The sequence below is a fragment of the Ochrobactrum teleogrylli genome (assembly GCF_006376685.1).
Lineage (GTDB): Bacteria > Pseudomonadota > Alphaproteobacteria > Rhizobiales > Rhizobiaceae > Brucella > Brucella teleogrylli.
The window spans coordinates 398,454-453,725 of record NZ_VEWL01000002.1 but is presented as its reverse complement, the minus strand read 5'-3'; the positions used below and the strand labels follow the sequence as shown (position 1 = coordinate 453,725).

Here is a 55,272-nt window from a genome sequence, read left to right as displayed (position 1 = left end):
CTTGCCGCCGAATTCGCCGCCGGTGCGCCGCAGCCCGACGTGCTTTTGATCGCCGATGCCGTGACCATGGAAGGACTGAAGAAGGACAAGCGCCTGCTCGCCTATCCGGAAGCCAAGGTCGATGGTTTTGCCGCCGACTCCTATGACGCCGACAAGACCTATTTCGGTTCCAAGCTGATTACCACCGGCATTGCCTATAACACCGGCGCTACGCAGAAGCCGGAACATTGGGCCGATCTCGCCAAGGCCGAGTATAAGGGGCAGGTGGTGATGCCGAGCCCGCTTTATTCGGGGGCTGCGGCCTATCTCCTCAGCGGCTTTGCGCTCAACAAGGATCTGGGCTGGGATTATTTCAAGGGCCTCAAGGCCAATGAACTGGCAAGCGTGAAGGGCAACGGCGCGGTACTGAAGTCGGTTGCCAGCGGTGAAAAGCCTTATGGCATCCTCGTCGATTTCATGGCGCTCAATGCCAAGGCCAAGGGCTCGCCGGTCGAGTTCGTGTTCCCGTCGGAAGGCGTGCCAGCCGTGACCGAGCCGGTCGCCATCATGGCCACTGCCAAGAATGTCGATGGCGCCAAGAAGTTCGTTGATTTCATCCTCTCCGACGACGGCCAGAAGCTGGCGCTGGAACAGGGCTATCTGCCTGCCAAGGAAGGCGTTGGCCGTCCTGCCTGGCTGCCGGAAGGCACCAAGATCAACATCATGTCTATCGACACCCAGAAGGTTCTCGATCAGACTGATGCCGACAAGAAGCAGTTCTCCGAGCTGTTTGGCGGATAAGGCATTTCGATGCGTATCATAAAAGACCTTCAGGGCCGCGATGCGGCCCTGATTGTTGGCGTAACGCTGATCGTGGCGGTTCTGTCGCTTCTGCCGATGGGCCGACTGCTGGTGGAACTTGTTGCGCCGCAGGGGCAGTTTTCGACTTCCGTTCTGGTGGAGACACTGGGCAGCCAGTCGACATGGGTTGCAACCTGGCATTCCCTGCAAATCGGCATTGGCGGCGCGGTGCTGGCGCTTGCCTTTGGCATTGCTGCTGCCTTGCTGGTCGGTCTCACCAATATGCGCGGGCGCAATGTCTTCGTGCTTTTCTATGTGACGCCGCTTCTGATCGCGCCGCAGGTGACGGCGCTGGCCTGGCTGCAGCTTTTTGGGCCATCGAGCCAGTTTCTCAAACTCCTCGGCATGGCGCCGCCGCTTGGCAGCCGCAATCCGCTCTATTCCGTCTGGGGCATTATCTTTCTGCTCGGCGTGCAATATGGGCCGCTGGTTTTCCTCATCGTGCGGGCGGGTCTGCGCAAGCTACCGCGTGAACTGGTCGAGGCGGGCTTGAGTGCCGGTGCCGGCAAATGGACCGTGCTGCGCACCATCATATTGCCGCTGATGACGCCATCGATCATCGGCGCTGCCGCTCTGGCCTTTGTCTCCTGTGTCGGCAATTTCGGCATTCCGGCCTTTCTTGGCATTCCGTCGAATTATCTCGTCCTGCCGACGCTTATTTATCAACGCCTTGCCGGTGGCGGGCCATCGGTTCTGTCGAGCGTTGCTGTGCTGTCGGTGCTGATTGGGCTGATCGCCATGGCGGGCATCGCGGCGCAGGACTATGCGTCACGCAGGCGCGATTTCCGCATCGTCTCCACATCGCTGCCCGCAGCGCCCTTTGCGCTCGGACGCTGGCGACTTCTGGCGGAAGTGGCGGCATGGCTGATGATCGTCATCGTGCTGCTGCTGCCGCTGATCGGACTGACGCTTTCGGCGCTGGTCCCGGCCTATGGCGTACCGTTGACTTTTGCCACCGCGACATTTGAAAATTTCCGCTTTGTGCTCATGGAACATGGTGGGGCTGCGCGCGCCTTTGGCAACAGCATTCTGCTATCGCTGATCGCAGCACTCTTTGCGGTTCTGATCGCCGTACCGCTCGCTTATATGCTGGCATGGCGCAAACGGCGCTGGACGCCGGTGCTCAATTTCGCAGCCGAGCTTCCCTATGCGCTTCCGGGCGTCGTGCTGGCGATTGCCTGCCTGTTGATGTTCCTGAAGCCGCTGCCTGTGATCGGCGTCAGCCTCTACAATACCCTCTGGATCATCCTCTTTGCCTACCTCGCGCGCTTCTTCGTGCTGGCGCTGCGGCCAACGGTTGCCGGTCTGCACCAGATCGACCGTGCGATGGAGGAAGCGGCACGGGTTGCGGGCGCAGGGCTTTTCTATCGGCTGCGCACGATTATATTTCCTCTTGTCGCACCGGCGACGCTTGCAGGCGGGGTGCTCATCTTCATGACCGCGTTTTGCGAGCTGACGGTTTCGGCACTTCTCTGGGCGTCGGGGTCGGAAACGCTGGGTGTGGTGATGTTTTCTTTCGAACAGGCGGGTGATTCCGCCTATGCGGCTGCCATATCCATTCTGGCCGTTGCGGTGACATTCATGCTGATGCTTGCAACAAATCTGTTTGCGCGGCGTCTTCCAAACGGAGTCCTGCCATGGCGCGACTGAAGATCGACCAGGTATCCAAGACGTTCAACGGGTTTCAGGCCCTGTCCGGCGTGACGCTGGATGTGAATGACGGCGAGTTCGTTGCCATTCTCGGGCCTTCCGGCTGCGGCAAGACCACATTGCTGCGCATGATTGCGGGCTTCGAAGAAGTGGACGGCGGCGAAATCCATATTGGTGACAGCTGCGTTTCCCATGCGAGCGGCAATGTGCCTCCGGAAAAGCGACAGGTCGGCATCGTCTTCCAGAATTATGCGCTCTGGCCGCATATGACCGTGGCGGAAAATGTCGGTTACAGTCTGCGCGTGGCCAAGGTCGCCAAGGCCGAGCGTGAACGCCGGGTGAGGCAAGCACTGGCGCTGGTCGATCTCGACGGGTTCGGTGATCGCCGCCCCGCCAATCTTTCCGGCGGGCAACGCCAGCGCGTGGCGCTCGCCCGCTGTCTGGTGGCAGCACCGTCGCTGGTACTGTTCGATGAGCCGCTGGCCAATCTCGACGTGCATCTGCGCGCTTCGATGGAAGACGAGTTTGCCGCTTTCCATAAGCGCACCGGCACGACGATCATCTACATCACCCACGATCAGGCGGAAGCCATGGCGCTGGCCGACCGCATCGCGGTGCTGGATCACGGCAAGCTGCAGCAGTTCGATACGCCGCGAAAGCTCTATGAAGAACCCGCCAGTGAAATGGTGGCCTCCTTCATTGCGCATGGCATGGTTCTGCCTGCCGAAGTGCTATCTTTTGCGCAAGCGGGCCATTGCGAAGCGCTGGTGCTGGGCAGCCGCGCGCAGGTGCGGTGTTCAGGCATCGAAATGCCGCGCGCCAATGCGCAGCTTTGCGTGCGTGCGGCCGATCTGAAGCTTACCGAGACCGGCGGCATTCCGGTCCGCGTGAAGCGTTCTGTTTATCGCGGCGGCGGCTCGCGCCTTGAGGCCGAAGTCATCGCCAAGCCAGAGATTTCCTTGCATTTCGAAGTGCGTGATCCCGTCCGGCTGGAAGAGGGCGACGAGGTGCGCATCGCCATTTGCGGCGGCTGGATCATCCCCACCGAGGACATGCCGGTGAGAAAAGCCTCAACCGGCTTTCCGATCGGCAACAAGATCTGAAGACGCTGTTTTTGCGCATGTCTTGCGAACAGCTTCCCGCATTCGAACGATATACGTTAGAGCGCCGATCTGATTGAATCGGATCGGCGCTCTAACGTATTCTTTTTGAAGCATAATCTTGATCGCCCTCGTTTCACTCGGGTCGGATTATGCTCTAACTTGTGATATTTACGGTGTCGCTTTATAAGTTCAGCTAACATTTTGCTGGAGGAATGATGGCGGCGGGGCGTTTTTCCAATATTGATGGTTTGCGTGCGATCGCCGCGACTTCAGTTCTGTTTCATCATATATTTGGCGATATCGTTCGTCATGCAGCCGACAAGAACACCGCCTTTGTCGGGGCACTCGATTTGATTGTTTCGAGTTTCGATTTCGGCCGGTTCGGGGTGGTGCTGTTCTTTCTGATCAGCGGTTTCGTGGTGCCGTTCAGCATCAAGGGGGATCGACCAATCAGGCGCTTCGCCATTGGTCGCTTCTTCCGTCTTTATCCGGCGTTCTGGCTGTCGCTGCTTTGCATGTGCGCCTATCTGGCCTTTACCGGGGATGTGCCGGAACTGAAGGCCGTTTTGGCCAATCTCACCATGGCTGCCAATATGTTCGGCCAGTCCTGGCTTTCCGGTGTTTACTGGACCCTTTTCATCGAGCTGGCCTTTTACATCCTGATGGCGATGGCCTTCACGGTCGGCATGTTGCGCCAGCCCCTGATGATCTTCGCTGCCGGATTGCTATTGGCCGCTTCGACCGGGGTGCCGTTCGCGCTACGCTCGGTCGGCATCAATCTGCCCGTCATCTATATCGGGCTGCATCTGTCGTTTCTGTTTTGTGGTCTGCTTTTGCGCCTCGCCGTTGTCGAGAAAGCGCGACATGCCGTCTGGGCGGCGCTGGCGCTGGTGATCGTGCAGATGAGCATCATCGGTTCCATCGGCGATTTTTCGCTGGCCCGCAACGATATGTTCTTCATCGTCGGCAAGTTTCCGATCATTGTCGCCTATGTTGCGGCCTATGCGGTCTTTATGCTGTCCTTGTGGACCATGCGACCGAAAGCCGAAATTCTGGCCGCGACCGGCGAGATCAGCTATTCGATTTATCTGTTCCATGTGCCGGTATGCTGGACGATCTATTTGTTCCTGCCGCCGACCGGCACTGTGAGCGACCTGATAACCATGGCGCTGTGCGTGGTGGCATCTTTCGCGGTTTCCAGCCTGACCTATCGTTATGTCGAAAAGCCGATGATCGCGGTCGGGCGCCGGTTTACCGGCCAGCCCAAGCCTCAATTGCAGCAGGCGACGAATTGAGCGGCGTTGACGACCCTGCGTAACAGCCGCTCATCGTTTCCCGCTTATTTCTTCTTCATCGCTTCCAGTAGCGCTGCGCCAAAACCGCCGGTCGATGGCTGCTCCTGTTTGCGTTGCGGCGTGAAGTTCTTGGCAGGCCTTGGATCGCGTTGCGCGTTGTTGCGCGGGGCAGGCGCTTCGCCGCCATCCTTGCGCATGGAAAGGCCGATGCGCTTGCGCGGCACATCCACTTCCACCACGCGCACCTTCACCACATCGCCCGCTTTCACCACTTCATGCGGGTCCTTGATGAAACGGTCGGCCAGTTGCGAGACATGGACGAGGCCGTCCTGATGCACGCCGATATCCACGAAGGCACCGAAGGCGGCCACGTTTGTCACGGTGCCTTCCAGCATCATACCGGGCTTCAGGTCCTTGATATCGTCAATACCGTCGGCAAAGGTCGCGGTCTTGAACTCCGGTCGCGGATCGCGGCCCGGCTTGTCCAGCTCGGCAATGATATCGCGCACGGTCGGCAGGCCGAAACGTTCATCCACGAAAACACGAGGATCGAGGCTTTTCAGCGCCACGCTGTCGCCCATCAGCGAGCGCACATCGCGACCGCATGCGGCGACGATCTTCTTCGCCACCCCATAGGCTTCCGGGTGAACCGATGATGCGTCGAGCGGTTCGGTGCCGTTCGGAATGCGCAGGAAGCCCGCGCATTGCTCGAAAGTACGGTTGCCAAGGCGGGCGACTTTGAGCAGTTCCTTGCGGTTCTTGAACGCGCCTGCGGCATCGCGATGCGCCACAATGGCCTCCGCAATCGATGCGCCAAGTCCCGAAACGCGGGCAAGCAACGAGGCGGAAGCCGTATTGAGATCAACACCAACTGCATTCACCGCGTCTTCCACCACGGCGTCGAGCGCACGGGCGAGGCGTATCTGATCGACGTCATGCTGGTACTGGCCGACGCCGATGGATTTCGGTTCGATCTTGACGAGTTCCGCCAGCGGGTCTTGCAAGCGGCGCGCGATGGAAACCGCACCGCGCAGGGACACGTCCAACTGCGGGAATTCGGAGGCGGCAGCTTCAGACGCCGAATAGACCGATGCACCCGCTTCCGACACGATGACTTTCAGCGGTTTTGGAGCTGGCATGTCCGACAGCATGTCCACCACGAGACGTTCCGTCTCGCGGCTGCCGGTGCCATTGCCAATCGCGATCAGTTCGATCTTGTGTTTGCGGACAAGGCTTGCCAGTTCCGCCTGTGTGCCGCGCACATCATTCTTCGGCGGGAAGGGGTAGACCGTGGTGGTGTCGAGCAGCTTGCCCGTGCCATCGACCACTGCCACCTTGACGCCGGTGCGGATGCCCGGATCGAGACCCATGGTGGCGCGGGAGCCTGCGGGCGCGGCCAGCAACAGGTCTTTCAGATTGCGGGCGAAAACATTGATCGCTTCTTCTTCGGCGCGCTCGCGCAGGTCGCGCATCAGATCGAGAGACAGCGAGAGAGAAAGCTTCACGCGCCATGCCCAGCCTGCCACTTCCATCAGCCAGCGGTCGCCCGGAAGCGTGCCGCCAATCGCATAGGCGGCGGCGATCTTGCGCTCGACCGGTTTCACGGCTGAGGTGTCGTCGGCATCGATTTCAATGTCGAGCGACAGGAAATCCTCGTTGCGTCCGCGCAGCATGGCGAGCGCACGGTGACCCGCAACGGTGGCCCAGCGTTCGAAATGATCGAAATAATCGGAGAACTTCGCACCCGCCTCCTGCTTGCCGTCCACGACACGCGAGCGCAAAACAGCGCGATCCTTGAGATAGTTGCGCAGATTGCCGATCAGCTCGGCATTTTCCGCAAAACCTTCGGCGATGATATCGCGTGCGCCATCGAGCGCGGCTTTCACATCAGCAACGTCGCCGCTGACATAGGACGCGGCAATGTCGGCGGGCACAAGGCTGCGGTCTGCGAGGATCGCCTCGGCCAGAGGGCCAAGCCCGCGCTCACGGGCGATTTCCGCACGGGTGCGCCGCTTCGGCTTATAGGGCAGATAAAGATCTTCCAACTCAGCCTTGGTCTGGACATTGGCTATCTTCAATTCCAGTTCCGGCGTCAGCTTTTCCTGACCGCGGATCGATTCCAGAATGGAGGCGCGGCGCGCTTCCAGTTCACGCAGATAAGCGAGGCGTTCAGAAAGTTGACGCAGTTGCGTGTCGTCCAGCCCGCCGGTGACTTCCTTGCGGTAGCGCGCCACGAAGGGCACGGTTGCGCCTTCGTCCAGAAGGCCGATGGCGGCCATTGCCTGTTCCGGCTTTGCGTTGATTTCCGCCGCGATAATCGCGGCAATGCGCCTGCTGTCGTCCGCCATATGCTTCCCAATTCTGCACTATCCAGTTGAAGCATAGTCGGATGCCACTCTGGCGCAATCAAGGCATAGCGATGTTCCACAGGAAAGGGAAATCCTCAGATATTCAAATGATATATTGAGTATAAGTTATTGTTGACATTATATTGCCATGTTAATGATGTTTTAAATGCATTTTATGTTTAATTTATATTATGGTGATATTTTGTTAAAAATAGTTGTAATTTCAACAATTGTAATTTTATCTTCTGTTGCTTGGAGCGGAGCGTCTGCTTTGGCTTTTGATAATGTTAAAACAAGCGACGAAAACATTTATCTGGAAGACATACACGGACCCGCAGCGTTGAAATGGGTTGCAGCCAAGAACGAAGCGACGCTTCAGAGGCTCAGGACGGATCCACGATATGCGGAATTCGACGACTTGTCGAAGGCGTCTGCTGCGAATGCAACACACATTGCTTATCCCGCGTTCGGCAAGACGGGAGAACTGCGCAATTTCTGGATGGATGACGTTAATCTGCGTGGACTATGGCGGGCGACCAATCGAGACGATTATTTCAAGGGAAAATATACCTGGCGTACCATACTCGATATCGATGCTTTGGCTGCCAAGGAAGGGCGAAATTGGATCTTCGCCGGGGCAATGTGCCACCCCTTGCATGAGGACCGGTGTTTGCTGTCCTTTTCCGACGGTGGCAAAGATGCGGTGGCGGTTCGCGAGTTCGACAGGGCAACCGGCAAATTTCTACCCTCCGGTTTCACTCTGCCTGAAGCCAAGCAGATAGTCAGTTGGGGGAAGGACCTGAACACGATCTATGTATCCCGGGAATGGGATCAGGGTGATGTGACCGAATCCGGCTACGCTTACATAACGAAGGTTTTGCAGCGCGGGCAGTCACTAGGGGAGGCGCGGGAGATTTTCCGCGGCGAAAAGACGGATATTTCAGCTTATGCCGGAATGATTTGGGGCGACACCGATGTCCCTGTCATGCAAATGAATACCCGCCAATTGAGCGGAGAGGAAATGCTGACTGAGTTTGTTTATAAAGGCAAAAAGGTCGTGTTTCCCCTGCCCACAAGCTCGCATTTCCTCGATCTTTTCGAAGGACAGCTTATTTATCGTTTGAAGGAGGACTGGAAGAGCGCCAGCGGCACGACTTATGCGGCCGACAGCATTATATCGTTCGATCTGGCAGGGAATATCGATCACCCGGAAAAAATAGAGCCGGTGAAAGTATTCGTGCCGTCGGGACATCAGGCAATCGGTAACGTGTCGAACACCGAAAATCGCCTGCTCATTGAAGTTCTCTCGGATGTTGCGGGGCAACTCTATTCTCTTCAATTCGAAAAAGGCGTGTGGCATTCACAACAGTTCCAACTGCCGAAGAATGCATCGGTCGCTTTATTAAGTGCGGATACGGAATCCGACGAACTATTCCTGACGGTTGAAGGTTTCCTCGAGCCGACAGCGCTTTATTGGGCTGATGCGGCTTCGATGGACGTAAAGCTTCTGCAGACGGAGCATGCCGAATTCGATGCCAGCGATATGCAGGTGACCCAAAACTGGGTGTCATCGAAAGACGGCACAAAGATTCCCTATTTCATGGTGTCCAAAAAGGGCATTCCTCTCGATGGCTCCAATCCCACGCTGATTACAGCCTATGGGGGGTTCGAAATTTCATTGACGCCTCAGTACCTCGGAATCGTCGGCAAGATGTGGCTCGAAAAGGGTGGGGTTTATGTTCTGCCCAATATTCGCGGTGGCGGCGAGTTTGGCGCCAAATGGCATCGCGCAGGGCTGAAAACCAATAGGCAACGCGTCTATGACGACGTTCAGGCCGTGGCTGAAGATCTGATTGCACGCAAGATCACCTCACCGCGACGGCTCGGTGTTTCTGGCGGCTCGAATGGCGGTCTTATGGCGGGTGTGCAATTGGTCCAGCGACCGGAGCTTTGGAATGCTGTCATCGTATCGGTGCCATTGCTCGACATGGTGCGTTATAACGTACTGTCGGCAGGGGCATCGTGGATGAGTGAATATGGCGATCCGGCAGACCCGGTCGAAGGGGCGTTTCTGCGCTCCATTTCGCCTTATCACAACCTGAAACCCGGAACGCACTACCCCGAGCCGTTCTTTATAACATCGCAGGCCGACGACCGCGTTCATCCGGGGCATGCGCGAAAGATGGCGGCAAGGATGGACGCTATGGGTATACCCAATCTGTTCTTCGAGAGCGATGAAGGCGGCCACAGCGCCGTGAAAACGTCGTGGGAGAATACGGATTCTAATATTTTGCAGTGGGTCTATTTGATGCAGAAGCTTATGGACTGACCGGAATTGGTCGCTATTCCGAAACCCGCCCTTGAGGCGGGTTTCTGTTGTTCACGCGCATGTGAACGCTGCGCCTCTTTTTAAATCGAAACTAAGCGATATCTATATCGTGAAATGACGATATGCATCGGATCAGCGAGGTGATTGCAATGTCGGAAGTTCAATCGATAAAGCAGCAGAAAGCCTTGCCAGTACCCCTTGATGAGGTGCTGAAAGCGCTTAGCCACCCCGTGCGTCTCGACATTTTGAGCTGGCTCAAGGAGCCGGAGAAACACTTCTCCGCTCAGCACATGCCATTGGAGATGGGCGTGTGCGCGGGCCAGTTCGAGCGGTGCGGTCTTTCCCAATCCACCGTTTCAGCCCACTTGTCCGTGCTGACAAAAGCGGGGCTGATCACGCCCCATCGTGTCGGCCAGTGGACGTTCTACAAGCGCGACGAAGAGGCGATAGCCGCCTTCATCGCAACCCTATCCGATCTTTGACCAACTTTTCCAACTTGCCCACCTTTTCCAACTTGAAGGAAATGCCCATGGCCACCTTGTTCGATCCTGTCACCGTTGGTGATCTGAAGCTTGCCAATCGCGTTGTGATGGCGCCGCTGACGCGCAATCGCTCGCCGCGCGCCGTGCCGAACGATCTCAACGTCACCTATTACGAGCAGCGCGCCAGCGCTGGCCTCATCATCACCGAGGCAACGCCGATCAGCCATCAGGGACAGGGCTATGCCGATGTTCCGGGCCTTTATTCGGCCGAGCAGCTGGCCGGCTGGAAGCGCGTAACCGATGCCGTTCACACAGCCGGCGGCAAGATCGTCGTGCAGATGTGGCATGTGGGCCGTATTTCCCACAACACCTTGCAGCCGAATGGCGGCAAGCCGGTTGCGCCGTCCGCGATCACCGCCAAGTCGAAGACCTATCTGGTCCATCCCGATGGCACGGGCGAATTCGCACCGACCTCCGAGCCGCGCGCGCTGGAAAAAAGCGAGATTGCAGACATCGTCGCCACCTATGCCAAGGCTGCGAAGGACGCGATTGACGTTGCCGGTTTCGACGGTGTCGAAATTCATGCGGCCAATGGCTACTTGATCGACCAGTTCCTGCGTTCTGGCAGCAATCACCGCACCGACGAATATGGCGGCTCGATTGAAAACCGCGCGCGCTTCCTGTTCGAAGTGGTCGATGCAATCACCAAGACGGTGGATGCAGGCAAGGTCGGTATCCGCCTTTCGCCGGTTACGCCCGCCAATGACGCATCGGATTCCGATCCGCAGCCGTTGTTTGACTATGTGGTCGACAAGCTTGCGCCTTACGGTCTTGCCTATGTTCATGTCATCGAAGGCGCAACCGGTGGTCCGCGTGACTTCCAGCAGGGCCCGCAGCCGTTCGATTATGCGCGTATGAAGCAGGTCTATCGTGACGCTGGCGGCGATGCCGCCTGGATGGTCAATAATGGCTACGACCGTGAACTGGCGGAGGAAGAAATCACCAGCGGTCGCGCCGATTTGGTTGCTTTCGGCAAGCCGTTCATTTCCAATCCGGATCTCGTGCGGCGTCTGAAGGAAAATGCGCCGCTCAACGAGCTGGATCAGCAGCATATGTATGGTGGTGGCGCCAAGGGCTATACGGATTATCCGGCTCTCGCCTAATCCTGAGAACGAAAAAGCCCGGTCGCGAGACCGGGCTTTTTCTTTGCACATGCGTGAATAGTTAGAGCCGCGCCCGCGTTGAACGCGGTGTGGCAAGCAATAAGTTTGTTTCGCTGGCCTTGATGCCGGGCACGAGACGGATACGGCGCAGCACCGCATCGAAATCGGCGAGGGTCGCGGCGCCCAGTTCGACCACCAGATCAAAACGACCATTGGTCGTGTGGACGGCGGAAATCTCCGAGAAACCGCCAAGCGCCTTGACCACACGGTCGGCGACATGACCTTCGATTTCGATCATCATGATGCCGCGCACCGGCAGGTCCACGGCGTCCGAGCGCAGAATGACCGTATAGCCCAGAATATCGCCGGAGCGTTCCAGCCGTTCCATGCGCGCGCGGATCGTTGCGCGGGAAACGCCAAGATCGATCGCAATGTCGGAAATGCTGCGGCGGCCATTATGGCGCAAAAGCGTAATGAGCTTTTCATCCAGATCGTCCATAGTTTCTCCATTTTGAAAAGCCAATCCGACATTCTGATAAACCAAACCGATAAAATTGCCAATCCGGTTGGTTCACATCGCCAAATAAAAATGATGAATCTTATGACAATAATCAGAAGGAACCTTGTTTTATGCATTGCAAGATTTTGGGACTACCCGTTCAGGAAGGAACTGGCCGCGCAGGCTGCAATATGGGTCCCGATTCCTACCGTGCCGCAGGCATTGCCGATGCCATACGCGAGCTTGGTCACGGTTTTACGGATCTCGGCAATCTGGTTCCAAGCCCGGCTCAGATCAAGCAAGCGTCGCGCGAACATCCAAACCATGCGATCAAGGCGCTGCCAAGCGCTGTTGCCTGGATTGAAGCAATCAGCGAAGCCGCTTTCCGTGAGAGCGAAGAGGGCTTCCCGATTTTCCTTGGCGGCGATCATCTTCTGGCTGCCGGAACGGTTCCGGGCATTGCGCGCCGCGCCGTCGCAAAGGGCCGCAAGCAGTTCGTGCTCTGGCTCGATGCGCATACGGATTTCCACACGCTGGAAACGACAACCAGCGGCAATCTGCATGGAACGCCGGTTGCCTATTACACCGGCCAGAAAGGCTTTGACGGCTTTTTCCCGAAGCTTGAAGCCGCCATCGATCCGCACAATGTCTGCATGATGGGTATTCGAAGCGTCGATCCGGCGGAACGTCTGGCTATCCAGAAGACCAAGGTTTCGGTTTTCGACATGCGCATGATTGACGAGCATGGCGTTGCCGCGCTGCTGCGCCGTTTCCTCGACCGTGTGAAAGCGGAAGACGGCCTGCTGCATGTCAGCCTTGACGTTGACTTCCTTGATCCGTCGGTGGCGCCAGCTGTCGGCACCACGGTGCCGGGCGGTGCGACTTTCCGCGAGGCCCATCTCATCATGGAAATGCTGCATGACAGCGGTCTCGTCACGAGCCTCGATCTGGTTGAATTGAACCCGTTCCTGGATGAGCGCGGCCGCACGGCTACCGTCATGGTGGACCTGATGGCCAGCCTTCTGGGCCGCAGCGTCATGGATCGTCCGACGATCAGCTATTAAGGCGCGTCTTGCCGAATGACGCTCCGATCATTGTATCAATGCGCAATACGCTCCGAAGGCCGTGTCAGCCTTTCGGAGCGTGTTTAAGGAGAATATGAATGACCCAGCCGAACCTCAACATCGTCCCCTTCGTCAGTGTCGACAACATGATGAAGCTGGTGCTTTCCATCGGCGTCGAGACCTTTCTGAAGGAACTGGCCGCATATGTGGAAGAGGATTTCCGCCGCTGGGAAAATTTCGACAAGACGCCGCGTGTCGCGTCCCACTCCCGCGAAGGCGTGATCGAGTTGATGCCGACGAGCGATGGCACGCTTTATGGCTTCAAATATGTCAACGGCCATCCGAAGAACACACGTGAAGGTCTTCAGACTGTCACGGCTTTCGGCGTTCTGGCCGATGTGGGCAGCGGCTACCCGATGCTCCTGACTGAGATGACGATCCTGACGGCGCTGCGCACGGCTGCCACGTCAGCGGTTGCCGCCAAATATCTGGCGCCAAAGAATGCCCGCACGATGGCGATCATCGGCAATGGCGCACAGAGCGAATTTCAGGCCATAGCATTCAAGGCGCTGCTCGGCGTGGACAAGCTTCGCCTTTACGACCTCGACCCGGAAGCGACCGCAAAATGCATGCGCAATCTTGCCCATGCAGGTTTCGACATTGTCGCCTGCAATTCGGTGGAAGAAGTGGTCGAGGGCGCCGATATCATCACGACGGTCACGGCGGACAAGGCCAATGCCACCATCCTGACCGACAATACGGTCGGCGCTGGCGTGCATATCAATGCGGTGGGCGGCGATTGCCCGGGCAAGACCGAATTGCACGGCGATATTCTCCGCCGCTCCGACATTTTCGTCGAATATCCGCCGCAGACCCGCATCGAAGGTGAAATCCAGCAGCTCCCGGCAGACTATCCGGTCAACGAGTTGTGGGAAGTCATCACCGGCAAGGCGCAGGGCCGCAAGGATGCGCGCCAGATCACGCTGTTTGATTCCGTCGGCTTTGCCACGGAAGATTTTTCGGCTTTGCGTTATGTGCGCGACAAGCTGAAGGATACGGGCCTGTATGAGCAGCTCGACCTTCTTGCCGACCCGGATGAGCCGCGCGATCTGTTCGGCATGCTGCTGCGTCACGAAAAGCAGCTGGAAGCCGAAAAGTCGAAGCCTGCCGCCTGATCAGGCTGATCAATCAGAGCGGACGGCGCGCATGACGCGGGGCGGCGATACGCCCCGCTTGCGTTGCAATGGCCATCTCAAAACTGTCGGCAATGCGCCGCGCTCGATCAATGAAAATGATCGCCGCTTCCGCAGGATAAATCTCGCGTGCGGTTTGCTCGAACAAGGCAAGCCAGCGGTCGAAATGCTCGCCCTTCAGGTTGAGCTTCAGATGCGGCGCCATGGGTCGCCCGTCATAACCGCCCGTCTTCAAGATCACCGACGACCAGAATTGCGCAATCTGCGCGATATGGTGATCCCAGTCATGCACGGCTTCCGCAAAGATTGGCCCGAGCAGCTCGTCCGCCCGCGCGCGTCCATAAAATGTCGCCACCAGTTCCTGAATGGATGCGGGGTCAATCGAGGGATGCGGCTGGTTGATGAGCAGGGTCATGGCGAGGCTTTCCGGGTTGTTCCAGCCGGATATAGGCGCTCGTCACCTGCTAATCCAGCGCAGCTTTGCCGCATACCGGCGCTATTCCTCGAAGCGGCCATCAGTTTCGCGGTCGCGCTCATAACGCTTTTTCAGCGGAAATGGCGGCAACCAGCTTTCGCGGCGGATCGTCCACAATTCGTAGGTCGGCACCAGCTGGTCGGGAGCATCGAGCGAACCCAGATGCACCTCGATTTCATCATCGGAACGGGAAAAGACCGAGGAACCGCAGCGCGGACAAAAATGACGCCCGGCATAATCGCGCGTTTCGCCATCGATCGTGACCGCATCCTGCGGGAACATTGCTGATGCCAGAAAAAGCGCCCCATGATGTTTGCGGCAGTCGAGACAGTGGCAAAGGCCGACCCGATAGGGACGCCCCGAGGCGACAAGCCGGACATCGCCACACAGACAGCCACCGGTAAATTGTTCCATGGTTTTCCTCCTCAATTCAACCGGATCATGCTTTTCAGAAGAAATATATGAAGCGGTCAACCAGTAATTCAACCGGCACGGCGCGGGTCTAAATAGGCTTTTCGTGACTCGCTCCGCATGGGCCCGTGATCATCTTTCAGAGCGGCGAATGCCGCAAGGCGGCGGGTGTCTTGATATTGATATGTAACGGTTTTTTTGGCTTTTCCAGAGTGAAATGTCAGCTATGGTGAATCTGGAGGGCATTGGGATTTATCAAATGAAATCAATGTGTTATTTGCTGTTAAATCATTTCCTCTAATTTTTGTTTATCTTTTATGATGTTTTGAAATTCTCTACTGGGAATTTAAGTATTGCCCATCAAAATAAATTCGTTTTTTAATGTCGCGGGGGCTTTATGCAATGAACTGAGGGGTTTCGATGCATTTAGGTATTCGCAGGGTTTCGGCCACCCTGCTGCTTTCCACGACGGCACTGTTCACGGTGGGGGCCGTGCTTTTGCCATCTGGAAATGCGCAGGCCGCATGTTCGTTTTCACCAACGGCCGGTGATGACGTTTTCATCTGCGACAGCGGTACATCCGCATCCGGTCTGACCGATACGAGCGGCAACAACACGCTCCTTCTGCCCACAGGCGGCAGCGGTACGGTCAATGGCAATGTGACCTTCGGTGCCGGAACGGACCGCGTCGAGTTACATTCGGGATCGATTGCGGGAAGCATCGATCAGGGCGATGGCGCGGATGCATTTATTATTTCTGGCGGCTCGGTTGTCGGTAATGTGCAACAGGGCGGCGGCATCGACGATTTTCAGATGACAGGCGGCCAGATTATCTCGCTCAATCAGGGCGACGGGCTCGACACGTTTTTCATGTCCGATGGCCGCATTATCGATGCTTTCGACGATGGCGATTATGCTGTGATGACTGGCGGGCGCATCGGCCGCGTCAACATGAAGCTCGACAACAATTATTTCAACATGTCCGGCGGCACCATTGATCGCAATCTGGTGACCGGTTTCGGCAATGATACGATCATCATCTCCAGCGGCATGATTGGCGGTAGTATCAGTGTCAGCGGTGGCACCGACAGCGTGACCATTACCGGTGGTACGGTTGCCGGTGACATCATGCTGAGCTTCGGCACCGACACGTTCAGCTGGAACGGCGGCGGCATTCTGTATGGAAATGTCGATCTCGGCGCGGATGACGACGTAGCCACGCTGACCAATCTGACCGACGCCAATATGGGGTCGACAAAGTTCATCACCGGTGGCGAAGGCACCGATAGTCTGAGCTTCAGCAATGTCAAAACCGGCGCGGTTTATCGCTTCGGCGGATGGGAAACCATCAATCTCACCAACGATACACGTCTGGTTTTCAATGCTCCGCTGACGCTTGGCGATGCGGGAACCGGAAAGGGCACACTCAACATCGATGCGACCAGCACCATTTATGGTGGTTCGGCCCAGTCGGTTATCAAGCCCTATGCCGCAATGCAGCTGACCAATGTGTTTAATGCAGGCCGCATCGACCTGACCAATGGCGGCTCCAGCACGACCGATAGCCTGACCATTCGCGGCAACTATACCGGGCAAAATGGCCTGCTGTTCCTCGACACGGTGCTTGCGGGTGATGCGTCGCCTTCGGACAAGCTGGTGATCGATGGCGGTTCGGCTTCCGGCAATACCGGCATTGTCGTGGAAAATATCGGTGGCGCAGGTGCTTCGACAGTGTCGAATGGCATCATGGTCGTTGAGACGCTGAATGGCGCAACCACCACTGCGGGCGCCTTCACCTTGAATGGCCGTGTCGCGGCTGGCGCCTATGAATATTATCTGTTCAAGGGTGGTGTTTCTGCCGGAACGACAGAAAACTGGTATCTGCGCTCAACGCTGGTGAACGGTAGCCAACCGGCTGCCGTGGGGTCGGACGCGCCGGAACCAGAGGCTCCGGAAACGGTGGCCGCTCCGCCGCCATTGGATCAGCCGGCTGCGGTGCTGCCAGTCGATCCGAACGATCCCGACCCGCAGGACAATTCTGCGCCGGTCGCCGGAAACTCCGCCGCGCCCACTGCGCCTCCGGCTCCCCAGGCCGCAGATGTTGCCGACCCGCCAGACAATTCCGTTGATGGTTTGATGCAGCCTCCACTGCCCGGCAACGGCGTCGCGCCGCCGTCAGCAGGGGCGACGCGCGTGGAAGGCGATGTCGTCAATCTCTATCGTGAAGAAGTGCCGGTCTATTCGGCTCTGCCGCCCGTCGCGCATCATCTGGCGCTGTCTACGCTCGGCACATTCCATGAGCGCCGGGGCGAGCAGGACCTGCTCGAGAGCGGTGGCTATCTGCCGTCGAGCTGGGTGCGCGTGTTCGGTCAGGACATCGACATGAAGTGGAGGGGCACCGTGGCTCCGGGGGTCGATGGCAGTCTTCTCGGTATTCAGGCCGGGCAGGACCTGTTCGGACGTGAATCCGACGGCGGCCATTTCGACCGTTTCGGCGTCTTCTTCGGTTATGCGCGCGCCTCGGGCGATATTACCGGGCAGGCGCTCGGCTTGAACGATCTTGCCGTCGGCGACCTTGACGTTACCGGCACCAGTTTCGGCGGCTATTGGACCCATATCGGCCCGCAAGGCTGGTATCTCGATGCGGTGGTGATGGGAACATGGTTTGATGGCAGCGCGAGCTCCAACGCGCAACAGGGCATAGACCTTGAGGGCCACGGCGTGACGGCCTCGCTGGAAGGCGGCTATCCGTTGGCACTCGGCGGCAACTGGACGCTGGAACCGCAGGCGCAACTGATCTGGCAGCATCTCTCGCTGGATGATCAGGCTGACCGTTATTCCACGGTGACGTTCGATTCCGACAATGCGTGGACGGGCCGTATCGGCATGCGGTTGCAGGGCGCGGAAGAAACCTCGTTCGGCAAGCTGCGCCCCTATCTGAAGGCCAATCTCTGGCAGAATTTCTCATCGGACCAGACAGTGTCCTTCGGCACCGATCCGATTGTCACCAATCTGAAAGGAACGTCGCTGGAAGTCGGCGGCGGGATAACGGTCGATATCACGGAAAAGGCCAGCCTTTTTGCAACTGCCGACTACACAACCAATCTCGGAGGAGAGCGAACGCGGATCTGGGAAGGCAATATCGGACTGAATGTAAAATGGTGATTCCAGAGCACATTCCGAAAAGTGTGAAACGGTTTTCGGAGCAGATGTGCGTCTAATGTGGCGGCTGACGGCGTCGCCATTGCATTTTGAAGGAGAGGGAAAACGTCAATGGGCAGACGGGCTTATGACAAACTTGCGAAGATTTGTGCATCTCTGAAGACCTCTGAACAAGAATTGGCTTACGCGCTCGGCATATCGCGCATCGCGCTCAAGGCAATCAATCGTCCAGATACCCCCCTTTATCTGCGTCTGGCGCTTGCTGCACTCCTGTCGGAAATTGACCCGGATAAGGTGCTGAATGCGACGCATTCGCCTCCTGCAATGGAAGTGCCAGTGCATCTTCTGTAACCCCGATAGAAAGTCTCAAGTCATCCCCCAGGGCTGAGGATAGTATCGTGACTAAGTTTTACGTCCTGCTTTTTCTGATAGGTCTTGTGAGTTACCCGCAACTGGCCGCTGCGGCCTGTTCGGGTGCTGCCAGCGCTGCCGATCTGGCAGCGCAAAGGCAACTATCCGCCCTGCGCGCCATGGAGCGCGGGCGCGGCTGCAAGGGTGATGGCGGCGGGGGCTTGTTCAATGCCTGCCGCGATCTGTCGGTGCGCATTGCGGAAGTGCAGCGGCAGATTTCCGCCGGGCTGGCCGCAAGGTCATGTTCCGAACCATCGGCCACGACACAACGCAGCGCGCGACTGGATCGGCCAAAGGTGACACCGGCGGCTGTCACGTCGAATGCGACCGAGAAACCCAAATCCTGGGCCGGCAAAGGCGCACTGACCTATTGCGTGCGCCTTTCGGACGGTTATCTGTTCCCGGCGCCGCACTCTCAATTCGACAAAACGGAAAGCACAACGGAAACGCTGGCTCAATGCCGCTTCATCTGCCAGAACGAGAGCGTCGATCTCTATGTTCTCAATGATGTGAATGGCGAAACGGCGGATATGATTTCCGCGACCAGCGGCAAGTCCTATGCGGAACTGCCGACGGCCTATAATTATCACGAGAGCAGCGATTTCAAAAAATGCGACTGGGCGGGTTATGTCGCCAAGGTCAGCGAACTGCGCGCCAGCAGTCGGTCGGCGAGAGCCATGCGCAATGTCGTGATGCCGATGCCGGACAGCCGGCCGAGCCGCAATGCCGATATGGTCGATACGGTTGCGACGGCAACCTTTGCGCCGCTGACGGACCGAAAGGTGCGGGTGGTCGGCCCGGCCTTCATCTTCGATCAGGGCATAGCACCGGAAACTGTCCAGCAGTAGCTGCGAGCAGGACCGGCGCTGGTCCAGTCCAGAAAATCGCCCCGTGGATAACGACAAGATATGGCGCGGGGGCGCTTTTCTCCATTGGTTGTTTTTCACCCCCCTATGTCCTAAGAGGTGCGCGACAAGGGGGCTGAAGTGAAGTGCTATTTGATAAATCTGGAGCGGAGCCAGGACCGTCTGGCATATATGGCATCCCAGTTTAATCGCACGGGTCTAGAATTCGAACGTGTCGAGGCTGTCAATGGTCGGGCCATGCCCGAACAGGAGCTGGCTTCATTCAATGCGTTCAGCAAAAACTGGCCCGATCCGCTTTCGCCAGCGGAAATTGGCTGTTTTCTGTCTCACCGCAAGTGTCTAGAAATTATAGCGACCGGTATCGATGCTTACGCGGTCATTTTTGAAGATGATATCAAGCTGAGCAGCGGGGCTGCGCAGTTATTGCCTTCAGACAAATGGATACCGAAAGACGCGGATATTATCAAAATCGATGCCTACGGGCATGAGGTCTTGATATCCCGTTCGGTTGCAAGCGAAGGACCCTATGCGGTGGCGCGGCTTCGCTCCAGACATTTGCTGACGGGAGGCTACGTCGTGTCTCGCGACGCTGCGCGCAAACTTCTGCCGCTTATGCAGAAAGCGCCTGCTCCCATCGATCATTTCCTGTTCGACCCCAATGATGGTCCTTTCGACGAATTGAATATCTACCAGATCACGCCAGCCATTTGCCGACAGGCAGGATTGGAAAGCACGATCGGCAAGAACCGACGTGAGCAAAAGCGGCCGGCGCTTTTTCGACTGGTCATACGGGAATTGAAAAGGTTCGGGACGCGCACAATGCGCAATTCCCTCGGCTTATGGGTGAACTTCACCAAAACCGGACGTTGGGGCCCCATTCCCTATGACCACGATATCCGATAGCCAGTGAGCGGGCCTTCAGGCCCATCAATATTTAGCGGGCCACTTGTCATCGGATGAGTCGGCATCACAACGGCAGCTCTAAAGCCGTGCGAAAGGCTGCGAGCGCAACTACCTACGATGATGTTGGTGTTGTTGGACACTAGATACTGCAGTAACGGGAATAGGCGGGAAATAATGGGATTTCGTGGGAAAAGCCCGGAAATGCGGGGTTCTTGTGCAATCGACCCGGCAAAGACGGAATAACAGTTTTGTCACCTGAAGTCCTGGGCAAGCGAGCGGCAACCGCGTTTGACGGTCAGACGCTGCGGCTTTCTAAAAGCGCCTTTAAAAGTCGCCGATAAGTCTTCAACAAATCTTTAAACCATTGAAAATGCTTGTCTGCGTGGATCATTAACAGACGAACGCGGGCGTTGATGTGCCGCTTGTGACCGGCGCAAAAGCAAAAAAGATTCCCGCCATGTGGCGGAAATCTTATCCCAAAGTCGAAAACTCAATGAAAACAATTGCATACTGGATCAGCGCGGCCTAATAGATTTCCGCCTGAACTATCGGTGAATGCTCCCCCCCGGCACTCGCACCAGAAAGGTCGTTTGGCAGCGGGGGTAGAGCTATGCGCGAATGAACCGACATTCAATTCAGCGATTAATCATCCACTTATCACTCATTTAGTAGAGCCTAAATCAACAGCGGGTTCTCGCAGGGACGGACTATCATTAAGCCAAGCGTTTGCCGGTGCCTGGATTGGCAACTGCATCGGCCAGCCGCTTGCGGAGCCGAATGCGGATTACCGGTATTGCGGCTTCAAGTTCGGCTTCGTCGTCGGGATCATCCGCCAAACGCAACAATTCGTTATAGAGGCGGGTAGCTTCCCTGAATTCGTCAGCTGGTCTCAGCTTGATATTCAAGGCTGTGTGCTCTTCGTGGGTCAGAACGACGAGGTTGTTAAGCACAGATTCGTTGATTTGGAGCGGCTTGATGTGGTCAGCCTTTAAATATTCATCAGTACGATCCGAGCGTTGCTGGCCCATGCCAGTCAAAACCCAGCCAGGATTATAACCCAACGCCAAAAACTTGAGCAGGGTTTCCCCATTGGGAATGTTTTCGCCCCGCTCCATGCCCTGCCATGAGCGAATGGAAACACCGAGCTTTTCGGCTGCTTCCTTTTGCGAAAGCCCGAGCTTCTCCCGAACCTCCAGCACCCTTTTCCCAATGTCGCTGCCGTCAGACAAAGCTGCTCCTTCGTCTGTAGCAAAGTTTTGCTTGCAACTGGCAAACTTTTGCTACATACCTACATTATCAGCCTGATTAGTCAGACTGGAATTGCACAAACAAAGACCAACAAAAAGCGGATGCGCCAACATCCGCTCCCTGAAGGAGACGCAAATGACAAGCCCTGTTGAGTGGGATCGTCATTCTATCCTTGGTGCACTGCGCAGATCGAACAAGACTCTCGCAGGCATTGCTGAGGACTATGGATTGCCTGCCTCCTGTGTCAAGAACATCTGGACCCGTCCACACGAAGGAATGGAACGGGCCATTGCAGATGTACTCGGCAAGCCGGTCGAGGTCGTCTTTCGCGACCGCTACCCCAAGCGACGCAATAAAATCCACATCTCAAACCATCCCAAACCATCGCGCAGCAAGCCTGTCGTTACCCCGCAGCAGGATGCCGCGTGATGGTGTGGCGCGGTGTCTGCCAGGATACTCTAGCCATTGATTTCGGTCACCACAAACCGTGTGTCCGACAGGACGGATATTGCCCCCGCAGGGTCCGTCCCGGCTGTTATCCGTATGCTGGCACCGCGCCACGGCCCAAACAATCTCCCACAATAACGAGGCGCACAATGCCGAAACGCGATGACAAAATCGACGTGGGAAACTGCTTCACGTTTCCCAATAGACGCATGAGTTTGATTGCTTCTCTCGCACCGCTGACGTGGATCACGCTTGCGGCCACAGCTGCGGTGATCATTTCCTTTACTCGATATTTCGCGGGGTGAGCGATGTTCAACCCCTATTCAGAACAGGAACGCTTACAGGTCATGCTGGCCTGTTGTTATGCTGGAGTGCAGACGGGCTTTCGTCATCTTGCGCTCCGCGACATCATCGACCCGCCGCATCAGTGGTTTGATGCAATGCTCGCTCGTCAGATCGCCATTCATATCATGGCGACCGACTTCGGCGTGCCAAAGAGGCGGATAGTTGCCATGCAACAGCGCCAGCGCACCTCGATTTCTTTCGCCATTCGCGCAGTCGATTGCCGCATCGAAAATCCGACATTCGAGGCTGCCTATCGTCGCATGGCGTCGCGCGCAGTCAACCTTTTCGAGAAACAATTGGAAAAGGCAGCAGCATAATGGCCGAGTTCAAGCGTATAGCCATTGTTGATATCGTGGTCGGCGACCGGCTTCGCCAAGTCGAAGAAGACCATGCCCAGGCGATTGCTTTATCCATCGCGGAGCATGGGCTTTTAAATCCCATCACGGTTCGTTTCACGCCGAATGCCAAGGGCGGGAAGTACACCCTTATTGCTGGTGCGCATCGCCTCCGCGCGGTTGTCATCAACGGCGACGAGGAAATTGATGTTCTGGTGGTTGAGGCTGATAAGACCGAAGCCGCCCTTCAGGAAGTCACGGAAAATCTTTTCCGCAATGAACTGTCGGTGATTGATCGGGCGATTTTTGTCCAAAAATACCGCGAGCTGTGGGAGGAGAAGCACGGCGAGATCAAGGGTGGGCGACCAAAACAGGATCAACTTGACCCTATTATTTCGGGTGGTTTTTCAGCCCATGTCGCTGACCGGATGGGGGTTTCAGTCCCGTCGATAAAGCGTCTCAATCTGATCGCGCAGAATATCCATCCCGATCTTCGGGCAGCCATTCGCGGCACCGATATCGCAGATAATCAATCCGAGCTTTTGAAACTCGCCAAGCTCGATCCAGCGATGCAACGCCGGACAGCTATCGCCTTTCGCGAGGAAGGCGATCTGAAGCGCGCCCTTTCTCTGATCGGCGATACGCTGCCGCCATCTGCGGTCAACAAGCAGGAAAAGATTTTCTCCGACATGGTTGACCTTTGGAGCCGCGCCAACACCGAAACAAAAGCGCGCTTCCAGCAGCATATTGGCTTGGCTACACCCGAGGAGGATGCAGCATGACAAAGCTTCAGTCTGAACAATTTGACTTGTTCCGCGAGCCGCTGTTTCCGGTTCGCTCGCCTGTATCGCAAATTGATCTGCCGCGTTTTCGCTCCAAACTACGGCGGGCTATGTCGGAGGCAATTCGACAGTGCCCTTACGAGCGCGCCGTCATTGCAGCCAGTATGGCGCAATATCTCGGCATTCCCAACCTGACGAAAGCGGCACTGGATGCCTACACCGCTGAGAGCCGCACGTCTCACGATATCAGTCTGGTGCGCTTCAAGGCATTTGTCCGGGCAACCGGCGCAGTCTGGCTGTGGGATTTTGTTGTTGCCGAAGATGGCTTGACGCTACTGGAAGGGGATGAAGCTCGCCTCGCAGAGATTGCCAAGCTTCAGCAAGATCAGCGGGAAATCAAGGCGAAGCTCAAATCGCTCCAGTCGAAGCCCGTCAATCTCAAGACGCGGGGGCGGCCATGAAAGAGTGGTTCACCATCGCGGAACTCGCAACGGTCGGCCTGCCCGATTTGCCGACTTCCGAAAAGGGGTTGGACAAGGTGTTTCGCCGCAAGCGTCAGGCCAACCCCGAATTGGCGCGTCGCGAGAACGGCAAGACAAAGCCGACATGGGAATACCATATCTCGCTTCTGCCCAAATCCGCACAGACACGCCTTATCGTGGTTCATGATGCACCGGCGAATGACGATCGCGACCTTCATACCGCCAAGAAGGCAGCTTTATGGGCACGTTATGAGGGGCTTTCAATGGAGCATAAAGCTCGTTGTGAACGCCGCCTCGAAGCTCTGCGCTTTGCTGACGAATTGATCAGCTTAAGCGGGTTGAAAGTGAACGTTGCCATGGAACTGGCGCGCAGTCGGTTCAACGTTGGTATCCGTTCGCTCTATAGTTGGTGGTCGCTTGTCGAGGGATGTGATCGATCGGATTGGCTCGCCGCGCTTGCACCATCGTTCGCCAGCAATGCACAACGATCGGAATGCCATGATGAAGCATGGGACTTTCTGACATCTGATTATCTGCGGCCAGAACGTCCGAGCTTCTCGGCTTGTTATCGCCGGATGGTAAAGGTCGCGGCCAAGCGGAATTGGTCGCCGGTGCCTTCTGAGCGCGCCTTGCGCCGTCGCCTCGATGCGGAAGTGACGGATGCCGTGCAGACACTTGCCCGCGAAGGCAAGGAGAAAGCCAAGACCCTCTATCCGGCGCAGCGCCGCACCCGCACGCACTTGCATGCCATGCAGATGGTGAACATGGATGGCCACAAGATCGACGTGTTTGTCAAAGTGCCATGGTCGGAAACGCCTGTGCGCATGTACATGCTAGTCATCCAGGACCTCTATTCCGGCAAGATTGTCGCTTGGCGATTGTCTGACGCTGAAACGTGGGAAGCCGTTCGCCTCGTCATTGGTGACATGGTGGAAACCTATGGCATTCCCGATGATATCTATCTCGACAATGGGCGGGCCTTCGCTTCGAAATGGATATCGGGTGGCAGCGTTACACGCTTTCGCTTCAAGGTGAAGGAAGAAGACCCGCGCGGTCTGCTGACGACACTCGGCGTCAATATGCATTGGACCACACCATACTCCGGTCAGTCCAAGCCGATTGAACGTGCCTTCCGCGATCTGGCGGATATGATCGCCAAGCACCCATTCTGCGCAGGCGCCTACACCGGCAACCGGCCCGACGCCAAACCGGAAAACTACGCATCCCGCGCCGTGCCGCTGGAAGATTTCCGTATGCATGTTGCCGCGCAGATCGCGGACCACAACGCACAGGCAGGGAGACGCGCCGTAAACTGCGCAGGCCGCAGCTTTGATGAGACTTTCCTTGCCAGCATGGAAACGGCAATCGTGCGCTGGCCTACCGCCGCACAGAAGTCCCTTTGGCTGCTCGCTTCAGAAGTATTGCGTACCAAGAAGGGCAGCGGCGAGGTGCACTTCCAGGGCAACCGTTACTGGAGCTTGGAACTCAACCAGTGGGCCGGACAAAAGGTGACGATCCGCTTCGATCCCGACAATCTGCATACGTCAATCAAGGTCTACGACATGAAGAATGTCCTGATCTGCGATGCGCCTTGCATTGCCGATGCTGGCTTCAACGACCTTGATGCAGCTCGCACACACAGCCGCGCCCGCCGCGACTATCAGAAAAGCTTGCAGGCAGCTGCCGACGCCAAGCGCAAGCTGTCAGCTCAGCAGTTGGGCGAGTTGATTTACCAGGGCGAGAAGACAGCGAAGGCACCGGAAATGGTGCGCCCGAAAGTTACACGCATCGCGCACGGCAACCTCGCGATGAAGGAAGAAACGGCAGTCGATGCCATCAGCCAACAGAAATTCGAGGACGGCTTTGCCCGTGCGATGCGCAAGCTCGCTGGCGAGGAGCCTTCCGTGATCCAGTTCCCACAAGGGAAGCATGAGCCGGTAAGTAGTGAGTACGGTTCCAAAAAAAAGGGCGGGAGTGATCCCGCCCGATAATCAGCCCGATAGGGCCCAAACAATGCAAGGAACCTTAAATGAAAGACGTCAACAACACAACATCCAACAAGAACATTGCGTGGTCCCGGCCTTCGACCCAGCCGGAACTATCGGGCAATCGTTCGCAAACGGATATCGATATCTGGTGGTCGCTTGTTGATAGGGTTCGCGAGATCGCGACGCGAAATGAATGGCCGAAGGCGGAAGTTGCCCGCCGCGTGGGCATGGCGGACAGCACATTCTCACTCTGGTATTCAGGCAAGTATCCCGGTCGTTTGGACATCCAGAACGTGACCGTTCAACAGTGGCTTGATGCACTGGACGATGCCGCAGAATTGAGCGCGCTCCCAACATCTCCGGCCTTTTTCAAGACCCGCACTTCTGATGAAATTATGGATGCGTTGAAGTGGGCGCAGGTTCAGCCAGAACTTGTCATGATTACGATCGGCGCGGGCATGGGCAAGACGATGACTTGCCGCCACTATCGGGCCACACGTCCGCACACATACATGGTGACGATGTCGCCACACACCAAAACCGTGAATGGCATGCTGGTCGATCTGGCAGCGGAACTGGATGTCATTCAGCACAATCCCGCCAAGCTCACCCGCGCAATCGGCAACCGGCTTGGTCGTTCCAGTACCCCGACACTGTTGATTGTAGATGAAGCGCAGAACCTACAGGACGAGGCGATCAATCAGCTTCGCCATTTTGTGGATGTTTTCAATTGCGGTGTGGCGCTTGTCGGCAATGACGAAATCCATAGCCGTTTTGCCAAGCGCGCCGATGGACCATCACACGCTCAGCTGAAAAGCCGTATCGGTAAGCGCCTGCGCTATAGCAAGCCCATCAAGGAAGATTTGCAGGCATTCATCAGCGCCTGGGGCGTAACCGAACCGGAGAGTGTCAAATTTCTGCTCGGCATCGGCATGAAGGGCGGCGCACTTCGCCAGATCGACAAGACCATGAAACTCGCAAGCATGGTCGCACTCGGCGCGGGCGAAGAAGTTTCGTTTCAGTTCATCAAGGCCGCATGGGAAAACCGTGATGTTGAGGACTTGGTGTAATGGGCATTGAGCTATCCACCATCCTCAAATCCATCGCCGACGAGTTGGGGCAGTACGACATCGATCAGCCGATGCCACCGCATCGCTTTGCCGATGTTTATGCCAAGCTCTCACTTTGTTCCGAACTCGCCACATCAATGGAAATGGAGCTGACGGGGTTTCGACTTCTGGAAGCCGATCGTGCGGGCCGCGCTTTCATGGAAACCGAGGCGACCAAGATTTTCAACGCTCCGGTGGCGACACATGACGGCAAGGTCATTCGGCCAGACTTCGGGGGGCGTCGATGAACCGCGATCCTTACGAAGTCAGCGAGACCCTTTTTCAAGCCCGCCGCAACGTCCTCCAGTTCGAGGAAAAGGGCAGATTGTTTCTGCCGATCGACATTCGCAACCTTGCCGACTTTTACATGTGCCTCGGCCATACCGCGCAAATCCTCGGCCACGAAGTGGCGCGACTGCGACAGGTCGATCGGGTCATGCAGCGGCATCCCATCGTCACCATCACAATCGAAGAAGCGACCCGGCCCGGCACCAATGTGGTGTTTCTCAACCGGTTCGGTTCTCCCATTAAAACCCAACCCTGAAAGGACATAGCCAATGTCTGAAGCACTCGCAGCATGCATCTTGGAAGAACAACCAGAGCAGGGCATCACCCTCGTAAATGGCAAGCGATACATGGCAAATGCCAAAGGCGCACTGGTACCGCTCGAACTGGTGAAGCCCGCCGACAAGCTCCGCGATGAGACGGTCCGCAAGGTGATGGGTTATGCGAAGGAAATTTCGACGCAGATCAGCCGTTTCCGCAAGCACAGTATGTCTGACCTCGACGGCCTGGATGAAGTGCTTGAGCAGGAATACAACGCTCGGCCCGGCGGCGTGAAGGGCAACCGAACCTATCAGACCATCGACGGGCTGATGATGGTAAAAGTCAGTATCAACGATTTTGAGGTCGCAGGCCCGGAATTGCAGGTCGCGAAAAGCCTCATTGATGAGTGCCTGAATGAATGGACGGACGGCGCGCGCGCTGAAATCCGCGCCATCATCACCCGCGCGTTCGATACGGAAAAGGAAGGCAAAATCAACCTGAAGGAAATCAAGAAGCTGACCAAGCTCGATATTTCCGATCAGCGCTGGAAGGACGCCATGCGCGCCATCGAGGACGCCATCGACGTTCAATATTCGAAACAATACGTCCGGTTCTACGAGCGCGCTTCCGTTCAGGATGAGTGGACTGCTGTCACCGTAGACATCGCCAAGGCTTGAGGTGACACCATGTTCGTTTCAAAACAAACCTGTCAGCTATTCGACAACCAAGCAAACGTAGTTGCGATCTACCCGTTGCAGGGACTGGCAACGGAAAACGTTCCGGACTGGCTTGAAGAATTCACGAATGATCTTGGTTATACAGACAGAATTCACCCAATATTTGATGCTCTTCCAGCATTGCGAAAACTATGCAGTGGTCCGCATTGGCCCACACCCGAACAGTTTCTAGATGCGCTCCAATTTGGGAATGAAAAGGGTTTCATTTTCTACGGAGATTGGGAACCTCGCGATTATCTTGACGACAGCACGTTTGTAAGTGGCCCTGGGCGGCGTCGTATTATTTGGGTTTATGCTGACACTATCGAAGCGGGTTTCGACGCCGTAATCAATGCGGCCAAAGCCGATCATGCCCGGCAAAAAGCGAATGCAGGTGCAGCATGAGCAACCATCCGCAACCTTCCACCTGGACACAAGAGCGCAAGCTTTCCGTTGCCAATCTACTCCGCGAAGGTCTTTCAGCTGGCCAGATCAGTTCCCGCCTCGGTGTTAGCCGTAATGCCGTAATTGGCATCATTCACCGCGACAAGATGCTGAGCGAGATCGGCCTTGGTGGTGGCGTCGGTGGTGCACGCCTGCCGAAGAAAGAGTCATCACCCTATAAACCCGGTCGCATGAAGACTACTGCGCGTCGGTCTCCAGCTCGGCAGGTACAAGCCGCGCCAGTCATCGTCGCACCTGTTGCCGCGCCGGAGCCAGTTTTCGTCTGCGAAGAATTGCCAGCCATCGATCCGCCAATTGAGCCGCTCGGCTTGCCATTGACCGATATATCGCTGCGTCAATGTCGGTTTGCCGTCAACAACGCGGCGAAGGGCGAACAGCATCTGTTTTGCGCCCATCCGGTGAAAAGCGGCTCCAGCTTCTGCGAGCATCATCATCGCCGAGTCTTTGTGCGTGCGTCGAAGGCAGGTGCAGCATGACCACTGAGAACGAAAAATTTTATGATGACATCATCGCGCCTCGTCTGCATCAGCTTGCAGAAGAATGTAAGCAGCGCGGCATGTCATTTGTTGCGAACGTCGAATATGACCCAGGCGCTACGGCTTCAACCATCCTCCTCGCAGAGAATAGTGGTTACCACGCACGCCTGATGTGCACTGCTGCACAATGTGGTGAAAACGTAGACGGCTTGATTTTCGCAATCATGAAGCATGCTCGGGAACACGGGCACAGCTCCCTTTGCCTCAAAATGCTTGGCGTATCACCCACCCCTGACCAGGAGACAGTACAATGAAGCCCGCTGTCAGCCAGTACATATGCCTGGGCTGTGAACAGGCCATCAACGTTGGTGAAATGGTCCTCAATGAATGGAGCGAAGGCGGCTATATCCATGCGGATTGCTGCAGCTCGGATCGTGCGTCTTATTGCGATGCTGATGGTGAACCGATCGGTGACGATGAGCCGCTGCCCACACCGTTTCCATTCCACACCGATATGGAAAGGTTGGCGTGATGAAATCCACCGCCGCCATACACGTTGCTAAAAAGCAGCTCGGTCTGGATGACGACACCTATCGCGCCATCTGCATCCGCGTGACCGGCAAGCACTCTTCAGCAGCGATGACGGAAAGCCAACGCCTGAAGCTGATTGATGAGTTTCGTCGTCAAGGCTTCAAGCCAGCTTCAAAGGCTAGTCGAAAGCGCCTTGAAGGCAAGTTTGCCGCCAAGCTCCAGGCGCTTTGGATTGCTGGATGGAACCTTGGTGTTTTTGAGAACCGATCAGACGAAGCACTGATTGCTTTCGTTCTGCGACAAACTGGCGTCGATGATGTTCGTTTCGTTCATCATGCTGCTGATGCCCGCTCTGCCATTGAAGGGCTGAAAAAGTGGATCGAGCGAAAGGTGGGCCCGGTCTGGATGGAAACAAGCGATATGGAACCTTGGCGGCGCATGGACGCCGCCAAGGTTGCCGCCGCTCAATGGAGCATTTTATCGCAGCTTGGCAAATTACCGGCACCGGGTGGCTTCGAAACCTACGTGCGCAGTCTTTGCTTTTTTTGGAACGAGCCCTTCAGGCTGGAAACCATGACCGGGAAGGATTGGCAGTCCGTCATGAACGAGCTTGGCAATGAGATCAGGAAGGCCAAGCAGGCATGACTTTCACGATCCGCGCCGTTTCCAATGTCGAGATAGCCAGCCAGCAGGTTATTGGCTTTGTGGCGTGGTCAGTTCGTGAACCCGTAAGATTTTGCGACCCGTTTGACCTGGGTGCAGTTCGCAGTCTTTTGCGACGCAGACATTCCGTCCAGTTCAAGCTTCGCTCCAGACACCATCATATTCAACGTGCCCGCAAAATTAAGATTGTCAGCTGGCACCTTGGCATTGATGAATTTCTCAATCGCACCTTGATCGAACGAAAGGCCGCAGGGTTCTTCGGCCGCCAGCACGCTGCCGAGCCCGCTTGCGAGTTGCATCGTAGAAAGATCATCGGCACGGGCGACAGCGCCACATGCCAAAAGTGCCAATCCAGCCAGTACCAGTTTCATATTCACCCCCTGCAAATTTCCTCCAATAAAGCGCGGCTCCCGCACTTTGGCAATGGTGAGGGCTTGATAATGGTTCAGCATTCAGCATCGCTGGTTAACCTGCCGCTGTTCATTGCGCCTGAACAGGCCGAGATCAATCGTCTCCAGGCAGAACGTGAAACCCTCCAGCGCCGTATCAACCTGATGCGGCCGCACTCCCATAAACGTGTCGAACTGGAAGCCCGTCTGCGGACTGTCACCGCGCGCCAGCTGGCTATATCGGCACAGATCGAGAGGCCACAGTGAAAGATCATCGTCTTGTGGCAGAGTTGCTCAGCTTACTTGGTGAGGACGACTTGATCCGCCTTGCAGAGGAACATGCGGGCATCCGCCTTTATGTTCCATCCAATATTGATAGATCGCAACTGATCGAAACGGTTGGCGCAGATATTGCAAATAGGCTCTCCCGGCGCTATGGCGGTGACTACATCAGCGTGCCTATGGTCCGTGATATCCGTGCACGCCGTTACCGTGACCAGGATGGCTTGTCGAACTCGCAAATTGCACGTAGGTTAGGCATCACTGAAAGCGGCGTTGAAAAGCTCTTCAACCGTTCGCCGGTCAAGTACCGCACGAAGAAATCTGACGACCGTCAGATAGAAATGTTCCCTTCCGAATAGTTCATCCTAGCGCCCGATTGCTCCGGCATGGGCTGACTTGAATGCCCCGCGTAAAACCGTTGTTAGACCCGCCCTTGTGGGCATGGACTTCAATGAGCTTTTCGCGGAGGGCGTGATGTGACCGACCTTGCATCCCAAATCAATCACACAGTTCTTGCCGCGATCGCGCCCAAAGCGCAGGTAAAGAAGATTGCAGGCCAGCAGCATATCATTGCTTCTGCCGGACCATTGTTGCCAGACCTGCTGAAAGAATTTCAGGTTACGACCGCGCTCCGCATTGTGCACTTTCTTGCCCAGGTGGCGCATGAGAGCGATGGCTTTTGTACCACCATTGAATATGCGTCAGGTGCAGCTTATGAAGGCCGGGCTGATCTGGGAAACACCCAGAAAGGTGACGGACCACGCTTTCGTGGGCACGGACTTATTCAGACCACCGGCCGCTCGAACCACAGCAAGTTCAATAGTTGGTCGCGTGCTCGTGACCCAAAGTCTCCGGATTTCTTGCTGTATCCTGAGAAGCTCGCTGAGTTTCCGTGGGCGCTTCTATCGGCCTTTTATTATTGGTCATCGAAAAACCTCAACGTACTTGCCGACTACGATAACCTGGTTGCGATCACCAAAGTCGTCAACGGCGGCACGAATGGCTTGGCCAACCGCGCCGCGTATCTCGCCAAAGCAAAGGACATTGTCGCCGAGCTACAGGCCGACAACCTTGCCACAAATCCGGGCGATGTGGTTCTGCGTCGTGGAATGCGCGGCCTTGCGGTTGCCGACCTTCAGCGTGCGCTTCGTGGTGCCGGATTTTATCATCTGTCGATCGACAGCATTTTTGGCCCCGGCACCGAACAGGCAGTTATCGCTTTCCAGCGTGATTATCGTCTGGTTGCTGATGGGATTGTCGGCGCCAAAACGCTTGCACAGCTGACGCGGTTCATGCCGGAGGTCGCGGCATGAGCGAACCGATCAAAGAACCCGGCTACCGCTCGACCCGCCGCTATCTTTGGGGCAGCTTCTATCTCGCCTGGGCTGTGATCCTGACCCTCGTTGGTGCCGCGTCGGTCGGCTCCGAACAGGCCGTGGCAATCGCGCCGATCGTCGTGCCGTCGATGGTTATGCTCATCATTGCTAATCTTGGCGTCCATCGCGGTTTCGGTTCTGTCGATTATTGGACACAGGCAAAGGCACTCTTATTCGATCGACGTGAGGGCAAACCATGATCGCAGCTCTCACTGCATGGTTTGGCAAATGGACTTCGCAGATCATGATCGCCGCCATTGTTCTTCTGGCGGCGGCAGTTCTCGCTTTCGGTGCTGTCCGCACCTTGCGCGATACGATTGGCGATGCGGTCGCAATCGCCGAGAAAGCCCGCGATGCTCATTGGTCCGAGCAGATTGCCAAGGCCAATGAGATGGCTGCGAAGAACATCATCGAGCAGATGAAAACCGCGAGCGCCCTGAACGAGAAGGCGCAAGCCGAAATCTCCCGCCTCAAGAACCAAGTCTCTCAATTGGAGGATGCCAATGCGGCTCTTTCTGACACTCCTGGCAGTGGCATCGATGTCGATCGCACAAGGCTGCTCAACAACCAGTTCCTCGGCGGAAAAGCCGGTTCTCCGTACTGATCAGGTGAAGCCCGATATCCCGAAGGAAGCGCGCAAACCTTGCGACCCGCCTGTCTCGTTGCCCGACCGTGCGCTATCAGCCAAGGAACTGACGCCGATGTGGGCGAAGGATCGATCCGCATTGTCAGGTTGCGAGGCCCGGCGCGCTGCCGCCGTGGCTGCTGTTGACGCGGTCCCGTTATCCATCCCCGTACCAGCGGAGCGACCAAAGTGACGGAAGCGGGAAACAAGGCACATGAACTGGCAGACCTGCGCGCCGAACAGGAGCGCGAGGCTGGCGTTGCTGCCGTGCAGACAGAACTGAGCCGGAAGGGTTCGAATATCTGTATTTCCTGCGGGGACGATATCGAACTTGAGCGTCGGGCTGCATTGCCATCGGCAAGGCGCTGTATTCAGTGCCAGCAACAATTGGAGCGGCAGGGCAAACAGCGGGGGCAGCGTTGATGGATCATCAGTTTTTAAAGGACTGGAGCGGCGTCATCGCCACGCTGATTTCGATTGGCACTGTGATTTACGCATGGCTTACCGCAGGCTCGCGTCAGAATTCGGACGAACTGAAATTAGTGAGTCAGCGGCTCGGCGTGGTCGAAGACGGACTGACTGAGATCAAGGCCGAGATGAAACACATGCCCGATGAAAAAGCGCTCACCGATCTGAAGCTGGAGATTTCGGAGATTCGCGGATCGTTCGGTCGCATGGAAGAAAATATCTCGTCTATGAGCCGCACCGTACATCGCGTTGAAGATTATTTGATCAATAAGGGGCAGCCATAATGAGCTTCGCCGATTTTCTCACAGAAGATGCTCGTCTGGTGATTCTGAAGGCGCTCGCCCAGGAAACCAACACCACATTGAATGAGGCTATCCTCACCAAGGTTTTGGAGACATTCGGTCATCGCCGTTCCCGCGAATGGGTGCGCACGCAATTGCGCAAGCTGGAGGAGTTGGGCGCGGTGCGTCTGACAGAAGCTGGCACAGTCGTGATTGCAGGTCTCACCCAGTCTGGACTTGACCATGTCGAGCGCCGGTCAATCATTGAGGGTGTGGCCCGGCCCGGTCTCGGAGGCTGACCATGGCAGAGGACAGGCGTGGCCGCTCCCGGCTCGACAGTCTGGAGCTATTGCCGGAAGAAGCCCAGGACGATGTGGTCTGGGCGATTGGACAGCTCAACGAACGCCGCCGCAGCCAGGCGGATATTCTTTTTGAGCTGAATGACCGTCTGGAAGTCAGAGGCATCGGCCCGATATCCAGATCGGCGTTCAACCGTAAAGCCATGCGTCTGTCTCGACGTGCTTCTCAATTGGAGGAGCGCCGTTACATTTATGCAGGCATCGCGGAGAAGCTTACGCCTGAAGAAATCAGCAAGTCCGATATTGTGCTCGGCGAGTTCCTCAAAACGCTTATTGATGAGTTGCTTGACGGCGATGGCCTTAATTCCAAGAACGCCATGGAGCTGGCACGCGCCTATAAGGAAACCGTGGTTGCGCAACGCCATTCTGCCGAACATCGCCGCAAGGCCGAGGAAGAAGCCAAAGCCAAGCTGGCGAAGGCGGTCGGTGACGCGACCGACGCTGTCGAGAAAGCTGGACGTAAGGTCGATGGGCAAGAAATCCTGCGCATGATCCGTGAAGCTTATGGGACATCCTGATGACACAGCCTTTGCTTTACGGCTATCAGCGCCGCTGGCTCACGGATAAAAGCCGTTTCAAAATTGGCAAGTTTGCCCGCCAAACCGGCAAGACGTTCACGACAACACTTGAATGTGTTGATGACAGTTTTGAGCATGCGATCAAGAGCCAGCGGACACGGTGGGTGATATTGAGCCGTGGCGAACGTCAAGCCCGTGAAGCCATGCTGGAAGGAATATACCCTCACGCCAAGGCTTACGGCATGGCGTTCGACGCCAACGAGTTTGATTGGCAGGGTGACACCGGCAGCTACAAGGCGCTGGAAGTGACATTGCCGCATGGCACCCGTATTACGGCACTGCCAGCAAATCCCGACACGGCGCGCGGCTTCTCTGCCAACGTATTTTTGGATGAGTTCGCATTCCACAAGGACAGTAATGCGATCTGGAAAGCGCTCTTCCCGGTTATCTCGGCCGACTGGAAGCTGCGCGTCACATCGACACCGAATGGCAAGAGCGGGAAATTCTTCGAGCTGGACACGGCCAATGACGATACCTGGTCACGGCATGTTGTCGATATCTATCAGGCGGTCAGGGACGGCTTGCCTCGCAACATAGAGGAGCTGCGTGCCGGTATTGCCGACGAAGATGCCTGGGCGCAGGAATATGAGCTGCAATATCTGGACGAGGCGAGCGCCTGGCTATCCTATGAACTGATTTCATCAGTTGAAGATGACGCCGCTGGAAGCCCGGAAGGATATCAGGGCAACGCATGTTATGTCGGTCGCGACATTGGCCGACGCAATGACCTTCATGTGATCTGGGTATGGGAAGAGATCGGCGACGTGTTGTGGTGTCGCGAGATCGTTGAGCAGAAGCGCGCTACCTTTGCCGACATGGATGCCGCCTTTGATGACGTGATGATGCGTTATCGTGTGGCGCGGGCCTGCATCGACCAGACCGGCATGGGCGAGAAGGTGGTCGAGGACGCGCTGCGACGCTATGGTCGTCGTGTCGAGGGTGTCCTGTTTAGCACCGGCAGCAAGCTGATCATGGCGAATGGCGGCAAGGAACGTTTCGAAGACAGGACTGTTCGCATTCCGATGGGCAATGTGCCGCTTCGCTCCGATCTGCACAAACTGCGCAAGGTCACATCTCCAACCGGCGCGCCGCGATTTGTGGCGGAGCGCGACGACGATCACGCCGACCGGACGTGGGCTGCGTTCCTTGGCATTCATGCCGCCAGTACGCCGCATATGGAATACGGGTACGAAACACGCCGAAGCCTTCCGTCCGGCGATCGCCGCCGATCCGATGATCGTGAGCGTTCGATTAATCCACAATTGAGAGGTTCGCTCTGATGGCACAGTTGGTCGATCAGTATGGCAATCCGCTGAAGCGGCAGGACGTAACCAGACCCTATGCAGGGCCGACAACCGGCGGCGTTCGTCCCGTCATATCCGGTCATCCGGCCGAGGGGCTTAATCCGCGTCGTCTTTCAGCCATTCATCGCGCAGCTGCTGAAGGTGATCCGCTCTCCTATCTGGAGCTTGCCGAGGACATCGAGGAGCGCGACCTTCATTATTTCGGGGTGATGTCCACCCGCAAGCGTTCCGTGGCGCAACTCCCCATTACGGTGAAACCCGCTAGCGATGATGCCGACCATAAAAAACATGCGGAGTTCGTCCAGTCGTGGATTAACGATGATGTTTTACGCGCAAGTCTCTTCGATATACTCGATGCGATCGGCAAAGGATTCTCCGTAATGGAGATCGATTGGCAAACCCGGCTTAGCCGGTGGGAGCCGCGCGAGATTACATACCGGCCGCAGCGGTGGTTCACCTTTGCCCGTGCCGATGGTGAAACAGTCGTGCTTCGCGATGATCCGGCTGAGGAACCGTTACCAGCTCACAAATTTATCATTCATCGCCACCCGTCAAAGTCGGGCCTGACGATCCGTTCGGGTATCGCCCGCGTGGCATCGTGGGCATGGATGTACAAGAGCTTCACGCTCAAGGACTGGGCGATCTTTGTGCAGAACTTCGGCATGCCGATCCGTATCGGGCGTTATGGAGGCGATGCCAAGGAGGAGGACAAGGACATCCTGTGGCGTGCTGTGACGCAGATCGCCGGAGATATGGCCGCGATCATGCCAGACAGCATGAAGATCGAATTTGAAGAAGTTGCCGCAAAGGGCGTTTCTGTCGATCTTTACGAACGTCGCGCCGACTGGATGGACCGGCAGATATCAAAGGCTGTCCTTGGTCAGACAACAACGACTGATGCTGTTTCCGGTGGTCACGCCGTCGCCCAGGAACACCGTCTCGTCCAGGAGGATATCGAGCGCTCCGACGCAATGATGGTCACGGCGAGCATCATCCGGCAGCTCGTTCCGAATCTGATCGCGTTTAATTTCGGGCCACAGGATCATTATCCGATAGTGCGCATTGGTCGCCCGGATGAAGTGATGCTGAAGGAATTTTCGGAAGCTTTCGACAAATTTGCCAAGCACGGGCTGACAGCCGGGGCGGCGTATATCCGCGAGCGCCTCGGTGTCCCGGCTCCCCAGGAAGGTGAAGAACTCATCGGCGGTCGCCAGCCTTCGACGGCTGATCGTCTCTTCGATACGCAGGGCCGTGCACCGGAACTCAATTCGGTTCGCAAGATGCTGCACGCCCGCGAACAGCAATCGCCGACCGAAGACATTATCGGCGAGCTGACCGATCGGCTTCAGGAAGATGCAGCTGGCGCGCTTGCCGGTCTGGCTGAAGAAATCAAAAGGGTTCTCATGAGCGCCGAGAGCATTGCTGATGCTGCCGATCAGCTTGCCCGCATGAAGCTGTCGCCTGATGAACTCTCCCAGGCAATGTCTCGCGGCATGGCGCTTGCGCATCTCGCCGGACAGGCCACTTTGATCGATGACATTGCCGGTCGAAAATAACGCCCCACAGGCGCGCGTTCGCTTCCTTTGTGAAGTGTGCCCGCAAAATTTTGCGAACGCGCGCCAGCGGCCTTCAATTCGCCTTCAATTTTGATGCTTCTGGAGCCTCGGACATGACGGATACGATTTCAGCGCTCGATCTGCCCTTTGATGAGGCGATCCGCTTTTTCCGGGGCAAGGCCAATGTCAAGACGCAAGTCTGGACAGATGTTTATGCGGCGGCGCATTCGAGGGCTTTCATGGTTGCCGGTGCCGCCACGGATGCGTTGCTTGACGACTTCCGCCGCGAGATCCAAAGGGCGCTTGAAGAAGGAACCACGCTGGAGGATTTCCGGCAATCCTTTGATGCCATCGTGGAAAAACACGGATGGGATTATCGCGGCAAGCGAAACTGGCGCACCCGCATCATCTTCGATACCAATCTGCGCACGGCCTATGCTGCGGGCCGCTATGCCAAGCTCACGGAGCCTGAAACGCTCGAAGCGTTTCCCTATTGGCAATATAACCATTCCGGCTCACTTCACCCCCGCAAGGAGCATCTCTCCTGGGACGGCATGGTGTGGCGTGCCGATGATCCATTCTGGATCACCAACTATCCGCCGAACGGCTGGCGTTGCGGTTGCTTCGTGACACCGGTCTCCGAAGGCGGCTTGCGCCGCCAGGGCAAAGCCGGTCCCGATCCGTCTCCTGATCTTGTTTTCCGTGCCGAGAAAGTTGGTGGACGCACCGTTCGTGTGCCGCAGGGCGTCGATCCGGGCTTCGAATATAATCCAGGTATGACGTGGCTTAATGGAGACGCGGAATGAGTGGGGTTTCTCTTGAAGTTGAGGTTACGGACAAAGCCGTACAACAGGCTTTCACCCGGCTGATCAGCGTCATGGGCGATACCACGCCGGTCATGAGCGCAATCGGCTCCGGCATGGTTGGTTCGACGCATCGTCGGTTCGTCTCACAGAAATCGCCCGATGGGGTTGCCTGGGAAAAGCTCAATCCGGAATATAAGAAGATCAAGCGCAACAGCCGAATCCTGACGGAAAGCGGTCGGCTGCTAGACAGTATCAGCCATCGCGCTAGCCGCGATCAGGTGACTGTTGGCACGAACACCCCCTATGCTGCCGTTCACCAGCTCGGCGCGACAATCAAACCGAAAAGTGCTTCACATCTTGTTTTTCGTCTGGCATCTGGCATTGTGCTGGCAAAGTCGGTTACGATACCGGCGCGTCCTTATCTCGGTATTTCCGATGATGATCAGGTCATGATCTCTGAGACGGTTTTCAGCGCACTTCAACGCCGCATTTAAGCCCTCTTAATTGGTGCCCGCCATCGCGGGCATGATAAGCTTTTGGCGAACGTGGTTTTCTCACGTTCATGGAAAAGCTTCTGATCTCTCTCATGATGAACCTCCCGACCGTCGAAAGCGGAGCGACCGCTGTTGCGCCGGAATGGGTTCATCTCATGCCCGCTGGCACTTTCAGCGGTGCTGATGGACGCGGCCCATTTGTGGCCGACGATCTTCAGGCGATCATCGCACGCTCTATCCAACCCGGTCGCAAGCTTCCCATCGACATCAACCATTCCATCGACAAGCTCGGCACGCAGGGCATCGACAGCCCCGCTGTCGGCTGGATTGTGGACATGGAAGCGCGCGAGGACGGTATCTGGGGCAAGGTCGAGTGGAACGCCAGAGGAGCTACTGCCGTTGGCGGGCGCGACTATGGCTACCTGTCGCCAGCGCTTTTTGTGACCGCGCGCGAACCGCGTCGTGTCGTTGAGATCGGTCGCGCATCGCTGACCAACGATCCCAATCTCAAGCTTAACTCCCTTCACACTGCAAACCTAACCGGAGAACCGGACATGGAAGAAGAACTGCGGAAGGCGCTCGGCCTTCCAGAAGATGCCGATGCGGCTGCGATCCTCGCCGCCGTGACGGAAAAGACCTTGCATTCAGCAACGCTTGCGAAGGTCGTTGAAACCGCTGGCGTGCAGATCGGCGCCACTGGCGAGCAGATCATCACCTTGCTTCAGTCCCGCCAGTCGGGCGACGACGCCGAGAAGGTCGAGTTGCGCAAAACGGTCACTGAGCTTCAGTCGAAGGTGACGACGCTGACCAATGGCGCGGCCAAGGACAAGGCTGAAGCAGTCATCGGTCGTGCGATCGAAGAGGGCAAGGTTGTTCCGGCCCTGCGCGATCATTTCATCAGCCGCCATATGAAGAATGCCCAGGAAGTCGAGGACGAGATCAAGCTTCTTCCTTCGCTGCATTCGACCACGCTTCGTGGCTACACCCCGAAGGAAGGCGGCGATCCGGCACTCACGCCGGAGGATCGCCAGCTTTGCGAACTGATGGGGCTTGATCAGGCCGAGTTCGCCAAGACCAAGAAATCCCAGAAGGAGATGCTCTGATGCCCGCTACTCGCGATCTCGACATTCCGAGCCGCAACGGCATCCGGTTTGGCTATCCGGTTAAGGCGGGCATCCGCTTTTTCGGTCGGGCCATCGTCGCCGTCACCGCTGCCGGTCTGGCAGTTCCCGCAGGTCATGCCGACGCTGTTGCGATCGGCGGGCTGGCGGAATTTCACGTCGATAACCGTGATGGCGCTGACGGCGATCTGATCGTCACCGCTATCCGCGATACGCGCGGTTTCGAATTTGACGCCGACTACGCCGATATCGGCAAGGCCGTCTACGCCACTGATGACGCAACTCTAACGCTCGACGGCACGGGCGGCGCGCTGAAGCTCGGCATCATTGCCGGTCTCGGTGATGACCGTACGTGGGTTTCTGTCGGCGCATAAGGAAAAACGACCAATGGATATCACTCCATCCACAATGCGCGGCCTCTATACGGCCCTTTCGACAGCGTTCAATACCCAGCTCGGTTCCACGACGACGCATTATCAGACCGTCGCCATGACCGTTCCATCAACCACAGCGGCCAACGAATATCCGCGCATGGACGATCTGCCGGGCATTCGCGAATGGGTCGGCGACCGTGTCGTTCATGACCTGTCGATGCAGACCTACACGATCCGCAACAAGGAATTTGAAGGCACGATCGGCGTTCGCATCTCTCAGGTCGAGGACGATCAGCTTGGCTTCCTGTCCTCGACAGCCTCCCAGCTCGGCCAGAACGCCGCACAGTTCCCCGATCAGCTTGTGTTTCCGCTTCTGAAAAAGGGCGAAACCACCAAGTGTTATGATGGCCAGAACTTTTTCGACACCGATCATCCAGGCTACGATGAAGAGGGCAAGGAAACGTCCGTCTCCAATTTCGCTGACGGTTCGTCTCCGGCCTGGTATCTGGTTGATGACAGTCAGGTCATCAAGCCGATCATCTATCAGAGTCGCAAGAGCTTCCAGCTTATCCGCAAGGATCAGGCGACCGACGACACTGTCTTCTTCGGTGGCAAGGCGGTCTATGGCGTCGATGGTCGTTGCAATGCCGGTTATGGCCTCTGGCAGCTGATCTACAAGTCCAAGCTGCCGCTTACCGCCGAGAATTATTCTGCTGCCCGCGCCGCGATGACTTCCATCCGCAAGCGCAACGGCGAAGTGATCTCCATCAATCCGCGCAAGTTGCTTGTGCCGTCCACCCTGGAAGGAGCAGCCCGAAAGCTGCTGCTCAACGAGCTGATCAATGGAGAGAGCAACGAGTGGAAGGGCACGGCCGAGCCGGTCGTTATCCCGCTGCTGGCCTGATCCAGCACATCCAAAATCCTTCCGCCCAAAACGGGTGGGAGGGTTTCTCAAAAGGGTCTTGAGACCCCTTTGAAAAGCCCTGAAACAACGGAGCACGAACATGGCGAAAGCTGCAAAGCCCACCGAAGATACCACGAAAGTACCAGCCGCCGAGCCTGTTGGTGGCCCACTGCCGAACAATCCCGACAACACCAGCCAGAACGGTGGTGCCGTCCAGGGCGATGCGAATTCCACCAATATTTCCCCGGCCACTGCGACCAACGACGGGGCCGGCAATCTGGTCGGTCCCGTCAGCGATCAGACAGTCGCTGCATTGGAGATCGAGATCTACGAAACGTTTCCGCATCTTGCGGCAGCTGTTCGCCGGTACATCGATGCGCATGGCGATGTTGATTTCGACGCCATCCGCATCACAGCCAAGCTCGACGGTTTGCGCCGTGGCGGTCATCGCCACGCGGGCACCAATGTGCACCCGCTTGGCAAGTTCGAACCGTATCAGCTCAACCAGATTTTCGGCGATCCCGATCTGATCGCCGATCTGGTTGAACTGGACGACTGAATACCCGGCGCGTCCGCCGACAGGCGCGTGGAAAACGAAAGCTGTAGCGGCGGAGCGGCTTTCACCCAAAATTGGAGAACGGCACTTGTACGCCACAGTCGCAAATATGGTCGAGCGTTTCGGCAACACGGAAATGGTCCGGCTCTCCATGCCGGAAGATCGTGAAACCGAAACACTTGATCCGGCCAAGATTGAAGTTGCCCTGGTCGATGCCACGGCTTTGATCGACGGCTATCTGCGCGGGCGTTACAAGGTGCCGCTCGCGGACGCGCCCAAGGACATCGTTCGCGCCACTTGTGTTCTTGCCCGCTACGATCTGGCAAAGAGTGAGCGCACCGAGCCAACCGAACAGATGCGCCTTGAGCGCAAGGAAGTCATTGTCTGGCTGGAGAACATCGCCAAGGGTTTGATCTCGATCGAGGCGACATCTGCCGGAACCTTCGGCAAATCGAATGGCCCGCGCTTTTCCGGTCGCCCCGCCATTTTCTCCGATGAATCGCTGAAGGGTTGGTGAGATGGCAGAACCCGAACTCACCAAAGCACCAATCCGGGTCATGGAAGCAGCCATTCTCGCGCGGTTACGCCTCGCATTCCCGGAAAAGAAATTCCAGATCAGGCGCGTTCCAGCCGTTCTGACCGTCAAGGAATTTGAACGCGTCCTACATACGACGCCGTTCATCGGTCTCGCCTGGATGGGTCTTCAGCCCGATCGCGACCACGGTCGCTTGCTGTCGGGCGTGGCCAACTGGCGGCTTGTCCTGGTCGTGAAGGCGTCGAGCAATCTTGATGCCCGCTTCAAAGGTGATCGGTTCGACATCGGCCTTGATGCCATGATCGACGTGTCGAGCGTGCTTTTGAGCGGCTGCACCTTGCCGGACATTGGCACCTGCACAGTCACACGCGCTGAAGCCATTTATGCTGATGGTTGGGCCGACGACGCCACGGTGCTTGCCCAAGTCGATTTTGACGTGCGCTTCACATCTCCTCTCGCCGCCTTCCAGATCAAGACGCTGGATGATCTCAAGTCGCTCGGCATCACCTGGATTACGAACGGCGAAGAAGACCCCGCCATTTCCGAAACCATCAACACCGAGGAAAGCAATGCTTGAGAAAAAGCTGAAGCTCGCGCCCGGCCGCAACGTGCCCATGGAAGATGGCCGCGACTGGCCGAAGGACGGCGCGACGGTTCCCGTCACTCATTATATCCGCCGCCGCATCAAGGACGGCGATCTGATCGAGATCGGAGCGAAGGCCGTGGCTCCCGCGCCCGCCGTGACGGAACCGGAAACCACCACTGAAGAGACGGCCAGCAAGGCCAAAACCGGAGGTAAATAAGAATGGCCGACTTCACCTTTGACGAAATCCCTTCCGACTGGCGTTCTCCTGGCACGTTCCTTGAGATCAAGCCGAACTATCGCAATCTGGGCATCTTCGATTATCCGGTGCAAAATCTGATCATCGGCTTGAAGCTCGACACCGGCACATTGCAGCCCGGTACCATCACCGAAGTGGTGCGTGGTACCGAAGGCCAGGCGCTCTTTGGCGTCGGCTCGATCGGTGCTGAACAGGTTGCAGCCTTCCGCAAGGCCAACACCACCCAGGCATTGTTCGTGATGGCGGTTGCTGATGACGCGGACGCGGTCAAGGCAACCGGCTCCTTCACCTTTGGCGGTGCGGTTTCAGCTTCGCTTGTTCTCCGGTTCAAGGTGGCCGGTCAGCAGGTGCGATTCACCGCCCAGTCCACGGCTACGATCGCGCAGCTTGCCGCAGCACTTGCTGCTGCCATCAATGACAATGCCAGCCTGCCGGTCACCGCGACCGCTGCTGCTGGCGTCGTCACGGTCACCAGTCGCCATGGCGGCGAGGTCGGCAACGACATTGATCTGCGCGTCGATGTCGAAGCGCAGCCATTGCCGTCCGGCCTGACAGTCGCAGTCGCGCCAATGTCGGGCGGTTCGGGTAATCCCGATTTGACCGACGCGCTCGATGTGATCGCCAACACCTGGTACACGGCAATCCAGCATCCGTTCAGCGATCCGACCAATATGGGTATCTTCGCTGACTTCCTCACTGCTCGATATACCGCCATGTCGAAGCTCGATGCGCATGGCTATGTCGGTAAGCGAGGCACGTTCGCAGAACTCGGCACCTGGGGCCAGTTGACCAACTGCCCGTTCCTGACGGCGGTGGGCCTGAACGGTTCTCCAACCAGCTCGTGGGTTTTGTCGGCGGCGGTGATGGGACTAGCCAGCTTCCATTTGGCGAACGATCCGGCTCGCCAGCTTCGTTCGCTTCCGGTTCCCGGTGCCGTCGCGCCGAGGGCCGTCGATCAGTTCATCGATACCGAACGTGATCTCCTGTTGCGCCGTGGCGTTTCGACCTTCGAATGCCTGTCGGACGGTTCGGTCACGATCTCACGCCTCATCACCACCTATCGGAAATCCAATCTCGATGTGGATGACGAAGCGTGGCTCGACATCATGGTGCCCGCCACGCTTTCGCGCATACGTTATGACTGGCAGTCCTATGTCTCGCTGCTCTATCCGCGCGCCAAGCTTGCGGATGACGAGGAAGGTGCGGCATTCGCCACGAACACGTCCGACGACGACACTGGCAGTTCGGTGGTCACGCCGCGCCGCATGCATGCCTCCTGGGCGGGCCGTTGCCGCAACTACGCCGATCTCGTCTGGGTCGAAAGCGTGGAGGACACCATCAAGCAGAGCGTGTTCAAGCGTTCGAAGAGCGACAAGAACCGCCTCGAAAGCCGCCAGCAGATCAGGATCGTCGGCAATCTGATGGTTCTGGCCGGTTCGCTGGAATTCCAGGTCTAAGGGTAAAGGTAGGATCACATGGCACAGGTACTTGGCATTGTGGACATCATCTGGCGGGGACAGAACATCCCCGTCGAGAAGGGTGCAAAGATCAAGGTGGGCGGCATCAAGAACAATGCCGTCACCTATGGCCGCAAGGTCGGTCGCGCGCAGGAATTCGAGGCGTCGGAAGTGACGGCGACCACCAATCTGGAGAAAGGCCAGCGCTATGGCAATCTCTGGGATGAGGGCGAAGGCGAATTGCAGGTGGTCTGCGACACCGGCCAGACCTTCACCTTTGCCGACGCGTTCCTGACCGACCACCCGGAAATCACGGGCGGCGAAGGCGGCAAAATCGAACTGAAATGGGCGGGCGGCGCTCCTGAAGAGGTGCTTTAATGGCGAAGAATATTGTTGATCTCGACGTCACCGACGAAGTGCTCCCGATCAAGGATGTAGTGGTGGATGAGGATAACCCGGCCTCACTGGCGCTCACCGCCGCCGCTGATGTCATTGAGGATATCGATCCAAACGACCGTCTGCCAGATCGCGCCATCCAGAATGACAATGGTTCGGTCACACTGCCCCTGCTTTATCCGCAGAAACTCACCATCAAGAAGGATAGCAAGGTTCGGGAGGAAACTTATTCCGAGCTGACCTTCCATCGTCTTAATGGCGCTGATCAGCGGGCCATTGCTGCAACATCGGAAGAATCGACAAATGTGGTGGCCTTCTCCCGATCGACAAAAATCAGTCAGGCCATCATGAACGTCCTCTACGACAAACTGGATGCAGCTGACATCACCGCAGCCGCGCAGGTTCTTTCCTCTTTTTTGGGGAGTGGCCGGAAGACTGGCAAGTAATCCTCGGCGGTATCGCCGATGGATCGGGCTTCTCTGCCGCCGAGATTGAAAGCTTTGATGCCAAAACTGCCGCCTTCTGGTGGAATTGTCTGATGGCTTTTCGCAACACCTGCAAAAAGGAAGAGTAGACCATGGCTTCAAAAACGATGGCGCTCGATGTTCTGGTCAGGCTTCGCGATCAGCTCTCCGGTCCGATGCGCCGCCTGCGCAATGGCCTTCAGCAGCTGTCCGGCTTTGCGCGCCGTATCGGGGTTCTCGGTACGGCGATCGCCGCCATCTCCTTCATGGGGCCAGTACAGGAAGCGGCTGCATTTCAACAGCAACTGCTCGATATTGCAGGCACGGCGGAATTGTCAGGCAAGGCCGCATTCGACTTCGCCGCGAAAGCCAAAGTGCAGTACGAGGATCTCGCGCTTGCGGTCGGTCAGATGTCGGAAACGGTTGCTGCCGGTGCAGGTCAGATGATTGCGGCCGGTGTCGATCGCAGTCTGATCGATGCAACGCTTGGCGATATCGGTCGGGCCGCAACCGCTGCCAATGCCGAGTTTTCTGACATGGCAGGCGTCACCACGTCTCTTCTCAATAACCTGAAGGTTCCGGCCGACCAGATCAAGGATAGCCTGGGCGCGCTCGTCATGGCCGGTAAGGCCGGGTCTTTCGAGCTGAAGGACATGGCGAAATATTTCCCGCAACTGACCTCGCAGGCTGCAAAGTTTGGCGTTAAGGGCCGTGAGGCGGTCAACTTCCTCGCTTCGTCCCTCCAGATCGCCATGAAAGGTGCCAGCGATCCATCGGTCGCGGCGAACAATTTCAACAATTTCCTGTCCAAAGCGTTGGCCCCCATGACGCAAAAGAACTTTGCGAAGATGGGCGTCGATATTCAGGCCGTCATGCAGGATGCCGCTTCCAAGGGCATCAATCCGCTGGAAGCCATGCTCCAGAAGGTCGGCAAGCTGACCGGCGTCGGCGAAGGCGACATCGCCAAATACATGAAGGCCGCAGAAAAGAACGGCCTCAAGGGTGCCGATGCCGTGGCGGCTGTCCGTGAGCAGCTTGAATCGATCGGCGCGGCCGGAAAGATCGGCAAGCTGTTCGGCGATCAGCAGGTATTGGACTTCCTCATTCCGTTTCTCGCCAATGTCGAGGAATACAAGGACATCAAGAAAACCGTCGCGGCCGCAACAGGCGCGGCCATTGATGCCGATTTCGAAACCCAGATGGCAGGCGACAATCGCCAACTCGCGATCTTCCGCGAGATCGGCACTCAGGCAGTGCGTGAGGTCGGTTCCGCTTTTGCATCCTGGCTTCCGACCATCAACCCGCTTCTGATGTCGGGCATGCGTGCCCTGCGCGAATTTGACCAGGCCACGGGCGGTTGGGTGAAAACCCTTCTGACCGGCGCTGGCGGCGTTGTTCTCTTGGTCGGCGCGCTTGGCGCGCTCGGCGTTGCGTTACCGATCATCGGTGCGGGGCTTGGCGCAATCGGTGCCTTGATCGGCGTGTTGTTGTCGCCACTCGGCGTCGTCATCGGCCTCATGGCTGGTGGTGCTTTTCTGGTTTGGCGGAATTGGGAGACACTTGCGCCCAAGTTTAAGGCTGCGTGGACCTCCATCCAGACAGGCGCACTGGGTGCCTGGGCTAGAATTAAAACGGTCTGGGGTAAGGCAGCGCCATATCTTCAGCGCGGCTGGGAACGGCTCAAAAAAATGGGAGGCCAGCTCTGGGATGGCCTGAAACAAGGAAGCAATCGCGCGTGGACCGAATTGAAGACCACATGGTCTCGCGTTCAGCCATACTTCGAGCGGGCATGGAGTGGCCTGAAAAGCATAGGCGCCCGGTTGTTCAAAGGATTCGCTGCCAATGCGAACAACGCATTCGCGACCATAAATTGGGATAATCTGGTCCCTAAAACCCTCGATGCGATCTACGACAAGATCGGTAAAATCTGGGAGGGTTATAAGGCGATTTGGGAAGGCATTGCCCCGTCTTTCGATCAAATGGGCAAGAACCTGCAAAGTGCGTTCTCAAACTTTGGTGACGCCTGGAGCAACCTCGAACGCTTGGCTTCGGCCCTAGGCCAACTGATCGGTTTCAAAGACGGTGCGGGTATAGCTCTTCGTGAAATCGGTCTGGAATTTGGCAAATTCATTGGCAAACTCGGTGAGTTTGGCACGAGTAATATCTCGACCTTTGCATGGGCAGTTAATAGTCTTTTCAAAGGGCTTGCCGATCTCGCAGAATGGGCGGCAGGCAAACAGGCTATGCCGAACTGGATGCAGATTTTCCCCGATATGGCAGGGCGAGCAGTCAATGTCATCGCTTCCGGTGTCGAAAAACTCTGGGGCCTTTTGCAGACGCCGATAGAATTGCCGGTGCTTGCCTGGGATGCGCTCGCGGCTGGTTTCGAACCCGTTTACAATAAAATCAAGGGCTGGCTGGACAGCATCGTTGGAGCCATTCAGGCCGTCAAAGCTGCCATTCTCGGCGTGCCGGACGATGTGCAGAACTTCAACGGCAAGATCACGGGAAAAGACGCGCGCGACGCACTGAACGGCAATCTTGTGGTGCCGCCGCTACCTGATCTGAAGCGGCCCCCATCTGCCAATTCGAACGACCCGGAAAAGCGGGCAAGCCTTGAGACGCCGACGCGCATGGCTGCGATTCCCTCATCGCAACAGTCGATCAATGTCGGCGGCGATATCCGCATCAAGGTGGATGGTCCGGGCAAGGTTGTCGGAGGCTCGTCCGATAACAAGCGTGTGCCGATCACGACGGATCGCGGTCGATCAGTGGGGCTGGCATGATTTTCGATAGCGTGAGCGATATACTGCCGGGGCTTCTCCCCGCTTCCTACCGGGGCATTTCCTTCTTCGTGCCGGATACCTCGACACAGGTTGGCCGCCGCGTGGCTGAACATCTTTTTCCCGGCATCGATGTCGCCGCCTATGATGATCTCGGCCTCGCGCCGCAGACCGTCCAGATCGAAGGTCTGATCGTCAGCGATAGCTATATTGCTGAAGCGCAGGCGCTCAAGGCCGCATTCGAGATGCCGGGACCGGGCACGCTTATTCATCCATGGCTTGGGCCGATGCAGGTCATCATGGAAGAACAGGCCGAGATTTCGTTCTCGGCCTACGAGCTGCGCGTCGTCCGCTTCAACGCCACGTTCACGCGCTATAATGGTGCGAGCCTTCTCGGGTCGTTTTCCACGGCTTCGTCGCTGATCAGTGCCACCTTGTCGCTCGTCTCGCTGGCGCTTTCGCTGACCACGTCACCATCCAAGCGGACGCTCTCACGTCTTCGTACCGACGCCACGCAGCGGACCTCGCGCCAGATCGTCTCCTATTGGCAGTCGAGCGCCGGTCAGGCATCGAGCATTATTGCCGCCGCTTTGCCGCAGAACTTGCCCGCTACGCCGGAAACACTCGGCCTTGCCGCGAGTGCCGTGACAGACGCCATCGTCAATACGGTTCCCGATCTGGCGGGCACGCCAGCCGTTGCGCCAGCTGCCGAGACGAGCAGCTCTTCGATCGGGCTGACCGCCAGCCAGGCGCTCGACCTGTGTGCTTCTGCCGGCAGCGAATTTGTCAGCCTTGCCGGCGACACGCCATCGCGTCCGGACACGGTTCTTCTGGCTGGCGTTGCAGGTGATGCGGTTGCCAAGGCGGCGCAGCTCGCCGCCTATGTCGAGTTCGGCTCGCGTTCTGAAGCCGCCGCCTTGCGTGACCGGCTGGTCGGCCAACTCATTATATATACCGACCTGCTCTCCAGCCTGTCCGATTCCGATTTTGCAGCGGAAGTAAGCGCCACCATTCGCGCCGTTCGCGACGTGCGGCTTTGCCTGATCGCCGATATCAACGAGGCCATTGGTCGCCTGCCGGTTTCGCGCATCATCGAAACTGACCGTGCCACCGACGCCTTCCAGCTTGCCAACCATCTTTACGGCGACGATCCAGCTTCGATCGAGGATGGGTATCGGTCGATCATCGACCGCAACCAGCCGCGTCACCCGGCCATCATTCCAGCCGGACGCGTCGAGGTGATCGAATAATGACCCGCTCGATCTATCTGAAGGTGAACGGCCAGATTTTCGACCAATGGACAAGCGCCAGCGTCACCCGTGACCTGAAGGATTTCAGCGGCGCTTTCAGCTTCGAACTGCGCGACTATAGCCGGTCGCTTGCCAGCTTCGATTTCGCTTCGCCATCGAACGCCGTGTTCTATCTCCGGCCCGGCCTTGAAGCTGAAGTCTATGTGAACGATGAGATGGTCCTGAAAGGTTCGATCGAGACGGTCGCGCCGGACATCGATGGGGAACATGCCGCAGTCTCGATCAGTGGCAAGGACAAGGCGGGCGATCTGGTGGACAGCACGGCCGCGCCAAACGGTCCATCCGAGTTCAACAACGTCAAGCTGGAAGATGCCGTCAAACGCATTGCCGAACCGTTCGGCTTGTCCGTTCGATCCGAGATTGATACCGGCGATGCATTCCCGCGCTATGGCATCGACCTTTCCGAGACAGGCATCAGCGCCATCGAAAAAGGCGCGCGCCAGCGCCATGCCCTGGTCATGTCTGACGGTGTCGGCGGCATCGTCTTGACCCGCACCGGCGCGAACCGCGCTCCGGCTTCGCTAACGCTTCCGGGCAACGTCAAGGCGTCCAGTGGGCAATATTCCCACAAGGACCGGCATTCGAAGGTCATTGTGCGGGGACAGTCGGAAAAGGCCGCAACCGCACGCGATGGTCGCGCAGCTGCACTGTCAGCAGGTGGCGCGCCTGTCAGTCCGGAAGATCGACAGGCAACGGACGGCTCGGCAACCGAGCGCGAACGGCGCGGTGTTGTCGCCGCCGGTGAGGCCGTGGACGATGAAATCACCCGCTATCGCCCGATCGTCCACCTCGCGCGCTCCAAGGCCGACGACAAGGCATGTGGCGAGGAAGCCGACTGGCGCATGCGCACCAAACGCGGCGGAAGCGAAGAGATCGCCTACCGGGTTAAAGGCTTCAGCGCCAATGGCCGTCTTTGGCGCGTTAATGAGATCGTGCCGATCGAGGATAGCTTCCAGGACGTTTTCCGCGACATGCTCATTTCCCGTGTCACCTTCCTCCTGGACGAAGATGGTGGCCGGGAAACGGAAATCGCCGTCACGTCGCCGGAAGCCTTCGATAACAAGCCTGTAAAGGGCCGTCGAAAGAACCTTAAAAGCCGCACGAAGTCGGTCAAGAAGAGCAAATCGGGCAAGTCGAGCGGGCCACTGGACGGCACTGCCTCGGCCTTGTGAGGTCCAGCCATGGAAAAAGACACAGCCGATAAAATGCGGGGCATGGTGCGCCGCGTGGTGCTGAAGAACATCGTGGACGATGGCGAGACGCAAACGGCGTCGGTCGAGATTGCGCCGGGCGTCTGGCGTGACAAGGTTGAAATTCAGCAGCCTTACGGGGTTGCCAGTTCCGTGCCCGAAGATGGTGCCGTTGGTCTGGCGATCGCCATTGGTGGCAACGAGGACGATCTGGCCATCGTGTCGATCAGCAATCCTTCGGCGCGCATGGGAAACCTGAAGCCCGGCGAAGCTGCTCTTTATAATCAGCACGGCGATGGCATTCTGGTCGGTGCTGACGGAATGATCAGCATTCAGGCCGGTGCTTCGATCGTTCTCAAGGTGGGCGGCGTGACGGTGACGGTCTCGGCTGGTGGCGTTGCCATCGAGGGCGGTACAATCACGCATGACGGCATTGTCATCGACAAAACTCACACGCATACAGATGTTGAGCCAGGCGGCGGTCTCAGCGGACCGCCTCCCGGTGGCTGATAAATAATCTGTTTCGTGCCCGCTTCGGCGGGCATGATTGTTTTCGCGCGCGCGCGATAAAACCGGGCATGTTTTACGATGTGGCACTCATCTATGACCCGGAAACGCGCCGCGCTGATCTCGAAATCGGCGCGGATGGCGATCTCGTTATTGATGAAACGCCGGTAACAGCCGTTTTGCTTTCGGTCGGTCTCGACCGCCGTGCCAATCCCGACGATCCTTTGCCGCTTGGTCGCTCTCAATTCCTGACACAAGCTGGCATCGATGAGCGCCGGGGTGCTGCCGCAGACGCACTTGATCCATCCGGTGACCGTATCGGTTCGCGCTGCTGGCTTCTCGACCGCGCCAAGCAAACCGAAACCACCCGCCTTCTTTATCTGAGCTGGCTTGGCGAAAGCCTTGATTGGGTGCGCCGCGACTTCGGTACCGCTGCCGAGATCGAGGCAAGCTGGATTGCGCCCCAGATGCTGGCTTGGCGCGTCCAGGTCGATGACACCAGCGTTTCAGGCCGGAGGACTGCATAATGTCGTGGCCCGTTCCAACCGCCAAAACCATTGCCGAGCGGATTGCAGCCGCCATGGAATACAGTATTTCCATCGTTCGGCCTTTGGTTGATCCGCTGGCGATTTCCCGCGCGGTTCGCTCGGCGCGTGGGATGCTTGCCATGATCGGCCGTGCTGTCGCTCTGGAAGTGCGCGAGATCCACGATCATGTCGCATGGTGGGGCAGACAGTATTTTGTCGATACTGCCGAAGACGAGTTCGTCCAGCGCCACGCCGACATCTGGGGCATTGCGGCCCGTGCTGCCACCCATGCGGTGGGCAATCTGGTGGTTGAAGGTGCTGCCGGTGCGCAGCTTCCGGCTGATCTCGAAATCGCCGGTTCAGATGGCACATTGTTCCTCACCACGGCCACGGCTGTTATCCCGGCTGGCGGCAGCGTCACCGTTCCGGCCAAGGCCGCTGTTGCAGGCCCGACCGGCAACATCGAGGCGGGCATTCGCCTCCGCACGGTCACCGCCTTTCCTGAAATCAACCGTATCACGGTCGCCGATGGTGGTTTCGCTGGCGGCGCTGAAGCCGAAACGCCAGCCGAGCTTGCAGCCGCGACCATCGCTCATATCCGCCAGCGCCCGCATGGTGGCGCAGGCTTCGATTATCCGACCTGGTTGCGTGAGCAATTTGACGTGCGCGCCGTGAAGACGGAAACCGATTGGGTGGGGCGTGGATCGGTCGGCGTCATTGTCGCCATGAAGGACGGCACGTCCGCCCGCGCACCGACCGAATCGGAAATGGCCGAGCAACTCGCCTATCTCGGCGCTCCGGGATCATCTTCCGGCGTTCGACCTGTGACCGCCTATGTCGTCATCGTCCCGGCTGAAATGCGCGAAATCCCGATCACCGTCCGTCTTCGGCCCGACACGGTCGCCACCCGCGCCGCCGTCGAGGAAGCCTTCGCGGCCTTTATCGCGACGATCGGTGATGACAGCGATGATCAGAACGACAGCCCGATCGGAGCCATCATCGAGCCATCGCGCATATCCGAAGCGATCTCGGCCGCGTCAGGGGAATATGCGCATGACCTGATTTCTCCATCTGCTCGCTTCACGCTCGATCGCGATCAATATCCGCTTCCGGGCACAATCACTTTTGAGGACCCGCTATGACCCGGCCGCAATCCTCAATCCTCGCCAGTTTGATCGGTAAGTTGCCTCGCGGCTTTGCGCTCGGCCGACGCGGCGGCGTTCTTGACGCCATCCTGGACAGCATCGCCAAAGTGCTCGTTGAAGGCGAAGCCAGCGCCGAGCAGCTGATGAACGAAATCGATCCGCGCTCGGCTGTTGCCCTGCTGCCGGACTTTGAGCGCGTTCTTGGTCCTGATCCATGCGGTCGTGATCTCGGCAGTCAGACGCTGGAGCAGCGCCAGCGCCGGGCGCATCAGCGCTGGATCGCTAAGGGCGGTGCCAGCATTCCGTACTACGTCAGGATGGCCGCAAGCCTCGGGCACACCATCGAGATCGAAGAGTTCTGGCCATCCAAGGCCGGAGTGCTTCGAGCCGGTCAGCCCCTCATTGCAGAGGGCGAGCAGTTCACATGGCGCGTGAAGCTGCAGCTTATCTCGGAATGGATTTTTCGTGCGGGCGTTAACACGGCAGGTCAGCCGCTCGGCGGCTTCGAGATCAGCGATATCGAATGCGAGCTTCGCCGTTTGAAGCCCGCGCACACACAACTTGTTTTCTCATATCAGGAGAACTGACATGGATCGCGTCAACGGCACGGATTGGGTCGATATCGGCGGCGGGAGGCGTGGTTTCCGCTCGCAGAATGCTGCAGCAGGTGTCTCCGGGACTGAGGTGACGGACAAAATCCTCAACGATATCCAGGAGGAAATTTGCGCCGTCATTGAGAAGGCTGGTTTCGATCTTGACCCGGAAAACCAGCAACAGCTTTGGGAGGCACTTCTTCAGATAGCCGCTCCAGGCTTCGCCAACCGCTCGCCATGGATGCCTATCGTATCCATGACGGTCACGTCGCCTCCTGTGAACCCTCAACTCGGCGACGCTTATGTAATTCCGGCCAACGCGACGGGCGATTGGGCGGGACACTCCCAAAAAATCGCTGAATGGTCGGGAGCAGTTTGGCGCATCTTTACGCCGAAGAATGGGCACGGTGTTGGTCTGCCGGATGGACGTGTTTTTCAACGTATTGGCGGCGTCTACGCCGAATGGCTGGCCTCGCGTGAGTGGGTTGGCGGATATGCTACTGTCATCGAGGCCATTGCGGGCATTCTTCAAAACCGGATTATCTCGCCATATACCCTTGCCGCCGTGTTGAAGGACCGCTTCGGCGACAATCAGGAACGGCTTTCGACTTCCACTAATCCAGTCTTCCCTGAAGTACTCAATGCAACCGGAAAGCTCGCCATTAGCGTTTCCGGGTTATCGGTATCCGTTTCGGCTGGGCAGAGTTGGATGCATCGCGGCGTCTATCGCTACTCATCTGACGACTATTCGTCGGCGCAGCGAACCTTCGCTGTGGTGAACAACAAGGAATATCATCTTCGCTGGACGCCTTCTAACGGCTTTGCGCTCAAAGACCTCAGCGACGTCACCTATAATCCGACTGCCACCCAATCCTATAATGCGATTTTCGACACCCTGTACGACGACATGCTTTGCGCGTCGGTTACTGTCACGGGCGGTGTCGCGACAGTCACGTCTTTAGTGAATAAGGCCGAATTACGCGGTCGGGCAACCCTTTCCGGTGCGGCAAACATTCTCACAACTGGCAACGGCAATGACGGTATTCGCTATCGAGCACAATGGTCGCTCCAGTGGTCCCGCGTTCCCTTCTATAGCGTTTCAGGCTCGACTGCGAATACCGGCGGCGTCGAGCTTCACGGCTATGCGAACCAGATTGAGATACTCGCCGCCACCCGTCACATTGTCGAGGCGCAAGTGACCAGTGACTATAATGCGGTCATCGACGGAGTGGCATCGGGCATCCTTTACATGTCAGCTTTTGCGTGAGGAAAGAGTCATGTTTGCAATAATCAAGGATGATCTGGTTATCGGCACAATGATGGGGACAGTCGATGGGATCACGATCCCACCGCAGCTCATCGATGTACAGATTGATAGATTACGGTTCCACAACGGCGAGTTGATTGATGCCTCTGAGTGCCGCGACTGGTACATCGACGAACTTGGCCAGAAGCACATTGTTGCGGGTGAGCGATGGCAGGCAATCCAATGCGGCATTGATGATCGGCTCGTCCGATCTGGTGCCGATGGATGGCAGATGGATGCTCTTACAGCCATCAAGGATGCTTTAAAGCGCCAAGTAGATGCTGGGGCCGAGGCCGAGCGCCTGAAGTACATTACGCCGGGCGCGGGTCAGGCCATGACCTATCAACAGAAGGTCACTGAGGCACAAGCGTTCAAAGCGGCCTCCAACCCGCAGGCTTCTGATTATCCAATTCTGTC

66 protein-coding genes (2 of these 66 running past the window's edge) are annotated in these 55,272 nt (G+C 57.3%); 60 read left to right on the top strand and 6 right to left on the bottom strand.

Going from position 1 to position 55,272, the window contains the following annotated elements; genetic code table 11:
- The 4 genes from FIC94_RS06330 to FIC94_RS06315 all read left to right on the top strand — a co-directional run.
- Nucleotides 1-780 carry the 3' portion of an ABC transporter substrate-binding protein gene (locus tag FIC94_RS06330; protein WP_140024313.1) on the top strand. 201 nt of this gene lie to the left of the window's left edge, so only the last 780 of its 981 coding nucleotides appear in the window; its start codon lies off the left edge, out of view; the stop codon is at nt 778-780.
- 9 nt (nt 781-789) lie between these two features.
- Nucleotides 790-2,490, top strand: coding sequence for an ABC transporter permease (locus FIC94_RS06325; protein ID WP_140024312.1), 1,701 nt, complete (start codon nt 790-792; stop codon nt 2,488-2,490).
- Nucleotides 2,478-3,593 carry an ABC transporter ATP-binding protein gene (locus tag FIC94_RS06320; protein ID WP_140024311.1) on the top strand — a complete coding sequence of 372 codons (1,116 nt, stop codon included), beginning with the start codon at nt 2,478-2,480 and terminating at the stop codon, nt 3,591-3,593. The genes FIC94_RS06325 and FIC94_RS06320 overlap by 13 nt, the downstream gene beginning before the upstream one ends.
- 212 nt (nt 3,594-3,805) lie before the next feature.
- Nucleotides 3,806-4,888, top strand: coding sequence for an acyltransferase family protein (locus FIC94_RS06315; protein ID WP_140024310.1), 1,083 nt, complete (start codon nt 3,806-3,808; stop codon nt 4,886-4,888).
- A 44-nt stretch (nt 4,889-4,932) separates the two neighbouring features.
- Here FIC94_RS06315 and FIC94_RS06310 read toward each other — a convergent pair whose 3' ends face one another.
- Nucleotides 4,933-7,236: a Tex family protein gene (locus tag FIC94_RS06310; protein ID WP_140024309.1), complete on the bottom strand. Its 2,304-nt coding sequence runs from the start codon at nt 7,234-7,236 to the stop codon at nt 4,933-4,935.
- Nucleotides 7,237-7,402: 166 nt separating this feature from the next.
- On the opposite strand from FIC94_RS06310, the gene FIC94_RS06305 reads away from it, so the two are divergent.
- The 3 genes from FIC94_RS06305 (at nt 7,403) to FIC94_RS06295 (ending at nt 11,210) form a co-directional block, all read left to right on the top strand.
- On the top strand, nt 7,403-9,565 hold the full coding sequence (locus FIC94_RS06305) for a prolyl oligopeptidase family serine peptidase (protein WP_140024308.1): 2,163 nt from the start codon (nt 7,403-7,405) through the stop codon (nt 9,563-9,565).
- 149 nt (nt 9,566-9,714) lie between these two features.
- On the top strand, nt 9,715-10,047 hold the full coding sequence (locus tag FIC94_RS06300; RefSeq protein WP_140024307.1) for an ArsR/SmtB family transcription factor: 333 nt from the start codon (nt 9,715-9,717) through the stop codon (nt 10,045-10,047).
- A 47-nt stretch (nt 10,048-10,094) separates the two neighbouring features.
- On the top strand, nt 10,095-11,210 hold the full coding sequence (locus FIC94_RS06295) for an alkene reductase (RefSeq protein ID WP_140024306.1): 1,116 nt from the start codon (nt 10,095-10,097) through the stop codon (nt 11,208-11,210).
- A gap of 61 nt (nt 11,211-11,271) precedes the next feature.
- Here the strand turns inward: FIC94_RS06295 and FIC94_RS06290 are convergent, their stop codons facing one another.
- Entirely contained in the window at nt 11,272-11,709 is a 438-nt protein-coding gene (locus tag FIC94_RS06290) for an Lrp/AsnC family transcriptional regulator (protein WP_109369554.1), read from the bottom strand.
- A 131-nt stretch (nt 11,710-11,840) separates the two neighbouring features.
- Here FIC94_RS06290 and rocF point away from each other — a divergent pair, with 131 nt between their 5' ends.
- The gene (gene rocF / locus FIC94_RS06285; RefSeq protein ID WP_109369553.1) at nt 11,841-12,773 is read left to right on the top strand and encodes an arginase; all 933 of its coding nucleotides are present in this window, start codon (nt 11,841-11,843) and stop codon (nt 12,771-12,773) included.
- A 98-nt stretch (nt 12,774-12,871) separates the two neighbouring features.
- Nucleotides 12,872-13,948 (top strand): ornithine cyclodeaminase, encoded by a 1,077-nt coding sequence (gene ocd, locus FIC94_RS06280; RefSeq protein ID WP_140024305.1) that lies wholly within the window; start codon nt 12,872-12,874, stop codon nt 13,946-13,948.
- A 13-nt stretch (nt 13,949-13,961) separates the two neighbouring features.
- On the opposite strand, the gene FIC94_RS06275 is transcribed toward ocd, so the two are convergent.
- Nucleotides 13,962-14,381, bottom strand: coding sequence for a group III truncated hemoglobin (locus FIC94_RS06275; RefSeq protein ID WP_140024304.1), 420 nt, complete (start codon nt 14,379-14,381; stop codon nt 13,962-13,964).
- A gap of 81 nt (nt 14,382-14,462) precedes the next feature.
- Nucleotides 14,463-14,855 (bottom strand): GFA family protein, encoded by a 393-nt coding sequence (locus FIC94_RS06270; protein WP_140024303.1) that lies wholly within the window; start codon nt 14,853-14,855, stop codon nt 14,463-14,465.
- 417 nt (nt 14,856-15,272) lie between these two features.
- On the opposite strand from FIC94_RS06270, the gene FIC94_RS06265 reads away from it, so the two are divergent.
- The 4 genes from FIC94_RS06265 (at nt 15,273) to FIC94_RS06250 (ending at nt 20,194) form a co-directional block, all read left to right on the top strand.
- Entirely contained in the window at nt 15,273-18,017 is a 2,745-nt protein-coding gene (locus FIC94_RS06265) for an autotransporter outer membrane beta-barrel domain-containing protein (RefSeq protein ID WP_140024302.1), read from the top strand.
- 108 nt (nt 18,018-18,125) lie between these two features.
- Nucleotides 18,126-18,365 carry a hypothetical protein gene (locus FIC94_RS06260; RefSeq protein ID WP_109369549.1) on the top strand — a complete coding sequence of 80 codons (240 nt, stop codon included), beginning with the start codon at nt 18,126-18,128 and terminating at the stop codon, nt 18,363-18,365.
- A 47-nt stretch (nt 18,366-18,412) separates the two neighbouring features.
- Entirely contained in the window at nt 18,413-19,273 is an 861-nt protein-coding gene (locus tag FIC94_RS06255) for a DUF2865 domain-containing protein (protein ID WP_235858888.1), read from the top strand.
- 138 nt (nt 19,274-19,411) lie between these two features.
- Nucleotides 19,412-20,194, top strand: coding sequence for a glycosyltransferase family 25 protein (locus FIC94_RS06250; RefSeq protein ID WP_140024301.1), 783 nt, complete (start codon nt 19,412-19,414; stop codon nt 20,192-20,194).
- 713 nt (nt 20,195-20,907) lie between these two features.
- Here the strand turns inward: FIC94_RS06250 and FIC94_RS06245 are convergent.
- Nucleotides 20,908-21,423 (bottom strand): helix-turn-helix domain-containing protein, encoded by a 516-nt coding sequence (locus FIC94_RS06245; RefSeq protein WP_140024300.1) that lies wholly within the window; start codon nt 21,421-21,423, stop codon nt 20,908-20,910.
- 154 nt (nt 21,424-21,577) lie between these two features.
- Here FIC94_RS06245 and FIC94_RS06240 point away from each other — a divergent pair, with 154 nt between their 5' ends.
- The 14 genes from FIC94_RS06240 (at nt 21,578) to FIC94_RS06175 (ending at nt 30,309) form a co-directional block, all read left to right on the top strand.
- Nucleotides 21,578-21,871 carry a helix-turn-helix domain-containing protein gene (locus tag FIC94_RS06240; protein ID WP_140024299.1) on the top strand — a complete coding sequence of 98 codons (294 nt, stop codon included), beginning with the start codon at nt 21,578-21,580 and terminating at the stop codon, nt 21,869-21,871.
- Between the two features lie 326 nt (nt 21,872-22,197).
- Nucleotides 22,198-22,551, top strand: coding sequence for a hypothetical protein (locus tag FIC94_RS06235; protein ID WP_140024298.1), 354 nt, complete (start codon nt 22,198-22,200; stop codon nt 22,549-22,551).
- A complete protein-coding gene (locus FIC94_RS06230) occupies nt 22,551-23,351 on the top strand; it encodes a ParB/RepB/Spo0J family partition protein (RefSeq protein ID WP_140024297.1) in 801 nt (266 codons plus the stop codon). The genes FIC94_RS06235 and FIC94_RS06230 overlap by 1 nt, the downstream gene beginning before the upstream one ends.
- The gene (locus FIC94_RS06225; RefSeq protein ID WP_140024296.1) at nt 23,348-23,812 is read left to right on the top strand and encodes a hypothetical protein; all 465 of its coding nucleotides are present in this window, start codon (nt 23,348-23,350) and stop codon (nt 23,810-23,812) included. Before FIC94_RS06230 ends, FIC94_RS06225 begins: the two co-directional genes overlap by 4 nt.
- Nucleotides 23,809-25,824: a transposase domain-containing protein gene (locus FIC94_RS06220; protein ID WP_140024295.1), complete on the top strand. Its 2,016-nt coding sequence runs from the start codon at nt 23,809-23,811 to the stop codon at nt 25,822-25,824. Before FIC94_RS06225 ends, FIC94_RS06220 begins: the two co-directional genes overlap by 4 nt.
- Before the next feature lie 38 nt (nt 25,825-25,862).
- Entirely contained in the window at nt 25,863-26,891 is a 1,029-nt protein-coding gene (locus FIC94_RS06215; RefSeq protein WP_140024294.1) for an AAA family ATPase, read from the top strand.
- A complete protein-coding gene (locus FIC94_RS06210; RefSeq protein WP_140024293.1) occupies nt 26,891-27,178 on the top strand; it encodes a hypothetical protein in 288 nt (95 codons plus the stop codon). Before FIC94_RS06215 ends, FIC94_RS06210 begins: the two co-directional genes overlap by 1 nt.
- Nucleotides 27,175-27,474 carry a hypothetical protein gene (locus FIC94_RS06205; RefSeq protein WP_140024292.1) on the top strand — a complete coding sequence of 100 codons (300 nt, stop codon included), beginning with the start codon at nt 27,175-27,177 and terminating at the stop codon, nt 27,472-27,474. The genes FIC94_RS06210 and FIC94_RS06205 overlap by 4 nt, the downstream gene beginning before the upstream one ends.
- 13 nt (nt 27,475-27,487) lie before the next feature.
- Nucleotides 27,488-28,153, top strand: a complete 666-nt coding sequence (locus tag FIC94_RS06200; RefSeq protein ID WP_140024291.1) for a DUF3164 family protein — start codon at nt 27,488-27,490, stop codon at nt 28,151-28,153.
- Between the two features lie 9 nt (nt 28,154-28,162).
- Nucleotides 28,163-28,597, top strand: a complete 435-nt coding sequence (locus FIC94_RS06195) for a hypothetical protein (protein WP_140024290.1) — start codon at nt 28,163-28,165, stop codon at nt 28,595-28,597.
- A complete protein-coding gene (locus FIC94_RS06190; protein ID WP_140024289.1) occupies nt 28,594-29,133 on the top strand; it encodes a GcrA family cell cycle regulator in 540 nt (179 codons plus the stop codon). Before FIC94_RS06195 ends, FIC94_RS06190 begins: the two co-directional genes overlap by 4 nt.
- On the top strand, nt 29,130-29,447 hold the full coding sequence (locus FIC94_RS06185; RefSeq protein WP_140024288.1) for a hypothetical protein: 318 nt from the start codon (nt 29,130-29,132) through the stop codon (nt 29,445-29,447). Before FIC94_RS06190 ends, FIC94_RS06185 begins: the two co-directional genes overlap by 4 nt.
- Nucleotides 29,444-29,665, top strand: a complete 222-nt coding sequence (locus FIC94_RS06180; RefSeq protein ID WP_140024287.1) for a hypothetical protein — start codon at nt 29,444-29,446, stop codon at nt 29,663-29,665. The genes FIC94_RS06185 and FIC94_RS06180 overlap by 4 nt, the downstream gene beginning before the upstream one ends.
- A complete protein-coding gene (locus tag FIC94_RS06175; RefSeq protein ID WP_140024362.1) occupies nt 29,665-30,309 on the top strand; it encodes a gp16 family protein in 645 nt (214 codons plus the stop codon). Before FIC94_RS06180 ends, FIC94_RS06175 begins: the two co-directional genes overlap by 1 nt.
- A 68-nt stretch (nt 30,310-30,377) precedes the next feature.
- Here the strand turns inward: FIC94_RS06175 and FIC94_RS06170 are convergent, their stop codons facing one another.
- A complete protein-coding gene (locus FIC94_RS06170) occupies nt 30,378-30,779 on the bottom strand; it encodes a signal recognition particle (RefSeq protein ID WP_235891960.1) in 402 nt (133 codons plus the stop codon).
- Here FIC94_RS06170 and FIC94_RS06165 point away from each other — a divergent pair.
- The 33 genes from FIC94_RS06165 to FIC94_RS06005 form a co-directional block, all read left to right on the top strand.
- Nucleotides 30,768-30,983 (top strand): hypothetical protein, encoded by a 216-nt coding sequence (locus FIC94_RS06165; protein WP_140024286.1) that lies wholly within the window; start codon nt 30,768-30,770, stop codon nt 30,981-30,983. The genes FIC94_RS06170 and FIC94_RS06165 overlap by 12 nt on opposite strands.
- Complete coding sequence (locus FIC94_RS06160; protein WP_235891959.1) at nt 30,980-31,357, top strand: Mor transcription activator family protein; 378 nt, start codon at nt 30,980-30,982, stop codon at nt 31,355-31,357. The genes FIC94_RS06165 and FIC94_RS06160 overlap by 4 nt, the downstream gene beginning before the upstream one ends.
- A 117-nt stretch (nt 31,358-31,474) precedes the next feature.
- Nucleotides 31,475-32,311: a peptidoglycan-binding protein gene (locus FIC94_RS06155; protein WP_140024285.1), complete on the top strand. Its 837-nt coding sequence runs from the start codon at nt 31,475-31,477 to the stop codon at nt 32,309-32,311.
- Nucleotides 32,308-32,574 (top strand): NAD(P)+ transhydrogenase beta chain, encoded by a 267-nt coding sequence (locus FIC94_RS06150; protein WP_140024284.1) that lies wholly within the window; start codon nt 32,308-32,310, stop codon nt 32,572-32,574. The genes FIC94_RS06155 and FIC94_RS06150 overlap by 4 nt, the downstream gene beginning before the upstream one ends.
- Complete coding sequence (locus FIC94_RS06145; protein ID WP_140024283.1) at nt 32,571-32,978, top strand: hypothetical protein; 408 nt, start codon at nt 32,571-32,573, stop codon at nt 32,976-32,978. The genes FIC94_RS06150 and FIC94_RS06145 overlap by 4 nt, the downstream gene beginning before the upstream one ends.
- Entirely contained in the window at nt 32,914-33,192 is a 279-nt protein-coding gene (locus FIC94_RS06140; RefSeq protein WP_140024282.1) for a hypothetical protein, read from the top strand. Before FIC94_RS06145 ends, FIC94_RS06140 begins: the two co-directional genes overlap by 65 nt.
- On the top strand, nt 33,189-33,422 hold the full coding sequence (locus FIC94_RS06135; RefSeq protein ID WP_140024281.1) for a TraR/DksA C4-type zinc finger protein: 234 nt from the start codon (nt 33,189-33,191) through the stop codon (nt 33,420-33,422). Before FIC94_RS06140 ends, FIC94_RS06135 begins: the two co-directional genes overlap by 4 nt.
- Entirely contained in the window at nt 33,422-33,751 is a 330-nt protein-coding gene (locus FIC94_RS06130; RefSeq protein WP_140024280.1) for a DUF2730 family protein, read from the top strand. The genes FIC94_RS06135 and FIC94_RS06130 overlap by 1 nt, the downstream gene beginning before the upstream one ends.
- The gene (locus tag FIC94_RS06125) at nt 33,751-34,047 is read left to right on the top strand and encodes a VpaChn25_0724 family phage protein (protein ID WP_140024279.1); all 297 of its coding nucleotides are present in this window, start codon (nt 33,751-33,753) and stop codon (nt 34,045-34,047) included. Before FIC94_RS06130 ends, FIC94_RS06125 begins: the two co-directional genes overlap by 1 nt.
- A 2-nt stretch (nt 34,048-34,049) precedes the next feature.
- Nucleotides 34,050-34,625 carry a phage protein Gp27 family protein gene (locus FIC94_RS06120; RefSeq protein WP_140024278.1) on the top strand — a complete coding sequence of 192 codons (576 nt, stop codon included), beginning with the start codon at nt 34,050-34,052 and terminating at the stop codon, nt 34,623-34,625.
- Nucleotides 34,625-35,965 carry a terminase large subunit domain-containing protein gene (locus FIC94_RS06115; protein WP_140024277.1) on the top strand — a complete coding sequence of 447 codons (1,341 nt, stop codon included), beginning with the start codon at nt 34,625-34,627 and terminating at the stop codon, nt 35,963-35,965. Before FIC94_RS06120 ends, FIC94_RS06115 begins: the two co-directional genes overlap by 1 nt.
- Complete coding sequence (locus tag FIC94_RS06110) at nt 35,965-37,545, top strand: DUF935 domain-containing protein (protein ID WP_140024276.1); 1,581 nt, start codon at nt 35,965-35,967, stop codon at nt 37,543-37,545. The genes FIC94_RS06115 and FIC94_RS06110 overlap by 1 nt, the downstream gene beginning before the upstream one ends.
- Nucleotides 37,546-37,658: 113 nt before the next feature.
- Nucleotides 37,659-38,351, top strand: a complete 693-nt coding sequence (locus tag FIC94_RS06105) for a phage head morphogenesis protein (RefSeq protein WP_140024275.1) — start codon at nt 37,659-37,661, stop codon at nt 38,349-38,351.
- Complete coding sequence (locus FIC94_RS06100; RefSeq protein WP_140024274.1) at nt 38,348-38,845, top strand: phage virion morphogenesis protein; 498 nt, start codon at nt 38,348-38,350, stop codon at nt 38,843-38,845. Before FIC94_RS06105 ends, FIC94_RS06100 begins: the two co-directional genes overlap by 4 nt.
- 68 nt (nt 38,846-38,913) lie before the next feature.
- A complete protein-coding gene (locus tag FIC94_RS06095; protein ID WP_235891958.1) occupies nt 38,914-39,948 on the top strand; it encodes a phage protease in 1,035 nt (344 codons plus the stop codon).
- The gene (locus FIC94_RS06090; RefSeq protein ID WP_140024273.1) at nt 39,948-40,340 is read left to right on the top strand and encodes a hypothetical protein; all 393 of its coding nucleotides are present in this window, start codon (nt 39,948-39,950) and stop codon (nt 40,338-40,340) included. The genes FIC94_RS06095 and FIC94_RS06090 overlap by 1 nt, the downstream gene beginning before the upstream one ends.
- 13 nt (nt 40,341-40,353) lie before the next feature.
- A complete protein-coding gene (locus FIC94_RS06085) occupies nt 40,354-41,244 on the top strand; it encodes a Mu-like prophage major head subunit gpT family protein (protein WP_140024272.1) in 891 nt (296 codons plus the stop codon).
- Nucleotides 41,245-41,344: 100 nt separating this feature from the next.
- Nucleotides 41,345-41,803 (top strand): HI1506-related protein, encoded by a 459-nt coding sequence (locus FIC94_RS06080; RefSeq protein ID WP_140024271.1) that lies wholly within the window; start codon nt 41,345-41,347, stop codon nt 41,801-41,803.
- A gap of 85 nt (nt 41,804-41,888) precedes the next feature.
- Nucleotides 41,889-42,317 carry a gp436 family protein gene (locus FIC94_RS06075; RefSeq protein ID WP_140024270.1) on the top strand — a complete coding sequence of 143 codons (429 nt, stop codon included), beginning with the start codon at nt 41,889-41,891 and terminating at the stop codon, nt 42,315-42,317.
- A gap of 1 nt (nt 42,318) precedes the next feature.
- Nucleotides 42,319-42,912, top strand: coding sequence for a hypothetical protein (locus FIC94_RS06070; protein ID WP_140024269.1), 594 nt, complete (start codon nt 42,319-42,321; stop codon nt 42,910-42,912).
- Nucleotides 42,905-43,138, top strand: a complete 234-nt coding sequence (locus FIC94_RS06065) for a DUF2635 domain-containing protein (RefSeq protein WP_140024268.1) — start codon at nt 42,905-42,907, stop codon at nt 43,136-43,138. Before FIC94_RS06070 ends, FIC94_RS06065 begins: the two co-directional genes overlap by 8 nt.
- 2 nt (nt 43,139-43,140) lie before the next feature.
- Entirely contained in the window at nt 43,141-44,634 is a 1,494-nt protein-coding gene (locus tag FIC94_RS06060) for a phage tail protein (protein ID WP_140024267.1), read from the top strand.
- Between the two features lie 18 nt (nt 44,635-44,652).
- A complete protein-coding gene (locus FIC94_RS06055; RefSeq protein ID WP_140024266.1) occupies nt 44,653-45,012 on the top strand; it encodes a phage tail tube protein in 360 nt (119 codons plus the stop codon).
- The gene (locus FIC94_RS06050) at nt 45,012-45,476 is read left to right on the top strand and encodes a hypothetical protein (RefSeq protein ID WP_140024265.1); all 465 of its coding nucleotides are present in this window, start codon (nt 45,012-45,014) and stop codon (nt 45,474-45,476) included. Before FIC94_RS06055 ends, FIC94_RS06050 begins: the two co-directional genes overlap by 1 nt.
- Before the next feature lie 131 nt (nt 45,477-45,607).
- Nucleotides 45,608-48,280, top strand: coding sequence for a phage tail tape measure protein (locus FIC94_RS06045; RefSeq protein ID WP_140024264.1), 2,673 nt, complete (start codon nt 45,608-45,610; stop codon nt 48,278-48,280).
- Nucleotides 48,277-49,527 carry a DNA circularization N-terminal domain-containing protein gene (locus FIC94_RS06040; protein ID WP_140024263.1) on the top strand — a complete coding sequence of 417 codons (1,251 nt, stop codon included), beginning with the start codon at nt 48,277-48,279 and terminating at the stop codon, nt 49,525-49,527. The genes FIC94_RS06045 and FIC94_RS06040 overlap by 4 nt, the downstream gene beginning before the upstream one ends.
- Complete coding sequence (locus FIC94_RS06035; protein ID WP_140024262.1) at nt 49,527-50,759, top strand: phage baseplate assembly protein; 1,233 nt, start codon at nt 49,527-49,529, stop codon at nt 50,757-50,759. Before FIC94_RS06040 ends, FIC94_RS06035 begins: the two co-directional genes overlap by 1 nt.
- Before the next feature lie 9 nt (nt 50,760-50,768).
- Nucleotides 50,769-51,287 carry a phage baseplate assembly protein domain-containing protein gene (locus FIC94_RS06030; protein ID WP_140024261.1) on the top strand — a complete coding sequence of 173 codons (519 nt, stop codon included), beginning with the start codon at nt 50,769-50,771 and terminating at the stop codon, nt 51,285-51,287.
- A 68-nt stretch (nt 51,288-51,355) separates the two neighbouring features.
- Nucleotides 51,356-51,811: a phage GP46 family protein gene (locus tag FIC94_RS06025; protein ID WP_140024260.1), complete on the top strand. Its 456-nt coding sequence runs from the start codon at nt 51,356-51,358 to the stop codon at nt 51,809-51,811.
- Complete coding sequence (locus FIC94_RS06020) at nt 51,811-52,953, top strand: baseplate J/gp47 family protein (protein ID WP_140024259.1); 1,143 nt, start codon at nt 51,811-51,813, stop codon at nt 52,951-52,953. The genes FIC94_RS06025 and FIC94_RS06020 overlap by 1 nt, the downstream gene beginning before the upstream one ends.
- Nucleotides 52,950-53,543, top strand: coding sequence for a YmfQ family protein (locus tag FIC94_RS06015; protein ID WP_140024258.1), 594 nt, complete (start codon nt 52,950-52,952; stop codon nt 53,541-53,543). The genes FIC94_RS06020 and FIC94_RS06015 overlap by 4 nt, the downstream gene beginning before the upstream one ends.
- Before the next feature lies 1 nt (nt 53,544).
- A complete protein-coding gene (locus FIC94_RS06010) occupies nt 53,545-54,816 on the top strand; it encodes a DUF2793 domain-containing protein (protein WP_140024257.1) in 1,272 nt (423 codons plus the stop codon).
- Nucleotides 54,817-54,826: 10 nt separating this feature from the next.
- Nucleotides 54,827-55,272 carry the 5' portion of a hypothetical protein gene (locus FIC94_RS06005; protein WP_140024256.1) on the top strand. It continues 205 nt past the right edge of the window, so the window shows 446 of its 651 coding nt (coding positions 1-446); it begins with the start codon at nt 54,827-54,829; the stop codon falls past the right edge of the window.

Coding starts and splice junctions, on each gene's coding strand:
- FIC94_RS06130 (WP_140024280.1), top strand. CDS start 33,422: ATGGATCATCAGTTTTTAAAGGACTGGAGCGGCGTCATCGCCACGCTG.
- FIC94_RS06100 (WP_140024274.1), top strand. CDS start 38,348: ATGAGTGGGGTTTCTCTTGAAGTTGAGGTTACGGACAAAGCCGTACAA.
- FIC94_RS06035 (WP_140024262.1), top strand. CDS start 49,527: ATGACCCGCTCGATCTATCTGAAGGTGAACGGCCAGATTTTCGACCAA.
- FIC94_RS06260 (WP_109369549.1), top strand. CDS start 18,126: ATGGGCAGACGGGCTTATGACAAACTTGCGAAGATTTGTGCATCTCTG.
- FIC94_RS06185 (WP_140024288.1), top strand. CDS start 29,130: ATGACCACTGAGAACGAAAAATTTTATGATGACATCATCGCGCCTCGT.
- FIC94_RS06050 (WP_140024265.1), top strand. CDS start 45,012: ATGGCGAAGAATATTGTTGATCTCGACGTCACCGACGAAGTGCTCCCG.
- FIC94_RS06225 (WP_140024296.1), top strand. CDS start 23,348: ATGACAAAGCTTCAGTCTGAACAATTTGACTTGTTCCGCGAGCCGCTG.
- FIC94_RS06205 (WP_140024292.1), top strand. CDS start 27,175: ATGAACCGCGATCCTTACGAAGTCAGCGAGACCCTTTTTCAAGCCCGC.
- FIC94_RS06210 (WP_140024293.1), top strand. CDS start 26,891: ATGGGCATTGAGCTATCCACCATCCTCAAATCCATCGCCGACGAGTTG.
- FIC94_RS06115 (WP_140024277.1), top strand. CDS start 34,625: ATGACACAGCCTTTGCTTTACGGCTATCAGCGCCGCTGGCTCACGGAT.
- FIC94_RS06275 (WP_140024304.1), bottom strand. CDS start 14,381: ATGACCCTGCTCATCAACCAGCCGCATCCCTCGATTGACCCCGCATCC.
- FIC94_RS06320 (WP_140024311.1), top strand. CDS start 2,478: ATGGCGCGACTGAAGATCGACCAGGTATCCAAGACGTTCAACGGGTTT.
- FIC94_RS06175 (WP_140024362.1), top strand. CDS start 29,665: ATGAAATCCACCGCCGCCATACACGTTGCTAAAAAGCAGCTCGGTCTG.
- FIC94_RS06150 (WP_140024284.1), top strand. CDS start 32,308: ATGAGCGAACCGATCAAAGAACCCGGCTACCGCTCGACCCGCCGCTAT.
- FIC94_RS06180 (WP_140024287.1), top strand. CDS start 29,444: ATGAAGCCCGCTGTCAGCCAGTACATATGCCTGGGCTGTGAACAGGCC.
- FIC94_RS06030 (WP_140024261.1), top strand. CDS start 50,769: ATGGAAAAAGACACAGCCGATAAAATGCGGGGCATGGTGCGCCGCGTG.
- FIC94_RS06235 (WP_140024298.1), top strand. CDS start 22,198: ATGTTCAACCCCTATTCAGAACAGGAACGCTTACAGGTCATGCTGGCC.
- FIC94_RS06020 (WP_140024259.1), top strand. CDS start 51,811: ATGTCGTGGCCCGTTCCAACCGCCAAAACCATTGCCGAGCGGATTGCA.
- FIC94_RS06060 (WP_140024267.1), top strand. CDS start 43,141: ATGGCCGACTTCACCTTTGACGAAATCCCTTCCGACTGGCGTTCTCCT.
- rocF (WP_109369553.1), top strand. CDS start 11,841: ATGCATTGCAAGATTTTGGGACTACCCGTTCAGGAAGGAACTGGCCGC.
- FIC94_RS06045 (WP_140024264.1), top strand. CDS start 45,608: ATGGCTTCAAAAACGATGGCGCTCGATGTTCTGGTCAGGCTTCGCGAT.
- FIC94_RS06295 (WP_140024306.1), top strand. CDS start 10,095: ATGGCCACCTTGTTCGATCCTGTCACCGTTGGTGATCTGAAGCTTGCC.
- FIC94_RS06315 (WP_140024310.1), top strand. CDS start 3,806: ATGATGGCGGCGGGGCGTTTTTCCAATATTGATGGTTTGCGTGCGATC.
- FIC94_RS06095 (WP_235891958.1), top strand. CDS start 38,914: ATGGAAAAGCTTCTGATCTCTCTCATGATGAACCTCCCGACCGTCGAA.
- FIC94_RS06270 (WP_140024303.1), bottom strand. CDS start 14,855: ATGGAACAATTTACCGGTGGCTGTCTGTGTGGCGATGTCCGGCTTGTC.
- FIC94_RS06090 (WP_140024273.1), top strand. CDS start 39,948: ATGCCCGCTACTCGCGATCTCGACATTCCGAGCCGCAACGGCATCCGG.
- FIC94_RS06145 (WP_140024283.1), top strand. CDS start 32,571: ATGATCGCAGCTCTCACTGCATGGTTTGGCAAATGGACTTCGCAGATC.
- FIC94_RS06215 (WP_140024294.1), top strand. CDS start 25,863: ATGAAAGACGTCAACAACACAACATCCAACAAGAACATTGCGTGGTCC.
- FIC94_RS06195 (WP_140024290.1), top strand. CDS start 28,163: ATGTTCGTTTCAAAACAAACCTGTCAGCTATTCGACAACCAAGCAAAC.
- FIC94_RS06190 (WP_140024289.1), top strand. CDS start 28,594: ATGAGCAACCATCCGCAACCTTCCACCTGGACACAAGAGCGCAAGCTT.
- FIC94_RS06265 (WP_140024302.1), top strand. CDS start 15,273: ATGCATTTAGGTATTCGCAGGGTTTCGGCCACCCTGCTGCTTTCCACG.
- FIC94_RS06120 (WP_140024278.1), top strand. CDS start 34,050: ATGGCAGAGGACAGGCGTGGCCGCTCCCGGCTCGACAGTCTGGAGCTA.
- FIC94_RS06125 (WP_140024279.1), top strand. CDS start 33,751: ATGAGCTTCGCCGATTTTCTCACAGAAGATGCTCGTCTGGTGATTCTG.
- ocd (WP_140024305.1), top strand. CDS start 12,872: ATGACCCAGCCGAACCTCAACATCGTCCCCTTCGTCAGTGTCGACAAC.
- FIC94_RS06040 (WP_140024263.1), top strand. CDS start 48,277: ATGATTTTCGATAGCGTGAGCGATATACTGCCGGGGCTTCTCCCCGCT.
- FIC94_RS06105 (WP_140024275.1), top strand. CDS start 37,659: ATGACGGATACGATTTCAGCGCTCGATCTGCCCTTTGATGAGGCGATC.
- FIC94_RS06230 (WP_140024297.1), top strand. CDS start 22,551: ATGGCCGAGTTCAAGCGTATAGCCATTGTTGATATCGTGGTCGGCGAC.
- FIC94_RS06080 (WP_140024271.1), top strand. CDS start 41,345: ATGGCGAAAGCTGCAAAGCCCACCGAAGATACCACGAAAGTACCAGCC.
- FIC94_RS06085 (WP_140024272.1), top strand. CDS start 40,354: ATGGATATCACTCCATCCACAATGCGCGGCCTCTATACGGCCCTTTCG.
- FIC94_RS06140 (WP_140024282.1), top strand. CDS start 32,914: ATGTCGATCGCACAAGGCTGCTCAACAACCAGTTCCTCGGCGGAAAAG.
- FIC94_RS06015 (WP_140024258.1), top strand. CDS start 52,950: ATGACCCGGCCGCAATCCTCAATCCTCGCCAGTTTGATCGGTAAGTTG.
- FIC94_RS06305 (WP_140024308.1), top strand. CDS start 7,403: ATGCATTTTATGTTTAATTTATATTATGGTGATATTTTGTTAAAAATA.
- FIC94_RS06055 (WP_140024266.1), top strand. CDS start 44,653: ATGGCACAGGTACTTGGCATTGTGGACATCATCTGGCGGGGACAGAAC.
- FIC94_RS06025 (WP_140024260.1), top strand. CDS start 51,356: ATGTTTTACGATGTGGCACTCATCTATGACCCGGAAACGCGCCGCGCT.
- FIC94_RS06110 (WP_140024276.1), top strand. CDS start 35,965: ATGGCACAGTTGGTCGATCAGTATGGCAATCCGCTGAAGCGGCAGGAC.
- FIC94_RS06170 (WP_235891960.1), bottom strand. CDS start 30,779: ATGCTGAACCATTATCAAGCCCTCACCATTGCCAAAGTGCGGGAGCCG.
- FIC94_RS06070 (WP_140024269.1), top strand. CDS start 42,319: ATGGCAGAACCCGAACTCACCAAAGCACCAATCCGGGTCATGGAAGCA.
- FIC94_RS06010 (WP_140024257.1), top strand. CDS start 53,545: ATGGATCGCGTCAACGGCACGGATTGGGTCGATATCGGCGGCGGGAGG.
- FIC94_RS06065 (WP_140024268.1), top strand. CDS start 42,905: ATGCTTGAGAAAAAGCTGAAGCTCGCGCCCGGCCGCAACGTGCCCATG.
- FIC94_RS06165 (WP_140024286.1), top strand. CDS start 30,768: ATGGTTCAGCATTCAGCATCGCTGGTTAACCTGCCGCTGTTCATTGCG.
- FIC94_RS06300 (WP_140024307.1), top strand. CDS start 9,715: ATGTCGGAAGTTCAATCGATAAAGCAGCAGAAAGCCTTGCCAGTACCC.
- FIC94_RS06200 (WP_140024291.1), top strand. CDS start 27,488: ATGTCTGAAGCACTCGCAGCATGCATCTTGGAAGAACAACCAGAGCAG.
- FIC94_RS06220 (WP_140024295.1), top strand. CDS start 23,809: ATGAAAGAGTGGTTCACCATCGCGGAACTCGCAACGGTCGGCCTGCCC.
- FIC94_RS06290 (WP_109369554.1), bottom strand. CDS start 11,709: ATGGACGATCTGGATGAAAAGCTCATTACGCTTTTGCGCCATAATGGC.
- FIC94_RS06310 (WP_140024309.1), bottom strand. CDS start 7,236: ATGGCGGACGACAGCAGGCGCATTGCCGCGATTATCGCGGCGGAAATC.
- FIC94_RS06240 (WP_140024299.1), top strand. CDS start 21,578: ATGACAAGCCCTGTTGAGTGGGATCGTCATTCTATCCTTGGTGCACTG.
- FIC94_RS06325 (WP_140024312.1), top strand. CDS start 790: ATGCGTATCATAAAAGACCTTCAGGGCCGCGATGCGGCCCTGATTGTT.